At 66.5% G+C, this 57,671-nt stretch carries 30 protein-coding genes and 3 pseudogenes (1 of these 33 running past the window's edge); 20 read left to right on the plus strand and 13 right to left on the minus strand.

Features of this window, described 5'->3' with window-relative positions; translation table 11 throughout:
- Window positions 1-72 precede the first annotated feature (72 nt).
- Window positions 73-213: pseudogene (locus tag AC3WLY_RS34555) on the plus strand (ISNCY family transposase); the annotation flags it as partial.
- A gap of 253 nt (window positions 214-466) precedes the next feature.
- Here AC3WLY_RS34555 and AC3WLY_RS34560 read toward each other — a convergent pair.
- The gene (locus AC3WLY_RS34560; protein WP_492310866.1) at window positions 467-2,068 is read right to left on the minus strand and encodes a GMC oxidoreductase; all 1,602 of its coding nucleotides are present in this window, start codon (window positions 2,066-2,068) and stop codon (window positions 467-469) included.
- A gap of 359 nt (window positions 2,069-2,427) precedes the next feature.
- Between AC3WLY_RS34560 and AC3WLY_RS34565 the strand changes: the two genes are divergently transcribed.
- The 4 genes from AC3WLY_RS34565 to AC3WLY_RS34580 all read left to right on the plus strand — a co-directional run bounded on the left by AC3WLY_RS34565 (window position 2,428) and on the right by AC3WLY_RS34580 (window position 7,205).
- A complete protein-coding gene (locus tag AC3WLY_RS34565; RefSeq protein WP_175962939.1) occupies window positions 2,428-2,688 on the plus strand; it encodes a hypothetical protein in 261 nt (86 codons plus the stop codon).
- An 857-nt stretch (window positions 2,689-3,545) separates the two neighbouring features.
- Window positions 3,546-3,806, plus strand: coding sequence for a hypothetical protein (locus AC3WLY_RS34570; RefSeq protein WP_175816862.1), 261 nt, complete (start codon window positions 3,546-3,548; stop codon window positions 3,804-3,806).
- Between the two features lie 628 nt (window positions 3,807-4,434).
- Complete coding sequence (locus AC3WLY_RS34575) at window positions 4,435-6,819, plus strand: xanthine dehydrogenase family protein molybdopterin-binding subunit (RefSeq protein ID WP_492310870.1); 2,385 nt, start codon at window positions 4,435-4,437, stop codon at window positions 6,817-6,819.
- Window positions 6,747-7,205 carry a (2Fe-2S)-binding protein gene (locus AC3WLY_RS34580; RefSeq protein ID WP_492310867.1) on the plus strand — a complete coding sequence of 153 codons (459 nt, stop codon included), beginning with the start codon at window positions 6,747-6,749 and terminating at the stop codon, window positions 7,203-7,205. The genes AC3WLY_RS34575 and AC3WLY_RS34580 overlap by 73 nt, the downstream gene beginning before the upstream one ends.
- A 19-nt stretch (window positions 7,206-7,224) precedes the next feature.
- Here the strand turns inward: AC3WLY_RS34580 and AC3WLY_RS34585 are convergent, their stop codons facing one another.
- Window positions 7,225-9,327, minus strand: coding sequence for a serine/threonine protein kinase (locus AC3WLY_RS34585; RefSeq protein ID WP_492310868.1), 2,103 nt, complete (start codon window positions 9,325-9,327; stop codon window positions 7,225-7,227).
- 387 nt (window positions 9,328-9,714) lie between these two features.
- Between AC3WLY_RS34585 and AC3WLY_RS34590 the strand changes: the two genes are divergently transcribed.
- Window positions 9,715-9,933 carry a hypothetical protein gene (locus tag AC3WLY_RS34590; protein ID WP_175962943.1) on the plus strand — a complete coding sequence of 73 codons (219 nt, stop codon included), beginning with the start codon at window positions 9,715-9,717 and terminating at the stop codon, window positions 9,931-9,933.
- A 25-nt stretch (window positions 9,934-9,958) separates the two neighbouring features.
- Here AC3WLY_RS34590 and AC3WLY_RS34595 read toward each other — a convergent pair whose 3' ends face one another.
- Window positions 9,959-10,201, minus strand: a complete 243-nt coding sequence (locus AC3WLY_RS34595; protein ID WP_244137385.1) for a hypothetical protein — start codon at window positions 10,199-10,201, stop codon at window positions 9,959-9,961.
- A gap of 42 nt (window positions 10,202-10,243) precedes the next feature.
- Window positions 10,244-10,789, minus strand: coding sequence for a lecithin retinol acyltransferase family protein (locus AC3WLY_RS34600; protein WP_310136490.1), 546 nt, complete (start codon window positions 10,787-10,789; stop codon window positions 10,244-10,246).
- 480 nt (window positions 10,790-11,269) lie between these two features.
- Here AC3WLY_RS34600 and AC3WLY_RS34605 point away from each other — a divergent pair, with 480 nt between their 5' ends.
- Both AC3WLY_RS34605 and AC3WLY_RS34610 read left to right on the plus strand, forming a co-directional pair.
- The gene (locus AC3WLY_RS34605; RefSeq protein ID WP_124617921.1) at window positions 11,270-11,554 is read left to right on the plus strand and encodes a hypothetical protein; all 285 of its coding nucleotides are present in this window, start codon (window positions 11,270-11,272) and stop codon (window positions 11,552-11,554) included.
- Window positions 11,555-11,636: 82 nt separating this feature from the next.
- Window positions 11,637-12,407: a PP2C family protein-serine/threonine phosphatase gene (locus AC3WLY_RS34610; protein ID WP_174913264.1), complete on the plus strand. Its 771-nt coding sequence runs from the start codon at window positions 11,637-11,639 to the stop codon at window positions 12,405-12,407.
- Between the two features lie 25 nt (window positions 12,408-12,432).
- Here the strand turns inward: AC3WLY_RS34610 and AC3WLY_RS34615 are convergent, their stop codons facing one another.
- From AC3WLY_RS34615 to AC3WLY_RS34645, 7 genes are all read right to left on the minus strand, one after another.
- Window positions 12,433-13,752 carry a sigma-54 interaction domain-containing protein gene (locus tag AC3WLY_RS34615; RefSeq protein WP_175962945.1) on the minus strand — a complete coding sequence of 440 codons (1,320 nt, stop codon included), beginning with the start codon at window positions 13,750-13,752 and terminating at the stop codon, window positions 12,433-12,435.
- Window positions 13,749-16,823: a peptidase domain-containing ABC transporter gene (locus AC3WLY_RS34620; protein WP_310136487.1), complete on the minus strand. Its 3,075-nt coding sequence runs from the start codon at window positions 16,821-16,823 to the stop codon at window positions 13,749-13,751. The genes AC3WLY_RS34615 and AC3WLY_RS34620 overlap by 4 nt, the downstream gene beginning before the upstream one ends.
- 18 nt (window positions 16,824-16,841) lie before the next feature.
- Window positions 16,842-17,594, minus strand: coding sequence for a peptidylprolyl isomerase (locus tag AC3WLY_RS34625; protein WP_124629213.1), 753 nt, complete (start codon window positions 17,592-17,594; stop codon window positions 16,842-16,844).
- Between the two features lie 98 nt (window positions 17,595-17,692).
- On the minus strand, window positions 17,693-19,102 hold the full coding sequence (locus AC3WLY_RS34630) for an HlyD family secretion protein (protein ID WP_492310708.1): 1,410 nt from the start codon (window positions 19,100-19,102) through the stop codon (window positions 17,693-17,695).
- The gene (locus AC3WLY_RS34635; RefSeq protein WP_492310707.1) at window positions 19,080-20,948 is read right to left on the minus strand and encodes an FHA domain-containing protein; all 1,869 of its coding nucleotides are present in this window, start codon (window positions 20,946-20,948) and stop codon (window positions 19,080-19,082) included. The genes AC3WLY_RS34630 and AC3WLY_RS34635 overlap by 23 nt, the downstream gene beginning before the upstream one ends.
- 191 nt (window positions 20,949-21,139) lie before the next feature.
- On the minus strand, window positions 21,140-22,705 hold the full coding sequence (locus tag AC3WLY_RS34640) for an efflux transporter outer membrane subunit (protein ID WP_425131104.1): 1,566 nt from the start codon (window positions 22,703-22,705) through the stop codon (window positions 21,140-21,142).
- Window positions 22,706-22,989: 284 nt separating this feature from the next.
- Window positions 22,990-23,253 carry a DUF4399 domain-containing protein gene (locus AC3WLY_RS34645; protein ID WP_492310711.1) on the minus strand — a complete coding sequence of 88 codons (264 nt, stop codon included), beginning with the start codon at window positions 23,251-23,253 and terminating at the stop codon, window positions 22,990-22,992.
- On the opposite strand from AC3WLY_RS34645, the gene AC3WLY_RS34650 reads away from it, so the two are divergent.
- Complete coding sequence (locus AC3WLY_RS34650; RefSeq protein ID WP_492310710.1) at window positions 23,137-23,376, plus strand: hypothetical protein; 240 nt, start codon at window positions 23,137-23,139, stop codon at window positions 23,374-23,376. The two genes, AC3WLY_RS34645 and AC3WLY_RS34650, sit on opposite strands and share 117 nt — an antisense overlap.
- Before the next feature lie 81 nt (window positions 23,377-23,457).
- Here AC3WLY_RS34650 and AC3WLY_RS34655 read toward each other — a convergent pair whose 3' ends face one another.
- Window positions 23,458-23,886 carry a DUF4399 domain-containing protein gene (locus AC3WLY_RS34655; RefSeq protein WP_175962949.1) on the minus strand — a complete coding sequence of 143 codons (429 nt, stop codon included), beginning with the start codon at window positions 23,884-23,886 and terminating at the stop codon, window positions 23,458-23,460.
- 394 nt (window positions 23,887-24,280) lie between these two features.
- Here AC3WLY_RS34655 and AC3WLY_RS34660 point away from each other — a divergent pair.
- Both AC3WLY_RS34660 and AC3WLY_RS34665 read left to right on the plus strand, forming a co-directional pair.
- Window positions 24,281-24,904: pseudogene (locus AC3WLY_RS34660) on the plus strand (caspase family protein); the annotation flags it as partial.
- A 33-nt stretch (window positions 24,905-24,937) separates the two neighbouring features.
- A complete protein-coding gene (locus AC3WLY_RS34665; RefSeq protein WP_492332756.1) occupies window positions 24,938-26,161 on the plus strand; it encodes a formylglycine-generating enzyme family protein in 1,224 nt (407 codons plus the stop codon).
- Between the two features lie 113 nt (window positions 26,162-26,274).
- On the opposite strand, the pseudogene AC3WLY_RS34670 reads toward AC3WLY_RS34665, so the two are convergent.
- A pseudogene (locus AC3WLY_RS34670) lies at window positions 26,275-26,484 on the minus strand (transposase); the annotation flags it as partial.
- A gap of 642 nt (window positions 26,485-27,126) precedes the next feature.
- On the opposite strand from AC3WLY_RS34670, the gene AC3WLY_RS34675 reads away from it, so the two are divergent.
- The 9 genes from AC3WLY_RS34675 to AC3WLY_RS34715 form a co-directional block, all read left to right on the plus strand.
- Window positions 27,127-27,846 carry a thioesterase II family protein gene (locus AC3WLY_RS34675; protein WP_492310706.1) on the plus strand — a complete coding sequence of 240 codons (720 nt, stop codon included), beginning with the start codon at window positions 27,127-27,129 and terminating at the stop codon, window positions 27,844-27,846.
- Between the two features lie 153 nt (window positions 27,847-27,999).
- A complete protein-coding gene (locus AC3WLY_RS34680; protein WP_175962951.1) occupies window positions 28,000-28,950 on the plus strand; it encodes a UDP-glucuronic acid decarboxylase family protein in 951 nt (316 codons plus the stop codon).
- 198 nt (window positions 28,951-29,148) lie between these two features.
- Window positions 29,149-30,459 carry a diaminobutyrate--2-oxoglutarate transaminase family protein gene (locus AC3WLY_RS34685; RefSeq protein ID WP_175962952.1) on the plus strand — a complete coding sequence of 437 codons (1,311 nt, stop codon included), beginning with the start codon at window positions 29,149-29,151 and terminating at the stop codon, window positions 30,457-30,459.
- 76 nt (window positions 30,460-30,535) lie between these two features.
- Window positions 30,536-31,522: a TauD/TfdA family dioxygenase gene (locus AC3WLY_RS34690; RefSeq protein WP_492310705.1), complete on the plus strand. Its 987-nt coding sequence runs from the start codon at window positions 30,536-30,538 to the stop codon at window positions 31,520-31,522.
- 196 nt (window positions 31,523-31,718) lie between these two features.
- Complete coding sequence (locus tag AC3WLY_RS34695; RefSeq protein ID WP_492310704.1) at window positions 31,719-36,134, plus strand: beta-ketoacyl synthase N-terminal-like domain-containing protein; 4,416 nt, start codon at window positions 31,719-31,721, stop codon at window positions 36,132-36,134.
- On the plus strand, window positions 36,131-39,454 hold the full coding sequence (locus tag AC3WLY_RS34700; protein WP_492310703.1) for a type I polyketide synthase: 3,324 nt from the start codon (window positions 36,131-36,133) through the stop codon (window positions 39,452-39,454). Before AC3WLY_RS34695 ends, AC3WLY_RS34700 begins: the two co-directional genes overlap by 4 nt.
- Complete coding sequence (locus AC3WLY_RS34705) at window positions 39,451-52,860, plus strand: amino acid adenylation domain-containing protein (protein ID WP_492332754.1); 13,410 nt, start codon at window positions 39,451-39,453, stop codon at window positions 52,858-52,860. The genes AC3WLY_RS34700 and AC3WLY_RS34705 overlap by 4 nt, the downstream gene beginning before the upstream one ends.
- A 10-nt stretch (window positions 52,861-52,870) precedes the next feature.
- Window positions 52,871-54,487 (plus strand): MBL fold metallo-hydrolase, encoded by a 1,617-nt coding sequence (locus AC3WLY_RS34710; RefSeq protein WP_492310849.1) that lies wholly within the window; start codon window positions 52,871-52,873, stop codon window positions 54,485-54,487.
- Window positions 54,475-57,671 carry the 5' portion of an amino acid adenylation domain-containing protein gene (locus tag AC3WLY_RS34715; RefSeq protein ID WP_492310848.1) on the plus strand. 718 nt of this gene lie beyond the right edge of the window, so only the first 3,197 of its 3,915 coding nucleotides appear in the window; it begins with the start codon at window positions 54,475-54,477; its stop codon lies beyond the right edge, outside the window. The genes AC3WLY_RS34710 and AC3WLY_RS34715 overlap by 13 nt, the downstream gene beginning before the upstream one ends.

A 57,671-nucleotide genomic window follows, 5' to 3' on the forward strand; every position in this document is an offset into this window, starting at 1 on the left:
GTTCGGCGAGCGATTTATGCAGGCACGCGGATAACGCGCTGTTCAACCGCCTCGCCCACAAAAATGCGGACAGGTTCGATTTCGCAGCGTCGTGGCCATGCGAGCAACCATCAACTGCCCGAGGATTTGGCGCATCGTGCCTTGAGCCTGGTTCGCGAGCGCTACGCCGATTTCGGGCCGACGCTGGCCTGCGAGAAGCTGTGGGAATGGCACAGCATTCGGTTGGTGCTGCCGTTCGCATACGAGATGCCGGTCAACTGGTTTGCCACATCATAGCTGTAGGTGGCCACGATCCCGTTGGGCAAGGTCAACGTCGATCGCCGGCTGGCGGCATCGTACGTGAACGCTACCTGCGCACTACCTTGCGTAATACCGGTAAGGCGATTCGCGTTGAACGGATTCACGAGACAAGAGGTAGCCGCGGCGCCATTCCCCTTGCCTGTCAACCGTCGCCGATCCGGAACACCTACGCTGAACGCTGGCCGAGCAGCACGGCGACATCGCGCTCGGCCAGCGCGGCGATCGTGCGCGACGGATTCAGCCCGAGCGCACGCGGGATCGTCGCACCGTCCATCACGTAGAGCCCGTCGTAACCGAATACCTTTCCGTCCGCGTTCACGACGCCATCCTCGCGCGTGAGTCCCATGTTGCAACCACCGAGCGGATGCGGGGTGATCAGCCGGTGGAAGTCGCTCCATGTCGGCGGGACGAAGGGTTCGCCGCCCGTGGCAATCGACAGGCGGCGGTGCGCATCGACCATCGCATCGACGACAGCCAGGGATCGCGCGTACGACCAGTCGAGCCGCAATATGCGATGCCATGGCGCAAACCAGCGGCGGCCGAGACGCATGTGCCCGTCCCCCGGATCGATCGCTTGGCCGAACCAGGGCATCATGTTCTCGACCGGGTCATCGCAATCGAAATGGCGCGCGAAAGCGCGCCAGAACGCGTGCATCACCCCACCGTGCGAGCGCTGCAGGTGGCGGCGCACGAAATCATGCGCAAGATTGGGCACGCCGCCGTCCTCCACGAACAGTGGCTGACCATTGTCGTCAGCCCTGTCGAGAAGGTCGATCGCAGCGGAGATGGTGACGCCGTGCGACGGAGAGATCTTCCGGTGACTGTAGAAGGCCGGCGTGACGAAGTCGCCGTTGAAGGCCCAGCCCCAGCCGAGCCTCGGCGATAGATTCGGCAGCGTGCGATGTTCGTCGCGACAGCGGAGCAGCAACTCGGTACTGCCGATCGATCCGGCGCTGACGATCACCCTGGCCGCCGTGGCCGTTCCGGGCATGACACTACCGGCGGCGGGATCGATGACGTCGAAATGCACGCGCCATCCCGCGCCGAGCGGCTCGAGCTTTTGCACAAGGTGCAGCGGAAGGATTTTTGCGCCATGGCGCTCGGCCACGGCCAGATAGTTGAGGTCGAGCGTGTTCTTCGCCGACACCTGGCACCCGATGTCGCAATTGCCGCAATGCACGCACGTGCCTTGCGATACTCCATGCACGTTGACGTGCCTGACAGAATGCCGGTCGTCGCGCGCGCCGGGCAAGGACGGATCGTAGGTCGGCGAGAACGACACGGCGAGCGGCAACTTGCGATACCGATCGCCCCAGCCGCAGGCGTCGGCAGCGTCGCGCAACAAGCGGGTGCGTTCGCTGATCTGATTGTCGGGCACCTCCTGGACCGACAGCATCCAGCCCACGCGCTGGTAGTAAGGCTTGAGTGCCTCGTACGTGATCTCGGGCGGCCAGCCCTGATCGAAGGCGTCGGGCTTGGCCTCGACCGAGACGTTGGCATAGATCAGCGACCCGCCGCCCACGCCCGCGGCAGCCACCACCGACATGCGGGAAAAAACCCGCAGGTCGGCCCAGCCATGGAATCGTTGCGGGTTCTGCTGGTCCCAAAGCCACGGGTCGGTCTCGTCGCGCGGATACGTCTTCGGGGTCCAGCGGCGACCACGCTCCAGCACCAGCACCCTCCATCCCGCCTCCGCAAGGCGGCAGGCCGCCACCGCTCCGCCGAAGCCGCTCCCGACAACGATGACATCGTATTCAATCGCGCTCATGACGACGATCTCCTGACGTAGGTGCGTCACGGTTCCGATGCGAAAAACCTGACGAATCCTCCACGCTCCGAAGGCATCACGATCCCGAACGGGGCTGGCCCGTCAGACCGCTTTCGTGTTGGCTGAAGTGAAACAGCTACCCGGGAAATCGTTTGGACAAACCCGACACCGCCTTTTACCGGTCGTGCTCGACGGGTCCGGCGAAACGTCGTCATCCCGATGAAATTACCTTTGTTTTCATTAGGTTAAGCACCCATCAAGCGCGCATGAGTCGAGCTGGCACGTCCTGTGCATTTGTAGCTGCGAGCGCAACGCAAACGTGCTCTCTTCCAAACCGCAGCAAACCTAGGAGATTTATCATGTCCGCACTGATGATCAACGACCTGTCCCGCGCCCACGAACTCAGCCGCAAGGAAATGGCGGCCGTCAGCGGTGGTAGCGTGTTCCAGAACCTCGGAATCAACAACATCGCCACGGGCAGCGGATTCTCGTTCGCCAGCCCCAATACCATCACGGCCCCGGTGACCCAGGTCGATGCATCGACCCACCTGGATCTCACCAGCGTGACCAACTCGATCAACAACCTTGGCGGTCTGGTGGTCGCGAAGCTGGGCCTGTAAGTTTCGCCCGCCTTCCTCGCAATGGCAGCCGTATCCGATAGCGTCGTACCGAAACGCTCCAGTCCGCCGCGGGGTCGTCCTCGCGGCGTTCAAAAGCCCGCCAGCCGTGTCCGTTGGCGGGCTTCCTTGCATGATAAAGACGCAGCCGGCATGAACAGGCAGATTGGCTGACGACACGTCAGCCGCGCCGCCCTCTCCCATCCGCGGCCGGACTGATCCCGACGCGCTTTCGGCTTCCCTTCCCTGCACATAGATTCGCTCCACGTCGTCGAGGTTGATGACACCGCGGTGCCAGTCAAGGAACTGCGTCGTCGCATCGATGCGCCGTTGGCCATCGGCGCGATATTCCCGATGCGTCCGGCCGCTCTGCAGGTACGCAGAGAATTCAGTTATGCGAAACACATGGCTCCCGATCCTGGCGTCGATTCCGCTTGCGGCCGCCCGTCGGCGCATCGTCGTATCGGCGTTCGCCGGCGGCAAGCGCGTGTCGCTCAACTGCCGGGCGCCGCGCACGATCGCGCGCGCGTGGGCGGCCTTTTCGCGCCGAAGCGTCCACCCCGCTGCCGCACATGGATGCCCGCGACGCGAATCGCGAGCGCCACGCCTCGCTTCATGTTGGCCGAGACAGGACAGCCGCCACGGAAATCGTTTGGAAGAATCCGACATCGTCGTGCTTCGATCGTGCTCGGCGGTCCCGGCGAAACGTCGGATGCCAGATCGAATCGCTTTTGTTTTCATGAGGTTAAGCGCTCCTCATGCGCGCATGATTCGACGCTGGCACGCCCCGTGCATTTGTAGCTGCGAGCGCAACGAAACGTGCTCTCTTCCAAACCGCAGCAAACCCAAGGAGATTTACCATGTCCGCACTGATGATCAACGACCTGTCCCGCGCCCACGAACTCAGCCGCAAGGAAATGGCGGCCGTCAGCGGTGGTAGCGTGTTCCAGAACGCCGGTATCAACAACATCGCGACCGGCAGTGGCTTCTCGTTCGCCAGCCCGAATACCATCACGGCTCCGGTGACCCAGGTCGATGCATCGACCCACCAGGATCTCACCAGCGTGACCAACTCGATCAACAACCTTGGCGGTCTGGTGGTCGCGAAGATGGGCCTGTAAGTGTCGCCATGCGGCCTCGCAGTGGTCGCCGTATTCGCTAGCGTGGTACCGAACGACCGAAGTCATCCAGTCCGCCGCGGGTTTGTCCCGCGGCGTTTCAAGCCCGCCAGGTTCCGTCTCCTGGCGGGCTTCTTTGATCGGGATGACGCGAACCTCGACGGCAATCGCGCCCGCGCGCAGGCCGGAAGCGATGGCAAAACGCAAGCCGTCGCCTGTCGCGGGGTCGAGATAGCCCGCCGCATCGCCGCATACGATATAGCCCGGTCCCTCAGCCTGTCGCACGCGATGTCAGCGCCTGCACTCGCGCCACCCCGGTCCGCAACGCGTGAACCTCATCGACAAGCATCAACAACCTCCGGTGGGTGGTGCATGCGAAGCGATCGGCACGATGCGCTTCGCGTCCCGGAAGCCACGGACGTCCCTCGGGCTATAGCAGGCCGCGTCTTCAGCGCTTGTTTCAAACGAACATCACTTTCTGGTTCTCGGTTGCCGATATCAGTGACTAATATAGGTGATTGCAGCAGCAATGAAATGTCGGATTGTGTTTGAAACATTGAATTGTCGAGGCACGTGGGTGTGGTTCGCCGAATGCGCCGTGACTCGACCAACACATGTCGGCGGCCACATCATGTTGAAGCGCAGAACCTTCCTGTTGGGCGGTGCGGGAGCGGCGGGCATGCTGGTGGTCGGTTGGGCATGGTGGCGCCCCGACGACCGGCAGGAAATACCCGCGCAGCTGGAGACGTCACGCGTCGATGTGCCGCTGAACGGCTGGGTGATGATCAGTTTGTCTAACGACGTGACGATCGTCATGAGCAAATCCGAAATGGGCCAGGGGATACATACCGGCTCGGCCATGTTGCTGGCGGAGGAGCTCGATGCGGACTGGCCCCGGGTCCGCATCGTCATGTCTCCGCTCGACACGATCTACAAGGACCGTGAATCCCTCGCCGAGGGCCTGCCATTTCGCCCCGACGACGACAGCCTGATCGCTCGCGGCGCGGCGGCATTGGCGCGCCATGGCGCACGCTACCTGGGTTCGATGGTCACCGGAGGATCGACGAGCATGATCGATCTGTGGGGGCCCATGCGCGAGGCGGGCGCCACGGCCCGCGTCATGTTGTGCAGCGCCGCGGCGAAGCTTTGGCAGGTGCCCGTCGCGGAATGCGAGACGAAAGCCGGCGTGGTGCTGCATCGGTCGGGACGCTCTGCGACGTACGGTGAACTTGTCGAGCTCGCGCGGGACGTGCCGCGCCCGCCACATGTCGACCTGAAGGACCCAAAGGCGTTCACGCTGGTCGGGAAACGGCTGGGCCGCATCGAGGCGCACGCGAAGCTCGATGGCAGCGCGCGCTATGGCATCGATGTGCTTCCGGACAAGCTCCTGTATGCGAGCGTCACGATGTGCCCGACACTCGGCGGAAATGCACTGGATTTCGACAAGTCCGGGGTCGCCAGCCTGAAAGGCGTGACCGGCATCTTCAGGATCGAGCCATCCAACGGTGGAACGGGAGGCGTTGCCGTCATTGCCGACAATCCCTTCATCGCGATGCGGACGTTGTGCCGGTTGTCGGTCACATGGGATCACGGGCCGGCTGCCGGCGTGAATAGCGTGGATGTCCGCACGGCGTTGGCGCACGCCCTCGACGGCGACGAGGGCCGCCACGTGTTCTACGCCATCGGCGACGTCGATGCGGCGCTGGGCCGCGCGAAGCCGTTCGTCGCGCAGTACGAAGTGCCGTACCTGGCTCACGGGCCGCTGGAACCGATGAATTGCACGGTGCGTGTCGACGACGACGCGGCAACGATCTGGTGCGGCACGCAGGTCCCGATGGTGGCACGCAAGGCGGTCGCCGCGCTGCTGGGCCTGGACGAAGACAAGGTGGTCGTGAATCAGCAATTGATCGGCGGGGCATTCGGCCGGCGGCTCGAGGTCGACTTCATCACGCAGGCGGCCGCCATCGCGCTCCATGCGAAGGGGCGGCCGGTACAGACGATCTGGTCGCGCCCGCAGGATATGACGCACGACTTCTACCGCCCGGCTTGTGTGGCGAGATACAGCGGCGCCATCGATGCGAGCGGCAGGCTGGTCGCCTGGAAGGGCATGTCGGCAAGCCAGTCGATCAGCGCGCAGGCGATGCCTCGCACTTTCGGCATGCCGAGCCTCGCCGCGAAACGGTTGCCCGACGCCACCACGGCGGAAGGCGCGTTCGACCTGCCCTATGAATGCGACAACATGCTCGTCCAGCACACTACGGTGACGCTCCCGGTTCCGGTTGGCTACTGGCGCTCCGTCGGGCACTCGCATCAGGCATTCTTCGTCGAGAGCTTCATCGACGAGATGGCCGCGCTGGCACGGAAAGACCCGATCCAGTTTCGCCTCGACCTGCTCAAGCAGCCGGCGCACCAGCGCCATGCGGCCGTGTTGCGGGCGCTCGTCGCGCTGTCCGGCTGGCGTTCGCCGCTGGCATGGCGTGACAAGACCGGCGCGCGGTGCGCACGCGGCGTGGCGATGCATGAGTCGTTCGGCAGCGTGGTCGCGCAAGTCGCCGAAGTCCGGCAGGAAGGTGACGGCTTTCGCGTGACGCGCGTGGTCTGCGTGATCGACTGCGGGCTGGCTGTGAATCCGAATCTGGTCGAGCAGCAGATGGAAAGCGGGATCGTCTTCGGATTGTCGGCCGCGCTCGAGCAGGCGATCACGATCGAGAACGGGCAAGTCGCACAGCGTTATTTCGACAGCTATCCGCTCGTCAACATGGAGACGTGTCCCGAGATCGTCACGCAAGTCGTGGCAGGCGGGACCGAGCCGCACGGCGTCGGCGAAGCGGGCACGCCGCCGATCGCGGCGGCCGTGGCGAATGCGCTGTATTCGCTCACGGGCGTGCGCCATCGCACGCTGCCGTTCGTCAAGCCGATCCCACCCGACCAAGGAGACGACCGATGGTGTCAGTCCGTATCAACGGGGAAACCGCTCATGTCGATTCCGAGCCCGCCACCCCGCTGCTCTGGGTGATTCGCTGCGAACGCAAGCTGACCGGCACGAAGTTCGGCTGTGGCGTCGGGGTCTGCGGTGCATGCACGGTGCTCTTGAACGATCAGGCCGTGCCCGCCTGCCAACTCCCGGTCGGGACGCTGAACGGCGCGCGCATCACGACCGTCGAAGGGCTGGACAACGTGGAAGCGCGCGCACTGAAGGACGCGTGGATTGCCGTCGACGTCGTGCAATGCGGCTATTGCCAGAGCGCACAGCTGATCGCCGCCACGGCCCTGCTCATGCGATGCCCTCGCCCCGACGACAATCAGATCAACGAGGCCATGAAGAACATCGCATGCCGGTGCGGCACGTTTCCGCGCATCCGCAAGGCCATTCACAAGGCGGCGGAATCTCTAGGCCGCTGATACGCGCGAGCCCGCTCGCTCAGCTGCCGTTGGCATGCGTCGTGATCTGGACGAAATCGGCGGCAATGCGCCCCTCGCCATATTTGGCCTCGAACAGCTTCAATTGCCGCTCGATCGCCGCGAGATAGGCGGCACGCGGCTCGGATGGCTGGCGCATCCCGTCGAACAGCGGCGCGGGCGTGACGAGGAGCACGATCATCTCGGTCCCGAAAGGCTTGCCGATCACCCACTCGCCCATGCTGCCGATCGTCGCGGCGTAATTCGGCGGCGCCTGGTTGTCGCGTTCGCGGTTGCTTGGCACGAGATGCACGACGCTCCCGTTCAGCACGTAGTAATCGACGTTCACATACGAGTCGTAACCTGGTGTCGTGATGTCGATGACCAGCGGGTTGCCTTCCGCGAGATGCGCATCAGGCGCGCGCGTGCGGATCGACGCGGCGTGTGACGCTGCCCGATTCGATCGCCAGTACGGGGCAAGCGCGCTCACGATCTCGCAATTGTGGGCATCGACCGGGCGCACGTCGAGATTGGCCGTCTGCCCGCCCGCCATGCCGCTGAGCGCGGTTCGCACGCGTCCGATACCGACACCGGCTTCCGTGTAACCGCGCACCTGCAGCACGTGATCCTGCACCGACGCGTCCAGCGCCGAACACGGGATGCGCGACAGCGCAGCCGTCACCGAGGCCAGCGAGATCGCCGGTGGCGGTGCCGGCGGCGGCACGCTGGCGGCAGCGGGCACGGCGTTCGCGACGGCCGCGGGTGCGCTGCCGGCCTCGGCGCCTGCCGTCGCACCACCTCCGCCACCGGCAAACGCGTGCACGACCGTGTCCGCGGCGGGGCGCTTTTCGCCGCTGCGCGAAAGCGCCTGGTAGCCGTACCAGAGCACGGCGATCGCCGCCACCGTGCAAGCGCCCACGGTCACCCCTGTTCGTACGCCCGACGCCCGCGTCGGGCGACTGAACACGCCCATGCCTTCCAGGAAAAGATTGACGCTGGGCGTGCGCGTCGCGCGGTCGAACGACAACGCGGCGCTCAAGGTTCGCCATTGCGTGCGATCCAGACCGGGATGGCGCGCGGGCCGCAAGTGGTCGTGACGCGCCTGGGTGGCCGACAGCCGGTTGAACGGATGGCGTCCGGTCAGCAATTCGTAGGTGACACAGGCGAGCGCGTAGACGTCGTCGCGCGGATCCGGCTCGAGATGCTCGAACATCTCCGGGCTCGCGTAGGCCGGCGTGATGCCGCCAAGGCTCGCCGGATCGAACACGGTCACGTCGGGATCCTCGTCGCGCCGCTGGAACGCGCGTGCGATCCCGAAGTCGATCACCTTCACTTCGCCGCGGTCGGTGAGAAACACATTGGCGGGCTTGAAATCGCAGTGGACGAAGCCGCGTTCATGCGCGTAGGCCAACGCCTGGCCCATGCCGGCGATGATCGGCAACGCGGCATCGAGCGGCATGCCCTTGAAGTCCGGCGCACGCAGCACCTTGCTGAGCGGCCGGCCTGACAGATACTCCATCGTGAGGTAGACGAGCGGACCGTCGCGATCGAAGTCGTAGACGGTGACGATATTGCGATGGGCGAGCGTCTGCGCCTTGCGGGCTTCACGCTGAAGCGCGATCAGCGACGTCGGCTGGCCGCGAAACTGCACATTGAGCACCTTGATCGCGATGTGCGGCTTGCGATCCGAGGCCTCCAGCTTGCGCAGGTCGAGCGCCTTGTACACGGTACCCATCCCGCCGACGCCCAGGCACTCCTCCAGCACGAAGCGCCCGTTCAGCGTATCGCCGATGCCTTTCACGCATTCGCCGTCGACCGGCATCGCGCCGCCCGACGGCCCGGACGGTGGGGCTGGCCGCGCCTCCGGCCGAAGCGGGCTCTCCTGGATCCGGGTTGCATCGCCCGCGGATGCCGTCCTGTCATGACATCGCTCGATGCGCTTCAGCACTTCCGCATAGATATCGTCCGACAGCGGCTGCGTGGTTTGCGTCTGGTCGAGTACTTCGCGCAGACGTGCGCAATCGACCTGATCGATCGCCAGCACCCGGTCGATCTCCGAGAAGAACGCGTCCTGCGACAGCGCCCCGCTCTGGAATGTCTGAATCAGCTGCGCAAAGCTCATCATTCGTATGCCGTCTACTCAGCTTCAGCTTGCCGACCCGCTTCGGCGCCTCGCGGCGCCGCCAGGGCAAGGACTATCCACGACGTACCCATGCGGTGCGACGTATCGGTGATGCACCGGACACCGTCGAACACGCGGTCGCCGCCACGCCATCGTCAGACGAATTCGACCGCGCGACGCACCGTCCGCCGGCGTTCTGACAGGATGTCTAACAAATCATACTAGTCCGCGGTAACGCCCTGTGCAATCGGTGCCGGAACTAGCATTTCCAGGCCGCGCGGCCGTGCGGCGGAACCTATACTGGACAGATCCCGGGTACGTCGGCACATCACATGATGCTGCGTGGCTGCCCGCCTCACGCTTCTCCCATCCGATTTCGCGGAGCCAACCATGGGCGTGCTCGTCATCAACGATCTTCCCGAAAGCGTCGACCTCGACAAGCAGGCGATGGCCGCCATCGCGGGTGGCGCGAAGGTACGTGCGCATCAGACGATGCTCGCGCCGCAACCGTTCCCGTATCTGCACACTGACGCACGCAATGCCGCGTCGGCGCGTGCACCGGTGGCCGACGCAACGGCGTCGCCGGCGCGTCCGACGCTGTTGCGTTGACGGACACACCACGCCGCGTGCCCGCTCAGGCCGCTCGCACCGTCATCGCTGGCCGCCGGTCGGCCGGCGGGAACACCCACCATGAGCCGTCGTCGTGACGAAAGAAGAAGATGGCGATCGTGCCAGCCGGATGCACGGCCTCGACGCAGACAAAGCGCCGCCGTTGCGCAGGCATGCGGCTGAAGCGCACGATGCGCGCCGGCACGCGCGCGCTCGGCGCGAGCCACTTGTCGACCTGCATGCGCAGTGATGATGTGATCCCGTTCATTTGAGCCCCCTCGTGGCGATGTCGAACGCGCCGGGACGTCGCTCATGCGGCGGCGATGGCGACCGTGGTGCACCGTCCGCCCGCACGCCGCGCCACGAGCAGCACGCGGCAGACGGACAGCGCGAACCGGAACGCCGTCCGCGGATGCATGACGCACGTGCGAACCTGCTCGCTGTAGCCCGTGCCTTCCAGGCACCACGTGCAGAAGTGCTCGCAATTGTTCGTCAGCAGGCGATAGCGGTTTTCGCCGAGACGGGAACGTGCGCGCAGCACCGCGGTGCGCCCCGCATAGGCCGCGTACGGATGCGGCACGACGCGAACCGCATGACCGGCGGCGAAGCGTTCGAGCGTGACTTCCTCGATCGGGCCGCGATGCAGCGACGTGCAAAGCCCCGCGTAGTGGACGACGCGCCCGTCGCCGACGTAGATGCCGTGATGGCTGTAACCGGCACGATCGGAAACCAGGTGTGCGCCAGGCAGCAGTGCGTCGACGCGGCCGGGCAGCGAAGCCGCGTGCGCGATTGCATCCGCAGCGCCGACAGCCGTGCGGGACGCAGCGCTGTTCACTGGTTGGAGATCGCGTTCCATGACTGGCTCCGTCTGCTGGTTGGCGGCCGCCCGTGTTGCGCAAGGGTTAGCCGGTTGCCAACTAACCTGCATCAAGCGTGCCAATCAGCCGGAGCCCGTCGCGCGAAGCTCGACGGGACATGCGCGGCGAGCCGGTTGCCGCGCTGTCGCCGCGCGGCCAACCATTTGCCGGGGATTTCGTTGGTGTGACAGCACCAGTCGGCGCGCCGGACAGCCGTTTGCGTCTGCCGGGGCATGTGTCGGGTTCGCGGCCACGTTCGTGCGCGCAACTGTTGGCTTGCGTACAACCATTGCAGGACACGGGCGCGACGCACTAGCATGCAAGCATCGCGTGTCGATGACGCCTTGCCTTGCCGCGTGCGGCGCTCACCGGATCGACGCACGCGCCCGGGCAACGCACGCGGGTTGTGTCACGCATGGCACGAGGTTTGCACGTATCGGTTACCCGGTCCGTCGGCAGGCCCCATTCGGAGAATCGTCATGACCACGCTCGCAATTACCGACCTTCACATGCAGCACGACATCGACCGCAAGACGATGTCGTTCATCCGCGGCGCGGGCGCGCCGTGGGTATTCGGCTGGATCCAGCCCTACGCGCCGCCGGCGCCGGCGTTCGGGCCCGTCGTGAACCTCTATCAGACGTACAACACGTTCTACGCGAATCAGGTCCTCAACCAGATTCAGAACGTCGACGTCACGAACTCGGCGCCCGGCGCGAACATTGCGGTCGGGGTGGGTGCGGACGGCAGGAACCGGCTCGTCTAGCGTCTTCACGCCAACCGCCAATGCATGTTCGCAAGCCCGTTACCGGCATGAACAGGCACTGGACGAAAGGGAATGGCGCGCCGTGAGCGCAGAACTGCAATGGACTTCGGCGTCACGCAGTGACGTGGGCCTGGTTCGCGAGATCAACGAGGACGATTGCCTCGCGTTGCCGCACCGCGGCCTGTGGGCCGTCGCGGACGGCATGGGCGGACATTCGGCCGGCGACCTCGCGAGCCGGATGATCGTGCAGGCGCTGGAACGGCTGGCCACCCCGGCCACGCTGGCGGACTTCATCGAGGCGGCGCGCACCGCGCTCGATGCGGTCAACCTGCACTTGCGCGCATCGGCCGCCGAGCGCGGTGTACGCTTGATCGGCAGCACGGTGGCGGTGCTGTTGGCGAGCGGCCGTCAGTGCGGCTGGCTGTGGGCCGGGGACAGCCGGATCTACCTGTACCGCGACGCACACCTGACGCAGCTCACGCTCGACCACAGCCACGTCGCGGAACTGCAGGCCCAGGGCCACCTGAGCGCGCAGCAGGCGCGCCATCACCCGTCGCAGCATCTGATCACGCGCGCCGTCGGCGCCGCCGAGCAGTTGCATCTCGACGAACGACGCATCGACGTGTGCGACGGTGACATGTTTCTGTTGTGCAGCGACGGCCTGAGCAACGAGATGGACGAAGCCGACATCTCGGCCGCCCTCGCCTGCGGCGATTGCGCACGCGCAACGGACATGCTCGTCGACCTCGCGTTGCGCGAGGGCGGCCGGGACAACATCACCGCCGTCGTGATCCGCGCCGACGATCCCGATGCGTCGGACCGGACGCTCGCCAATCCTGCCGTGCAACGCTGAACGATCGAGCGGACCCGCGCGACGCTCACGCGTCCTTGTCAGGCGTCGCGCCGTCCTGATGACGGAATGCTTTCGAGCGGATGCCGTGCTTCTTGAGCAGCATCTGCAGGTGTGACCGGTTCATCTCGCAACGGCGCGCCAGTTCGGCCACGGTGCCGCCGGTCTCCTGCAACCCGCGTTCGAGAAACGCCCGCTCCGCCTCGTCGCTTGCGGCACGCTTCGCGTCGCTGAGCGACATCGGCCTGCCCGGCAGGCCGTCATCCGTCGCACGCACGGCGCTCGACACGGTTTTCGGGCGGATGTCCTCGGGCAAGTGCTCGATATCCGCGATCTCGCCGGCCAGGCACGACAGACGGTAGACGAGGTTGCGCAGTTCGCGAATGTTGCCCGGATAAGCGTAGGTCAGCAGGAAGTCGCGCAGCTTCGGCGTCGTCTTGACGGGCCTGCGCTTCAGTGCCCCTGCCGCCTCGTCGCCGAAGTAGGCGAGCAGCAGCGGAATTTCATCGCGACGCTCGCGCAATGCCGGCAGCGTCAGATGAATGACGCTCAGGCGGTAGAACAGGTCCTCGCGAAAGAGCCCCTGTTCGCTCAATTGCCGCAGATTCTTGTTGGTGGCGGCGACGATGCGCGTATCGACGCTGATCAGCTCGTCCGAGCCGACCCGCTGGATCTCGTGCGACTCCAGCACGCGCAGCAGCTTGACCTGCCCCGACAGCGGCAATTCGCCGATTTCGTCGAGGAAGATCGTGCCGGTGTGCGCGCTCTCGAACTTGCCCTTGCGATCGTTCGACGCGCCGGTGAACGAGCCGCGCCGATGGCCGAACAGCTCGGATTCGAGCAGGTTGTCGGGAATCGCGCCGCAGTTCACCGAGATGTACGGGCGGTCGGCGCGCCCCCCGTTCGCGTGGATGACTTTCGCCATCAGCTCCTTGCCGGTCCCGCTCTCGCCGTCGATCAGCACCGGCAGATCGGTCGGTGCGGCCTTTTCGGCGATTTCGAGTGCGGCGAGCAGCTTCGGATTGTCGCCAAAAATGCCCTCGAAGATGAAACTGCGCTCGATCAACGCCTGCCGGCGTCGCTGCACGGGGGGGGCGGGCGCGTCCGGCGCATCGGTCGCATCGGACGTCTGCGGCGCGGCCACGGCGGCCTCGACGAAGCGCTCCTTGCGCGACATCTGCATGACTTCGTCGCGCAGCACGTTCGCCTGGTTGAGCAGCTTCTCGATGTCGGCACGCTCGAGCTTGGGTGCCCAGCGCAGCATCGAGCGCAGGATCTCGATCTTCTCGAGCAGGCCGGCATACGAGATCGCGGAGTTGCCGAATCCGTGCGGGTCGAAGAGTTTCATGCGGCACCCAGCTGTTTCTGCACGAGCTGGTAATACATGCCCTTGAGGGCGACCAGCTCGTCGTGCGAGCCCTGTTCGACGATCGCGCCTTCGTACAGGACCAGGATCTTGTCCGCGCGCATGATCGTGCTGAGCCGGTGCGCGATGATCACCGCGGTGCGCCCTTGCAGGATTTCATGCATGTTCGCAAGGATGTTGCTCTCCGACTGCGTGTCGAGCGACGAGGTCGCCTCGTCGAACACGAGCAGGCGCGGGTCGTGATAGAGCGCGCGGGCGATGCAGAGCCGCTGGATCTGGCCGCCCGACAGGCCGACGCCGCGCTCGCCCACCACCTGCTCGTAGCCGAGCGGCAATTTGCTGATGAATGCATGCGCGTCGGCCATCCGGGCGACCTCCTCCATGCGGTGCCAGTCGGGGCTCGTGTCACCGCATGCGATGTTCTCGGCAATCGATCCGGAAAAGACCAGATTGGACTGCATCACGTAACCGATCTGCGCACGATAGTAAGCCTTGTCGATCGCGCTCATGTCGTAGCCGTCGACCACGATCTTGCCGTCCGTGGGTGCATAGAATCCGACGAGCAGCTTCGCCAGCGTGGTTTTCCCCGAACCGCTGCGCCCGACGATGGCCACCATCTCGCCGCGCTTGATCGTGCAGTTGATGTTCTCGAGCACGTAAGGCGTTTCGTTGCCGCCATAGCGGAAATACACGCTGTCGAAGCTGATGTTGCCCTGCAGGTCGGGCAGCAGCACGCGTGAGGCCAGTTCGGACGGCTGCTGCTCGGGCTCGATGTCGAGGACGTCGCCGAGCCGCTCCATCGCCACCGCCGCGTCGTTCATCAGGCTCCACATGCCGACGAGTCCCATCAGCGGCGCCAGCACGCTGCCCATGAACGCATTGAAGGCGATCAGTTGCCCGATGCTGAGTTCGTGCGCGAGCACGAGGTTCGCACCGACCCACAGGATCACGATGGTGGTTGCCGCATTCAGCAGCTGGCTGCACAGCGCCACCAGGATATTGAATGCCTGCGCACGGTACTGGACGTCGAGCGCCTTCGCATACTTGCGCTCCCACTTCAGCCGTACCGACCGCTCGATCCCCATGCCCTTCACGGTCTCGACGCCGCCGAGCGTCTCCATCAGCAGCGACTTCGCATCGGTGGATGCGGCAAACACCTCGCGCGCATAGCCTTTCAGCTTCGGGGTCGCGAGCGCCGTGAGCGCCATGATCGGGATCACGAAGGCGATCAGCACCAGCGTCATCTTCACGTTGTAGAGAAACATGATCGTGAAGTAGATGAAGATCATCAGGAGATTGAGCGCGGTGGTCACGGTGGACTCCGTCAGGAACGCCCGGATCGTCTGGTTCTCCTGGAAGCGCGCGAACACGTCCCCGCTCTTGCGGCGCGCGAAGAACGAATACGGCAGCGACATCGTATGTTTATAGAACTGCGACATCATCGCGAAGTCGAGACTGCGCACCATGAAGTTGGAAAGGTGGGCGCGGATCGTCGTCATCAGCTGGGTAAACACGTGCGAAATGACGAGCCCGGCAATCAGCAAGTGCAGCAGGTTGACGTTCTGGTGCACGATCACCCCGTCCAGGATGCTCTGGATGATGATCGGCGGTACGACGCCCAGCACCTGGATCACGAATGTCGCCAGGAACAGATGCGCGAGAATCTTCTTGTAAGGGCGCAGATAGCCGATGAAGCGCACCCACGGCGAACGTGTCTCGGCCGGCGCCGCGGCCGGCCCCCTCGCGGTAAACAGCAGGCACGTGCCGCTCCAGCCGCGCTCGAACGCCTCGACGCTCAGCTTCCTGAAGCCGAGCGCCGGATCGGCGATACGCACCCACGACTTCGACACACCGTATACGACGACGTAGTGGTAGCCCTCCCAGTGCACGATGAACGGCAGGTCGAACCCGAGCAGCGCCTCGTACGTGCACTGCACGCCGCGCGTCGCGAAGCCGACCGCCTCGCCGGTGCGCGCGAGACTGTCGAGCGTCGCGCCCTGCGTCGTCACGTTCGCCAGATCGCGCAGCTTGCCGAGCGTCATCGCGACGCCGTAGTGACGGCAGATCATCGCGAGGCACGCCGCCCCGCAATCCATTTCCTCGGCCTGTTCGACCAGCACGAAGCGCTTGATCATGCGCTCGCCGAACGCGGCGTCGGCGCCGATATCGATCTGCAGCGGGTGGCGGCGCCGTTCGGCGAGCTTCTTCTGCCGCTTCAGCTCCTGATCGACGAAGCGGATGCGCTCCTCGAGCACCTCGCGCAATTTCGGGTTGCGCTCGAGCATGAAGTGCACGGTCTTTTCCGGAATGACGAGCAGGCGCGTATCGGTGACGGCCGTGACCGTCGCCGCCTGCTCCTGCCGCAGCAGGCACGCGCGCTCGCCGAAGATCTCGCCCGCGGCGAGCGTCGCGAGCGGATAGTCGTTGCCGTCCTCGTGGCACGAGACGCTCACCTCGCCCTGGCGCACGACATACAGCCGGAGGTCGCCGCCCGGCCCCTGCCGGACGATCTCCTTGCCGGCCGCCACGCGCTTCACGCCGACGCTCGACACGTACTCCTCGAGTTCGGCGCGCGTCAGCTTGCCGCGCAGGTCGAACAGCCGCGTCACGAACCCGCCGGCCGAGCTGATCGCGACATAGCTCGTCACGAACGACTGCGCGGCGGGATTGTCGCGCAGGATCGGCTCGATCGCGCTGCGCGGGATGCACAGAATCTCGGTCTTTGTTGATGCGCGCACCGACACCTCGTGCCAGTAGTCGCGCAGCATCGCCATTTCACCGAACACCTCGCGTTCCTTGCGCACGCCGACGCTGGTTTCCTTGCCGCGCTCGTCGGCGATCAGGCGCACGGACCCGAAGCGCAGCACATACAGGCCCTCGGCCGGTTCGCCGCGATTGCAGACGGTGTCGCCGAACGCGTAGGTGCGCACCTGCGCCTGCGCGGCCATGCGCTCGAGTTCGTCGGGCGAGAAGAGCGACAGCGGCTCCACCGACGCGAGAAACGCCGCGAGCGACGGGGGGCTGCTGGCCGGGGCGGGGGCTTGTGCGTCCATCGCGGCGGTTCTCCGTGATCAGCGTGCATCGATGATGTGTTCCTGCGCGCGCTCGGCGAGCCACTCCTCGCGCAGCAGGCGACGCACCTCCGACGCGACGTCGGCGTCGAGCGCGGCCGGGTGTTTCGCGGTCACCGAGAAGATCTCGAAGAACGCGCCGTCGGGCGCCGCGAACGGCCCGAGCAGGTCGCCCACCCGCGCGTTGAACACCTTGGCCTCGATATCCGTCTTCAGCGAGCCGCGCAGCACCTTGCCGATCACGCCGCCACGCTCGCTCGTGTCGGCGATCGAATGCTCGCGCGCCATGTCGCCGAAGCAGCCCGGGTCGTCCTCCAGGAGCGCCATCATTTCGCGTGCCTTGCCTTCCGAATCCAGCACGATGTGACTGACCTCGATGCTGTCGAACTTCGGCGAATTGAGCTTGAAGTACGCTTCGACGGCCGCATCGCTGCACACCGTGTCGAGCGTCTTTTCCTGGTACAGCGTGTCGGTGATGAATCGCTCGAACTCGTCGAGACTGACGCCGAACACGTCCAGGTAGCGGTTCATGTCCGCGGCGCGATGCAGGCCGCGCACGCGGCGAAACTGGTCGGCACGCTCCTGGATTTCCGCCGGCGTCACCTGCATGCCCATCTTGCGCGCCGCGATCACCGTCAGCCGGTCGCGAACCTGCTGCTCGACGAGGCCCTCGAACTGCCCGGTGAGCTTCAGCACGCGGATGAAATCGTCGGTGCCGATCACCTCGTCGTCGATACGCACTATTGCCGTCATTTCGTTCCCCTTGATCCTGTACGCGGCGATCGCCCTGATTCGCCGCCGGTGCCTCGCATCACCGCCTGCCCCGCTCCACGACGCCGTGGCAGTCTCCCTCAACCCGCGATCTGCCTGAACGGGTCCAGCGCGAACCCGATCAGGCGGCGCTCGCGCACCACGATTTCCGCCGTGGCCGTCATCCCGTAGCGCAGCGGGTAGGTCGTGCCGGCAATCGTGTACGCGTTGCGCACCAGCGCCACGCGGCCTTCGTAGACGGGTTCCTTCGTCTGCGCCTGCGGCTTGGTCGCCGGCGAGATGTATTCCAGCGTGCCGTCGATCACGCCATAGCGCTGATACGGAAACGCATTGAACTTGAGCTTCACGGGCAAGCCCTCATGCAGGAACGCGCGGTCCTGCTCCGCGATCGCGACCTTCACCACCGGCCGCGCATCGGACGGCGCGATGCTGCCGAGCGGGGTGTTGGCGAGTATCTTGTCGCCGGGCTGCGTCGTGGTCACGTCGGTGATCACGCCGGAGACGGGCGCCAGCACGAGCAGGAAATTGTCCTTGTCGATGTTCTCGAAGCGGATCCGCGCGGCGGCATCCGCGGCGAGGCGCGCCGTCTGCACCTGCAGTCGCAGCTTCTCTTCGGTGTTCGCGATGTCGCGCACGGTCGCGTCGTACTGGATGCGCAGCCCGGTCAGCGTCTCGCCGCTACCCTCGAGTTGCGCCTTCGCCTGCGCGAACTCGTGGCTCTGCTGCGCCTCGAGCTGCGAGAGCCGCGCCTGCGCGACGCGGTAGCTGTCCTGGGCCTGCAGGTACGCGCTGCGCTTCTGTTCCACCTGGCTCTGCGACACGCCGCCGCCGCCCGGCAGTGCGAACAGGCGCGCGTACTTGTCCTGTTCGTCCTTCGCGAGATCGAGTGCGTGGCGCGCATTGTCGATATTGCTGCGCGCTTCGTCGATCTGCGCGCGCTGCGATTGCGCGAGCTTGCTGGTGCCTTCGGCAATGCGGTTCTGGTGCAGGTGCTCTTCGACCTCGATCTGTTGCTTCAGTGCGTCGGCCTTGCGCTCCATCAGCTGCTTCTTGTCCGGGAACTGCTTCCATTCGCGCTCCGCGTCGTCGAGCTTGAGGCGTGCATCGAGCGCGTTGGTCACCGCCTCGATCGCGCCGCGCGCGTTGATCCGGCCGATGACGTCGTTCTTTTCGACCGGCTGACCTTCCGCGATATAGATGTCCACCAGTTCGCCGTCGACGGGCGCGTAGATGCGGCGCACCTCGGACTCCGGCGCAAGCGCGCCCTGCGCGGTCACGATCACATCGGCGCGGCCGGCGAACGACCACAGCAGTGCACACACGACGAGCCCGACCATCGCGATGATGGTCGCCTGCGTGAGCCGCCATGGCCGCGCCGTCAGGATCGCGATGCCTTCGACGCTGTGATCCTCCAGCGCCTCGCCCAGCGAGCGCGGCGGCTCCGGCGGCGTTGCCTGCCGCGCGCGCTTAAGGAGACTGTCGAGCTTCACCGCGCCCTCCCGAAGAAGCGAGCCGTTCCAGCGTCGGGACATGTGCGGCGAATTGCGGCGTCGCGAAGCGGAACTGCTTGAGGCGATCCAGTACGGCCGGCCCGTGCCCGGCCCGCGCGTCGCTCTCGAACTGCAGGTACTGCTGCAGATCGGCACGCACGGCGTCGAGGCCGCCGAGGCGCGGATAGCGCTGCTCGTCATCGGCGAGCAGCGCCGGGAGCGCGTCGAGCCGGTCGTCGTCGAGCGCCGACGCGATCGCGCGCTGCAACCGCTCGAGCGCGGCCACATAGACGGAGTTGTCGCTCTGCAGCTTGCGCAACTGGCTGAGCGCGTCGGCATACAGCGCGCCGAACGCGGGAACGTATGACGAAATCCGGTCGAGCAGCCGCTGATGCGCGCCCGGGTCGTCGTTCCAGCGGCCGGTCAATGCCTTGATCGGCGCTTCGTCGCGGTAGATGCGGATCGGCGCTTCCGCCCCGCCGCGACCGGCAACGAACGCCTGCAGCTCGCCGATCCACGCCACTTCGTCGACGAGCGGCTGTGCGTCGGCGTTATGACGGGCAAGCGCGCGCATCTCCTGCACGACGGCGCGGGCGCGGTCGAACGCGCGCGCGTTCATTGCGGCGATCCAGTCCGGTACTTTCGACCGAACGAGTGCCTCGGTACCGAGCGCGAGGAACGCCGGGTCGTCCGGATGGCTCGCGAGATGGCGGTCGGCGAGTTGCGCCGCCTGCGCGGTGTCGCCGCGCGCCAGCAACGCATGCATCTCGCGCAGCGGCGCATCGCGGAAATACAGTGTCGCGAACAGCAGGACGACCGCCGCGAGCAACCCGCCGCTCCACCAGCCGAGCCGGCGCAGGTTGACGCGCCCGCTACCGCCGAACGCCTCGCTCAGCTCCGACAGGAAGACTTCGACCCTGCCGCGCCGGTGGCGCGCGTCATGCGCGGTTTCGGCTGCGCCATGCGCGGCGTGCGGGTTGACCTCGTCGTCCTGCTGAACGGCCGGCACCGTGCAGAAGATGTCGAGGAACGAATGCGCGGTATCGACGAAGGTCGTACGGTCGGGGTCTGCGGCGACCGCATTCGCGGCAGCGCCGGGCGCTGACGTGCCCGTCACGGTCGAGTCCGGCCCCGGCTCGCGCTGCACCGCGACGCGATAGACGAAATGATCGCCGCCGAACGCGAGCATCGCGCCGTCGCCGAGCGGCGCCGCATGCTCATCGAGGCGCCGGCCGTCGACGAACGTGCCGTTCGTGCTGCCGAGGTCTTCCACGAAGACGTCGCCGTCCTGCACGTAGATGTGCGCATGACGTCGCGACAGATAGTTGACCTGATGCGGATACGCGTTACGGTAGCAGGCGAACGTGTCGTCGGTCTTGCTCACGAGGAACGGGAAGGCGGTAATGATGACCGGTTGCAGGCCGAGATCGCCGCGCTCCGGCGACAGCGTGACGACGGCCGGCCGCGCCGGCTGATGCGTCGCGCGCGGCACGAACGCGACGCGATACGCCAGCGCGCCGGCGAAGCGCAGTTCGTCGCCGTCGCGCAGCAGGTGCGGCTTGTCGCCGACATCGACACCGTTGACGGCCGTACCGTTCTTGCTGCCGAGATCGGCGACATAGGCCGCGCCGCCTTCAAAGAAAATGCGCGCATGCCGGCGCGACAGGTCGGCCACCAGTTCGGGCCGCGCGGACGCGAACGGCGTGTTGGTCCGCCCGACTGCGAACAGCGCCTTGTCGATCCGGATCTCGCTCAGCTCCGGATGGGAAACCGGCTTGAGCACGATGTCGAACTGCCGGGCGAGCGCGGCTTGTTTCTCGGCAATCGAAGCGGCGTCTGGAACCATGATTCGGCCAACGATCGACATGCGCCCGCCAATGGGCATGCGGCGCAGGAAACGCGACGCGCTTTCGAACCACCCGTGTGAAGCCGCGCCGCCAAGGCACGCGGCGACACGATCGTGAAAAAAGTTTAGGCGACGGATTGCGGTAGTCAATCGGCTGGCACCGATTGCGCGGCTGCGCAGGGCTGGCGTGTTCATTGCATCGCTTGCCGGACCGGCTCGCTGCTTGCATTCGAGATTTCGACCGCGCGCCAGCCGCCGCCGATTGCCTTGTAGAGCGTGACCGTGTCGCTCAGAATCTGCTGATGATTCGCGAGCAGCGCGAGTTCTGCGGATGCCACCGCGCGTTCCGATTCGAGCACCTCGAGCTGCGACACGAGCCCTTCCTTGAGCTGCGCCTCCACCTGCGCGGCGACGGTGCGCAGACGCGCACTCTGCTGCTGCAACTGCACGCGCTGCTGCTTGTGCGCGTCGAGATCGACGAGCGCGTTTTCCACTTCCTTGAACGCGGTGAACACGGTCTGCCGGTACTGCTGCTCGGCCACCCGGGTCTGCGCCTCGGTCGTCTTGATGTGCGCGTGCACGCTCGGGTCGAACATCGGCAGGTTGATGCTAGGCAGGAAGCTGAACGTGAAGGCCTTGAAGAGATCCGACAGCGCGAACGCCGCTGTGCCGCCGCGCCCCGTCAGGCTGATCGACGGCAATTGCGCCAGCTTCGCCGCACCCACTTCGTCATACGATTCGAGCACGCGATACTGCGCGGCCACGACATCCGGCCGGCGCGCGAGCAGTTGCGCGGGCAGTCCCATCGGCACATCCGGCAGCTTGACGCGCTGCCGGAGATGGCCGGCAGGCATCCTGAACTCGCCGGCCGGGACGCCCAGCAGCGTCGCGAGCGCGTTCTCGGCCGTGTCGCGCGATCGATGCAGTTCGATCAGCTGGTTCGCCAGGCCGTTGATCTCCGCGCTCTGCCGCAGCACTTCCGTCTGCGGCGCGACGCCGTTCGCAAACATCGACTGGTAGATCGCGAGGATCTGGCGGTTCTTGTCGAGCGTGCGCTGTTCCTGCTCGATCTGGTCGTCGAACCGGAGGATCTCGAAATAGGTGCTCGACACGTCGGCGACGAGCGTCAGGTAGCCCGCGCGCCAGTCGGCCTCGGTCGCATGATATTCGGCCTTCTGCGCCTGCACGCCTTTCTCGACCTTGCCCCAGATGTCGATCTCCCAGTTCACCTGGCTGCCGAGGTTGTAGGTCCTCGACGGCGCTTGATGCGTGTTCTTCTCGAAGTCCATGCCCGCGCCGAGATCGACACTCGGCAGCGCGCCCGCCTGGACTTCGCCGACCTGTGCGCCGGCCACACCGATGCGCGCCGCCAGCACCTTGATGTCGACGTTGCCCGCGATGGCCTTGTCGATGAGCGCGTCGAGCGTCGGATCGTCGAAGCGCTTCCACCATTCGGCATTGACCGCGTCCGATGCGGATACCGGCCCGTGCGCGTGCGCCCAGGTGGTCTTTGCCGGCATCTCCGGGCGCTGGTAGACGGGCATGTTCAGGTCCATGCAGCCAGACAGCAACGCCGCGCATGCGCCGGCGCAACCGGCGATGCGGGCCAGCGACCGCGTGAGACCGCGGCGGTTGCGCGTGGCAGTCGGCGACAGGTGGATGTTCACGATCGGCTCCTTGGGAGGAACGCGGCGACGATGCGGGATCGGGTGGATGTGTTGGTGTTGATGCCGCTGCGTGGCACGCTCGCGTCTCATACCGCATGGGGCGTGCCAGCCGTGCGCAGGATCAGCGGAAATCTCGCCGGGTGGCTTGTCGGCGCGGGTTCGAGCGACGAAGACGGGGGTGCCGGCGATCGGTGCGCGACACCCGGCTCAAGGAAGCATGGCGGGTCGCCGCCGACAGTTCCGGCCCATGATGTCGGGAATGCACAGACACGTGTGCTCGCGCGATGGGCGGCAGCGTTGCCCAGCGTTGCCGTCTGGAGCGCGCCCGCTCGCGCACGCGCACGCCACGCGTCCGTGGCTCGGTGCGCGCGACGTCACTTCACGTTGATCGTGATTTTCTTCGAGTAGATGGGGGGATTTTGCGGCACGTGGTTGGCGTCGCCCATCAGGAGTTGCAGCGTGTGCTTGCCCGGAGGAAGCTCCAGCGTGGTTTCGGTTTCGCCCGCGCCGAAATGCAGGTGATTCCGGTCGGACGGAATCGGCTGGTCCATCGGCGGCAGGTCCGTATCGACCAGCAGGTGATGGTGGCCCGTGTTCGGAAACGGCACATGCGACGGCGCGACACCCATGTCGCGCAAGCCGAACCACACCCGGAACGGACGTCCCGCCGGCAGAACCTGGCCATCGTTGGGCCATCCGATGTAGACGATGGCCTTCGGGGGATGCGTGCTGGTCTCCGCGGTCGTCGACCCTGTCCATAGCAGCGTCAAGGCAACGGCGAAGAGGATGAGCTTGTTCATGGCGGCAATTCCCGGTTCGTGCGGCAGGCGCGGCATGGCGCGCTACTTGACCGTGATCGTGATCTTCTTCGAGTACACCGGCGGATCGTGCGGCACGTGGTCGTGGTCGCCCATCAGCAACTGCAGCGTGTGCTTGCCGGGAGGAAGCTCGATGCGCGCCTCGGTTTGACCGGCACCGTAATGGAGATGATTCCGGTCCGACGGTATCGGCTGGTCCAGCGGCGGGAGATCGGTATCGATGAGCAGATGATGATGGCCCACGTTGGGCCGCTCGATGCCTTTCGGGCAGATGCCCATGTTGCGCAGGCCCATGCGCACCCAGAACTTGCCGCCCGTGATCGTCGCACCGTCCGACGGCCAGATGATGTATACCTCGGCGCCGGGCGGCGAAGACGTACGCCCGGCGGCAAACGCGATCCTCGGCGCCAGGACGGTGGCGGCCAAAGCCAACAACGTAGCCCTTCTTCGCATCGTATTGCTCCTCGCGTTGGTGGCGGCGCGCGGCGTCGGACAGTGGAGCGTGTCTAACAGCTTAGGACGTAATCGACAGGAAGACACATAACGATGTCCCGGGGGAATGGGCCGACCGCGATGCGTGTCCGCGTATGCCTGTTTTTTGCAAAACACGCGGGTGGATCCGGAGATCGCCGCCGAGCGCACGTGCTATCTTGAATGTGTCCTGCCAGTGCCCGCCGCACGTCGGCATTGCGCTCGCCGCGACAGGACACCCGGCAACGGCTGCGCTCCGCCTTCGGCACCTCGTCCGACGGCGCACCCTGGGGGGCCGAATATGTGGCGAATACTCTTGCCCGCATGCCTGTTTGCGTCGATCTCGGTGGCCTCGGGCCCCTGCTCCGGCGAGGACATGCATCCTTTTGCAGGACCGCCGGCAGCTTCCGCGCGTGCACCGTCAATTGAACCGCATCGCGTCGCGCTCGTGATCGGCAACGGCGCATATCGCGACCACCCGCTCCCCAATCCCGTCCGCGATGCCGATGCGATGGGCGATGCGCTGCAGGCGCTCGGCTTCGATGTCATCACGTTGCGCAACGCGACCCGGCAGCAAATGCTCGACGGGCTTGCCACCTTCGAGCGCCGCATCGCGGCCAGCGGCACCGGGCTGGTCTATTTCGCGGGCCACGGCGCCAGCGCGGGCGGAACGACCTGGCTCGCGCCGGTCGACGCCGACGTCGGTTCTCCGGCCGGCCTGTCGCGAACGGGTATCGACCTGCAGACCGTGTTCGATGCGACGTCGCGGCCGCACGGCGACCGCTTTGATCTGATCATTCTGGATTCCTGCCTGATCGCGCCTCCCGGTGCCGGCAACGTATCGGCCCGAAAGCCACCGCCGCATACGCTCGTCGCCTATGCGGCAGCGCCTGGCGAAGGCGCCGCCGACGGTGCAACGCATGGTGTCTATACGGCGGCGCTGTTGCAGGCGCTCGCGATGCCGGGACTCGGTATCGAACAGGTCCTTGACCGTGCCGGCGCGATGGTTGCGAGCGCCACCGGGCATCGGCAGATGCCCTGGATCGCGTCTTCCCTTTCCGATGGGGCAGCGACGTTTGCGTTCACCGGGTCGCGTCGTGCAGGAACCGGCGTGGTGCATGCCGGCGGCGGTACGGCGCAACGATCCGACGTGTTGGCCGACGTCGGCGTCGTCACGCCCGATAGCCGGGGCGTGATGCCCAAGGACAGCGCCGAACAGTACGAAATTGCGTTCTGGGAGTCGATCAAGGACAGCAAGGAGGCCGGCGATTACGAGGCCTATCTGAAGACTTACCCGAACGGCCGCTTCGCGCAATTGGCGCAGGCCCGTCTCGCACGACTGCGCGCGGCCGCGCCCAAGGTGCCCGCGGCGTCCGCGCCCGCACGGACGGCGAGCCCCACGCCGGCCCCCGCCCCCGTTCCGGCGCCGGCATCGACGGCGGCGCAACCTGCGCACACGCCTGGATCACCGCCGAAGGCACCGCCTCCCGCTGCGGTGGCGAATCCATCGGCACCACCGCAGAAAGGTGGCGCGGCGGCCGCCAATGAAATCCGGGATTGCCCTGCATGCCCCGTGATGCTGGCGGTCGGTCCAGGGACGTTCGCAATGGGTAGCAATTCTGGCGATCCGTCGGAAAAACCTGCGCATCGCGTGACGCTCGATCATTCCTTCGCAATGGCGAAGTATGTGGTGACGGTCGCGCAATGGAACGCGTGCCGTGATGCGGGCGCCTGTCCGCGCCTGCCCAGCGAAAGCAATACGGTAGCGAACGCGCCTGCGCGCGACCTGAGTTGGGACGATGCGCAACAGTACGTGAAATGGCTGTCGAAAATAAGCGGCAAGCCTTACCGACTGCCGACCGAGGCCGAATGGGAATTCGCGGCGCGCGGCGGCACCGCAACGCGCTATTGGTGGGGCAACGAGATGCGCACGGGCAACGCGAACTGCAAGGACTGCGGTCCACCGTGGCGTGCCGATGCACCGGATAACGTCGGCACGTTCGCGGCCAATCCGCTCGGCTTCTACGACATGGCCGGTGGCGTGTGGGAATGGGTCAGCGATTGCTGGCACACCTCGTACAAGAATGCACCTGCCGACGGCCGCTCGTGGGACGAGCCGAATTGCCAGGTACGCGTCATACGCGGCGGCTCGTGGCGTGATGGTGCGGCCTACATGCCGGTCTCGACACGCTTCAAATACGACAGCAGCGTACGTTTTTCGGCGAACGGGTTTCGCGTGGCCCGGGACGTGAAGTAGGTCGATATTTGGCCGCCCTCCCGCCTGGAACCTATGCCGTGCCCTACGCTTCAACATGTGATCGCGGGCTTCGACCCCACCACATATCGCTCCGTCCCCATGGCCTGGTGCATGCGCCAGCAGCTCATGCCCGAGCCGCAGCCCATTTCCTGCGGAAGCATTTCCCAGGGAATACCGGATTGCAGCACGAACAGGATGCCGGTCAGCACGGCGCGATCGTCCAGCGGCTTGCGGCCCGGGTATCGCGTACGGCGTGGCTTCGGTGGAGGCAGCAGCGATTGGATCAGCGACCACAGTTCGTCATCGAGTATCGGTTTGGCCATGGCCTCCGCGTTAGCGAAACAACGAAGAGGTTAACAAAACGCGCGACGGGTTAACAGCCCCCAAACACTCATTTTGTTAGAGTTTTTAACTCGGATTGATGGGGCGGCAATCGTGCGTCGAAATTCGTTATGGCCGCACCAGCCCGCGCATGTGCTTGCGTGTCAATTTGCCAGGCGCAGACCTTCGATACTGCGTAATGCTTAAAACGCGGAAAAAAACGCAACAAAACCAACCTTAATTTAGGTGTGAAATCAGGGGACGACATTTTCGACTACGCGCGTCCCCTTTTCCTACGACATACATCCACGCGGCCTCATGTTTAACTCATGCCAAACCGGATCGGGCGTATTCCGAATCCGAGCGGCGCGCATCTTGAATGTTCACGAAGCGGCTCAATGCTTCCATGACTTCCGGTGTGCTTCACGCACTGCCTTTGTACCGCGATGACGAACCGGCTATCGGCGTGTGAACCGCGGCGCACCCGGCTGTCGCGCCCGTTTCTCTCCCAGTGAAGATTGCCGATGCATCGCCATGGCAATCATGACCGGAACTTTAATGGTGAAAAACGCCGAACACGTGAATTTCCGCAGCGCGATCTCCTGTGCGCCAGTAGCAAGCGAGCTGATCGAGTACCCGCTCGCATGCGTCTGATCTGTTTCCCCTATGCGGGCGGCTCGGCCGCCGTTTATCGTGGTCTGCAAGCCTTGTTGCCCGGCATCGAAGTGCGCCGTCATGAACTTGCAGGCCGAGGCAGCCGCCTGTCCGAGCCTGCCGTACGAGACATGTCGACGCTGATCGACGCGTTGCTGCTCGACTTGGACAACTGCTTCGATCGTCCCTTCGCGCTGCTCGGACACAGCATGGGCGCGGCTATTGCCGTCGAACTGGCGCTGCGGCTTCCCGCCCAGGCGCAACCGAACCTGCGGCATCTGTTCGTGAGCGGGCGCGCCGCACCGGGCAAGGAGCGGCCTGTTCGACGCATGCAGGCGCTGGACGACCGCGCCTTCCTCGATGCACTGCACGAGATGGGCGGCACGCCGAAGCCGGTGCTGGACAACAGCGAACTGATGGCGCTGCTGATGCCGGCGCTGCGTGCGGATTTCACGATGATCGAAAACTACCGGCCCGTGCCCGGGCGCAGGCTGGCGGTGGACATCACCGCATTCGCGGGCCGCGCAGACGAACAGGTCCCCGTTGATTCCGTTGCAGGCTGGGGCGCCGAGACGACCGGGCAGTTCGATTTTCACGTCATCGAAGGAGATCATTTCTTTATGAGAAGCGAAATGCGGGCGATGGCCGGCATCATCGCGGCGCGCCTGCGGCGCGCGGAACACGTTGCGTTGAGCGCACTGCAGGCATGACGGGCCGATCCTCGCGATCGGCGTGCCGGCCGGTGCCGTGTCGAATGAAGAGGCTCGCGCGCCCTATCGGCTTCCATGCCGGAGCCGCGGGCCGGTCAAGCATGCCTGGAGGCCGCGCGTCGCTTCCTTGCGCGCGATACTTGGAGTGCAATTGTGCAACGTAATCGAAAGCGAATCCTCGTAACAGGTGGCGCGGGTTTCCTCGGTTCGCATCTTTGCGAGCGTCTGGTCGAACTCGGTCACGACGTATTGTGCGTCGACAACTATTTCACCGGCACGAAGCAGAACGTGGCTGCGCTGCTCGGCAACCCGAGCTTCGAGGCGCTGCGCCACGACGTGACCTTTCCGTTGTACGTGGAGGTGGACGAGATTTACAACCTCGCCTGTCCGGCTTCGCCAATCCACTATCAATTCGATCCCGTGCAGACCACCAAGACCAGTGTGATGGGCGCGATCAACATGCTGGGGCTCGCCAAGCGCACGCACGCACGCGTTCTGCAAACGTCGACAAGCGAAGTGTACGGCGACCCCGATGTGCATCCGCAACCGGAGAGTTACCGGGGCAACGTCAACCCGCTCGGGCCGCGCGCCTGCTACGACGAAGGAAAACGTTGCGCGGAGACCCTGTTCTTCGATTATCACCGCCAGCAAAACGTGCGAATCAAGGTGGTACGCATCTTCAACACGTACGGGCCGCGCATGCATCCCAATGACGGCCGCGTGGTTTCCAACTTCGTCGTGCAGGCGCTGCGCGGCGAGGACATCACGCTGTATGGCGACGGCAGCCAGACCCGGGCGTTCTGCTATGTCGACGATATGGTCGACGGTTTGATCCGGATGATGGCCACGCCCGCGGACCTCACCGGCCCGATCAATCTCGGCAATCCGCACGAGATCGCGGTCAGCGAACTTGCGCAGATCATTTTGCGCCTGACCGGCTCGAAGTCGCGGCTCGTATTCCGTCCGCTGCCGACGGATGATCCGACACAACGTTGCCCCGATATCGGCCTCGCACGCGCCCACCTCGACTGGGAGCCGACGGTCGGGCTCGAAGCGGGGCTCCGGCGGACCATCGACTATTTTCGCGCGACCATGCCGGCTTGACGCCGCGTCCGGAAACCACGCTTCGACGATCGGGATGCGATGGCATGACGTAGTGACGTTGCATCGCCCGTGTCCCATTTTTACGTGACAGACGCGATATGGACTACATGCTCCAATCAGGCCGTACCGTTACGCCATTGGCCAGGATGAAGCGATGCCAGTGTCCATCAATCCGCCTCGCAAGCCGGATCTCCGCGCATGGAAAAACTTGAGTATCTGAAGCATGTCGAATCGAAGGCGCGAACCTACGCGACATCTTTCCCACGGCTGTTCACCCATGCCAAAGGCATACGCTTACGCGACTCCGAGGGGCAGGAATACATCGACTGTCTGTCAAATGCAGGTACGCTCGCGCTCGGACATAATCACCCGGAAGTCAATGAAGCCGTCATGCGGTTTCTGTCGTCCGATCAAATGCAACAGGCACTCGACCTGGCGACGCCGGCAAAGCACGCGTTCGTCGAGCAGCTTTTCTCGCTCTTGCCCAACAATATCGCCGAATCCGGCAAGATCCAGTTTTGCAGTCCCAGTGGGGCGGATGGCGTCGAAGCGGCTATCAAGCTGACCAGGCACCATACGGGCCGCTCGACGATCATGGCGTTCCACGGCGCCTACCACGGCATGACGGCCGGCGCACTCGCCGTGTCGGGAAATCTCACGCCGAAATCGGCCGGCGGCAATGGACGCGACGTTCATTTCCTGCCTTATCCCTATGCTTTTCGCTGCCCGTTCGGCACCGATGGCTCGGCGACCGATCAACTCAGCATCAACTATATTCGGACCGTCCTGTCCGATCCCGAGAGCGGGATAACGAAACCGGCGGCAATCATTGTCGAAGTCGTGCAAGGCGAAGGGGGTTGCATCCCCGCTTCCGACGCCTGGTTGATCGAGTTGCGCAACCTGACGCTGCGGCATGAAATCCCGTTGATCGTCGATGAAGTGCAGACCGGACTCGGTCGAACCGGCGCGCTGTTCGCGATCGAACATTCCGGCATCCAGCCGGACGTACTGGTGTTGTCGAAGGCATTCGGCGGCGGCTATCCATTATCGGTGGTGGTCTATGACAAGCGCCTCGACACCTGGCCGCCCGGCGCGCACGCCGGCACCTTTCGAGGCAACCAGATTGCGATGGTGGCCGGCTTGTCGACCATGCGCATCGTCGAACGAGACGGTCTGTCGGCGCACGCTGACAGAGTCGGAAAACTACTGGTTGCCGGCCTCGAAGCGGTTGCCGAACGCTTCCCCTGTCTGGGCCAGATACGCGGCCGCGGCCTGATGATCGGCGTTGAAGTCGTCATACCCGGCCCACATGGCCAAACCGGCCCGACCCATGCGGAACGGGCAAAAGCCATCAAGCTGAACTGCCTGCGAAACGGACTCGTCATCGAAACCGGCGGCCGCAACGGCGCGGTACTCAGGTTCCTGCCGCCGCTGATCGTTTCGGAAGCGGATATCCACGAGATTCTCAATCGCTTCGAGCATGCGGTGGAAACCGCCTGCCGTGCATAGCCGACCGCGGCGCGACCATGCAGACCGACCGGTTCGGGTTTCGCCGTGATCCACGTTCGGAAAAGGACTATTGACCATGCTGGGCATGACGGAACGCAAGCTGCTTGCCGACGGGAGTTCTCCGTGGCTGCTGGAGCCTGCGTCGAACGGGCGCGATATCGTGCTGGCGGTGAACGACAACCGGGTGGCGCTGGAATCCCGGCTTCTCGAACATGGCGCGCTCCTGTTTCGTGGCTTCGACGTGTCATCCGTGGGCAGCTTCGAAGCGTTTGCTGACGCGATTTCGGCCCATAAGTCCGACTACGTCTATCGTTCCACTCCGCGCACCTCGATCGGCAATGGCATATTCACCGCAACCGAGTATCCGCCGAGCGAGACAATCGCACTTCATTGCGAAAACGCGTATCAACGAAGCTGGCCGCTGAGCGTGGCATTCTGTTGCCTTACTCCGGCCGCGACCGGCGGCGAAACGCCGATTGCCGACATGCGCGAGGTGAGCCGCAGGATCGGACCGCGCATCCTGGAGAACTTCGAGGCGAAACAGGTCCGCTATGTCAGGCACTACCGGCGGCACGTCGACATTCCGTGGGAAACCGTCTTTCAGACCTCCGACCGCAGCCAGGTTGCGGCCTTCTGCGCAGACAACGGCATCGAGCTCGAATGGCTCGACGACGACACGTTACGCACCGCACAGATCAGCCAGGGTGTGGCTTACCATCCGGTCACCCGCGACAGGGTGTTCTTCAATCAGGCACATCTGTTCCATATCTCGAACCTGGAAGCATCGCTCGCCAGTTCGATCGTCAGCCTGTTCGGCAATGACCGAATTCCGCGCAACGCTTTCTATGGCGACGGGAGTCCATTCGATCTCGCCGACATCGAGCAGATCCGCAACGCATTCCGCGAATGCGCCATCACGTTTCCATGGCAACGAGGCGACGTCCTGCTGGTCGACAACATGCGCTTCGCGCATGGCCGCAACCCATTCGAAGGCGAGCGCAAGGTCGTCGTGTCATTGCTGGACCCGTACTCCCCCGACAGCGAAGAAATGGCCGACCGTTAGCCAGCGCGAGCGTACGAATTAATAAAAATCCATATTGATCAAGTGCGCGAAACGCCATGTCCATGGATTACGGGGCAGACGTCGGATTAGAGCGATGCTCTAATTTCAATACCATCCAATTCAACAAGCAAGCTTGGCGGGATCGCCGCAAATGGTCCTGATGAATTCAACGTTTGGCAGACAACGAAGGTTGAGCATGCTTCCCGATACAAAATTCAGGACTGTTACGGAAATATTGATATTTCGCGGCAAGGTCGAACCGGAGAAGACGGCATTCATTTTTCTCGAGAACGGCGAATCGGAACTGACTCGACTCACGTTCGGCGACCTGGACAAGCGGGCTCGCGGCATCGCCGCCAGGCTGCAAGGCATGGCGCAACCGGGCGATCGCGTCCTGCTGGTCTATCCGCCCGGACTGGAATTCATCTGCGCATGGGTGGGATGCCTGTACGCCGGCCTGATCGGCGTGCCTGCCTATCCTCCGCGCAGGCATCGTCCCGCGGATCGTCTCAAGGCCATCGTCGCCGACGCCGGGCCGGTCGTCGCGCTGACCGACGCAGCCACGCTCGACGGCATGATGCATCGCGCGGACGGCTATTCCGACACGCTGGAACTGAAGATCCTGGCGACGGACCAGAGCTTCGACGCACCGGCCGAACAATGGCGCGCACCGGAAATCACGCCGCAGACGCTGGCGCTTCTGCAATACACGTCAGGCTCCACCGGTACGCCAAAAGGCGTGATGATCAGCCACGCGAACATCCTGAGCAATATGGCGGTCATCGCCGAGGCGAGCGATGCCGATGCGTCGACGGTGTTCGTCAGCTGGCTCCCGGTGTTTCACGACATGGGGTTTTTCGGGAAGGTGCTGCTGCCGATCTATCTCGGTGTGCTGTCGGTGCTGATGGCGCCCGCGGCGTTCGTGCAGAAGCCCATCCGCTGGCTGCAGGCAATCACGAAGTATCGCGGCACGCATTGCGCCGCGCCGGATTTCGCGTATGACCTGTGCGCGCGCAAAATATCCGATGAAGCCCGCGCGCAACTGGATCTGAGCAGCTGGCGGGTGGCATTCAACGGCGCTGAACCGGTGCGCGCGGAGTCGGTAGCACGTTTTTCGCGCGCATTCGCCGCGTGCGGCTTCCACGCGCAAACCATGCGCCCGGTCTACGGCATGGCCGAGGCGACCTTGTTCATCTCCGGTCAGCCGGCACGCTCGCTGCCGCTCGTGGCGGACTACGACGCCGACGACCTGGCACGAGGCGTGGCGACGAGAAGCGACCGCGGCAAGCGCCACGCGCTGGTCTCATGCGGTCGGACCTGGGCGGAGCACCGCCTGCAGATCGTGAATCCGGATACCGGTGAGCGCTGCCCGCCCGACCGGATCGGCGAAATCTGGTTGACGGGCCCGAGCGTCGGCGTCGGCTACTGGAACCGCGTCGAGGAAACGGAGCGCACCTTTCGCGCGAAGCTGGATGGCGATGACGCGCGTTACCTGCGCACGGGCGATCTCGGCTTCGTCGATGGCGATAACCTCTTCGTCACCGGCCGTTTGAAAGACCTCATCATCGTCGCCGGCCGCAATCACTACCCGCAGGATCTCGAGCAATCCGCCGAAGGAAGCCACCCCGCGCTGTCGCCCAACGCGTCGGCGGCTTTCTCGATCAACGTCGATGACGTGGAGCGGGTCGTTATCGCATGCGAAGTGCGCCGGGAAGCGCTCAACACCCTGAACGCCGAAGCCGTCGCCGCGGAGATCCGGCGCAAGCTCGCCGAAGAGCATGACGTCGATCTGTATGCGGCGATCCTGTTGAAGCCCGCCACGATCCTGCGCACGTCCAGCGGAAAAATCCAGAGGAGCCGAATCAGACAGGCATTCCTCGATGAACAGGGGCTCGCGATCGCGGGCGAGTGGCGGCGTTCGTTTTCCCCGGAGGTCGCGCCCTTCGCGACAGCGGCACGCGACACGCAAGCGCTGGTGCAATGGTGCGTCGAGCGTGTCTCGCGTCTGTCGGGAATCGATTCCGGCAATATCGACCCCGACGCGCCGTTCAGCATCTATGGGCTCGATTCGAAGGACGCCATCATGCTCTCGGGCGAGTTGCAGGACTGGCTCGGGCTGCCGGTTTCCCCTACCGTCGTCTACGATTTTCCGAGTATTGCCCTGCTCGCGCGCCATTTGAGCGGCACCGGGAATGCCATGCCGGACCAGGCGCCCGGTTCGGCCGAAGCACGCGCGGATATCGCGATCGTCGGCATGGGATGCCGTTTCCCCGGCGCCAGTCATCCCGACGCATTCTGGCAGCTTCTGCAGGAGGGCCGGGACGCGGTCGGCGCGTCGCAGCGGCGCGCCGGCGACCTTCCGCCCACCGGACTGCTGGAACAGGTCGATCTGTTCGATGCGGCGTTCTTCGGCATCAGCGCCCGCGAAGCCGAATCGATGGATCCGCAACAGCGTCTGCTTCTCGAGGTTGCGTGGGAGACGCTCGAGCATGCGGGGATCGCGCCCCGGAGTCTCGCCGGCGGACGCACCGCGGTCATCGTGGGCATCAGCAATTCGGACTACATCCGTCTGGCGCAGGAAGAAGTCGCGGATGTCGGCCCTTATGTCGCGACCGGCAATGCGCTCAGCGTCGCCGCCAACCGCATTTCCTACACGCTCGATTTGCGCGGCCCGAGCTGGGCGGTCGATACCGCGTGTTCGTCCTCGCTCGTCGCGGTTCATCAGGCGTGCCGCGCGCTGCAGCGCGGCGAGTCCGATGCGGCGCTTGCCGGCGGGGTCAACCTGATTCTGGCGCCGCAATTGAGCGCCTCGTTCACGCAATCGGGCATGCTTTCGCCGGACGGCCGATGCAAGGCGTTCGATGCGGCAGCCAACGGCTATGTGCGCGGCGAAGGCGTGGGCATGGTGCTGCTCAAGCGGCTCGACGATGCGCTCGAGAACGGCGACACCGTGTTCGCCGTGATCCGCGGCTCCGCGGTGAATCAGGATGGACGCAGCAATGGCCTGACCGCGCCCAATGGCCCGGCCCAGCAGGCCGTGATTCGCAGCGCGCTGCGCGATGCCGGCGTACGCGCGCAGGACATCGGCTTCGTCGAAGCGCACGGTACGGGAACGCCGCTCGGAGACCCGATCGAGTTGAACTCGCTGGCGGCGGTCCTCAGCGAATCTCGTCGGCCGGACGATCACTGCTGGATCGGTTCGGTCAAGACCAACATCGGCCATCTGGAGTCGGCGGCGGGCATCGCCAGCCTGATCAAGACCGCCCTTGCGCTACACCATCGTGCCATTCCGCCGAACCTCCATTTCCGGTCGATCAATCCTCAAATCGCGCTCGACGGCACGCCGTTCCGTATTCCGCAGCAGGTCACGCGCTGGCATCGGGAACACGGGCCGCGCATGGCCGGCGTGAGCTCGTTCGGCTTCGGCGGCACCAATGCGCACATGATCCTGTCCGAAGCCCCACGGCCCGGGGAGATCGAAGCCGACTCGGCGGCGCCCGCGGCGCGCGTCGTGACGCTTTCCGCGCGCACGCCCGAAGCGTTGCAAGCGCTGGCGGCGTCGTATGCGGCGTATCTCGACGCCCATCCCGAGGTGCGCGTGCGGGATGTCGCGTTCACGGCAAATACCGGGCGCACCCATTTCACGCGGCGAGCGGCCGTCGTCGCATCGAGTCTCGATACGTTGCGTTCGCAACTGGACGCCGTTTCGGCCGGCGAGCCCGCCGAAACACCGCCTGCGGTGACCTTCCACTTTTGCGCCGACGACGGCGGCAGCGCCGACGCGGTTCGGCAATTGCGTTCAGCCAGCCCCGCCTTCGGCTCGCTGATGCAGCGGCAATCCGACGCGCCCGGGCACGTCTCCACCGAAGCCGGGTTCACGGCATTCCAGCGCGCGCTCGCGCAACTGTGGATGTCCTTCGGCATTACGCCGCTCGCCGTCAGCAGCACGGGCGACGGGCATCGCGCCGCAGCCTCGCTGGCGGGCGTGCCGCAGGCGCCGGACGGCGGTGCGGCGGGAAACCCCGGCATCGTGATCGAAATCGGCGCGCATACGGCCGCGTGGGACACGATCCTGCACACGCTCGCCGAGCTCTACGTACGCGGCGCGTCCATCAACTGGGATGCCGTGGAGCAGGACGCCCCGCGCCGCCGGCTCGCCCTGCCGACCTACCCGTTCGAGCGTCGCGGCTTCTGGATCAGTCCACGCGCGCCTCGGCATCCGTTGCTCGGGCGCCTCATGGAGCCGCACGCGCATTCGCCGGCCACGTGGATCTGGCAGTCGCGTCTTGACGCTCCGGCAACCACCTTTCTCAGCGGTCATCGCGTCAAGGGATCGCCCGTGCTGCCCTATTCCGCCTATGTGGAAATGGCGCTGGCGGCAACTTCGGAAATCGGCGCCGCCAGCCATACCACGTTGAAGGACCTCGCACTGCATGCGCCGTTGCCGCTGCATCCGCATGAATCGTGCACCGTGCAGACCGTGCTGAGCCGCCAGTCCTGGGGACCGTTTTCGTTTGCCGTCTATCACCGGATCGAGGACACCAGCGCCGCCGCGACATGGCAGATGTGCGCGAGTGCCGAAATTCACGAATCGGATCGGAGCCACGCATGAAATTCGGCCTGATGTTCTTCGCCAGCAGTGAAGAAGCGCTGTCCGGCAACAAGTACCAGCTCGTGATGGAAAGCGCGCGTTTCGCCGATGCGAACGGGTTTTCCAGCGTCTGGGTGCCGGAGCGCCATTTCACCGAATTCGGCTCGCTGTACCCGAATCCCGCTGTCCTTCACGCCGCGCTTGCCGCTGCCACCCGACGCGTGAAGCTGGTCGCGGGCAGCGTGGTCGCAGCGCTGCACAACCCGATCCGGATCGCGGAAGAATGGTCCATGGTGGACAACCTGTCGAACGGCCGCGTGGGCGTGTCGTTCGCGTCCGGATGGAATCCGGACGACTTCGTGTTCGCGCCGGACAAATACGCGACCCGGCAGGACGACATGCTGACCACGATGCGCGCCGTCCAGCATCTGTGGCGCGGCGGGTCGCTGGATGCGAAGAACGGCGTCGGCAAGCCGGTGCAGTTGCGCATCTATCCGACGCCGGTGCAGCCGGAACTGCCCGTCTGGGTGACTGCCGCGAGCAATCCGCAGACCTTCGTGCGCGCCGGCGAAGTCGGCGCCAACCTGCTGACCCACGTGCTCGACCAGGATCGGGACCAGCTCGCGCACAAGATCGCCCTCTACCGCGACGCGCGCGCAAAGCATGGCTTCGATCCGGCGGCCGGCACCGTGTCCGTGATGCTGCACACGTTCGTCGGCGACGATGCGGCGCGCGTGCGCGAGCAGGCGCGCGCGCCGTTCTGCAACTACATCCGCAGCAATATCGGGCTGTTGAACGGGCTGGCGCAGAGCCGCGGCCAGTCGGTGGACGTGCGCGCGATGGGCGCGCGCGAACTGGACGAGTTCGTCGAGTTTCTCTATGAACGCTTCGCGCAATCGCGCGGCCTCATCGGCACGCCGGAAACCTGCGTCGAACTGGTGCGGGATCTCGAGTCGATCGGCGTGGACGAAGTGGCCTGCCTGCTCGATTTCGGTCCGCCGGTCGAGCTGATCCTCGGCAATCTTCCGCAGCTGCGTCGACTACGGGAGATGTGCGCCCCCAGGCGATCCGCCGCGCCGTCGAGATTCGATGCCGCTGCGGTGCAGGCCCGCTGCACCGAAACGACTTCGGGCGCCGACTTCAATGGCGAAATCCGGCAGCACGGCGTGCAGATCGACGGCGCGTTCAACGCAATCCAGCAGATCTGGCGCACGGCCGGCGAGGCGCTGGGGAAAATCAGCCTGCCGGCGGACGCGCTGGCATCGTCGCAATACCAGGTGCACCCCGCTTTTCTCGACGCGTGCAGCCGCGTGCTCGCCGCCGCCATCGATCCGGGCGCGCTGGAGGCGGGCGACCTGTACCTGCCCAGTTCGATCGGCGCGGTACGGGTTCATCAGCCGCCGTCGTCAGCAGATGCGTGGAGTCACGCCACGCTGCGCAAGCCAATCGGGCAAGGCGCGCTGGAGGGCGATATCCGCGTCCACGACCTCGCCGGGCGACCGCTGATCGAGATCGATGCGCTGCGGTTGCAGCATGTGCGTTCCGGGCGAACCGTCGAGCGGCACGACTTGTCCGCGCTGCTTTATCGGCGCGTCTGGAGACCGTCGAGCGTCGACGCGGCAACCGGCGGTTCGGCGCAGGGCGAGTGGCTGATTCTCGCGGACCGTGGCGGCGTCGGCGCGCAACTGTCCGGCCTGCTGGAGAGCGCCGGCGATACGTGCACGCTGCGCTTCGCCGACGCGACGCCGGAACTGCCCGCGCTCGACCGGCCGCTGAAGGGCGTCATTCACCTGTGGAGTCTCGATCTCGCGCCCGCCGACATCGAATCGAGACGACGTGCCAGCGCGAGCGTGCTGCAACTGGTCAGGGCGCTCGCGTCACGCGCACCGGCAGCCCGGCAGGCGCGTCTGTGGCTGGTGACGTCGGGTGCGATGAATGTGCTGGACGGCGAATCGACCGCCGTCGCGCAGGCCCCCCTGTGGGGATTGGGCCGCGCGATCGCCGTGGAGCACGCGGCGATGTGGGGCGGGCTGGTCGACCTCGATCCCGCACAGCCGTCAGCGGCGCACATCGTGCAAGCGGTACAGGCCGGCGGCCGTGAAGACATGATCGCGTTTCGCCGCGGACAGCGCTACGTCGCGCGTATCGCCCGCGACGATCGCGAATTCGTCAGCCACCGTCCGATCAGGTTCCACCATGACGCGACCTATCTGGTGACCGGCGGGCTCGGCGGGCTCGGCCTGCGGCTCGCGTCCTGGCTCGCCGCCAACGGCGCCGGCAAAGTCGTACTGCTCGGGCGCGGCGCACCCTCCCCGGCAGCCGAGAAAATCCTGCGGACGCTCGACGCGCAGTTCGTTCGCGCCGACCTGTCGCGTCGCGAGGACGTCGCGCAAGCGCTCGGCGAAATCGCGCGTTCGATGCCGCCGCTCAAGGGGGTCTTTCACCTCGCCGGCGCGCTCGACGATGCGCTGCTGACGCGCCAGGACGACGACTTCTTCCATCGCGCCGGAAGCGGCAAGGCCGACGGCGCCTGGTATCTGCACGAGCTGACGGCCGACTTGCCGCTCGACCATTTCGTCCTGTTCTCGTCGATGGCCGCGCTGATCACCATGCCGGGCCAGGGCAACTACGCGGCGGCGAACAGCTTCCTCGACGCCCTCGCGCAGCATCGGCGCGCGCAGGGGAAACCGGGGCTCAGCGTCAATTGGGGGCCGTGGGCGGACATCGGCCATGCCGCCACCGACTACGGACGGCGCGCGCACGAACAACTGGCTGCGCTCGGCGTCGGCACGCTGCCGCCCGAACTGGCCATCGCGACGCTGGAACGGCTGATGGCGTCGGGCGTCGCCCAGTCCGGGGTGGCGCGCATCGACTGGCCGACCCTGTTCCGGGTCGATGCGCCGGCCGCCGGGTCGGCGCTGTTTTCCGAACTGGCGCAACCGGCCGCGCAGCCTGCGCAGCAAGAGACGGCATTGCTGCGCCAGCTGCATGCGTGCGCGCCGCGCGAGCGGATCGAGCTCGTCACCGACACGCTCGCGAAGATGCTGGCCGAAACGCTGCGGCTCTCCGGCCCCGACGCCATTGCGCCCGAGCAATCGCTGCTCGATCTCGGCCTGGATTCGCTGATCGCGCTCGAACTGACCGACCGCCTCACCAAGGTGTTCGGAAGGCCGTTTCGCGCGACGCTGTTCTTTTCCTATCCGAACCTGCAAACGCTCGCCCGGTTCGTTCTCGACGAACTGTCGCCGTCGCTCCCCGCGCCTGTCGTCGATAAAGCATCCGACGACCTCGACGAGGACGACCTTTCCGAACTGATTGCCCAGGAGATCGGCGCCCAATGAACGCCAAGGCCACGCATGCACTGAAAGCCGCGCTCGACGAACTGCGCCTGCGGCGCGCGGAAATCGCGGCGCTGCGTTCGGACCGCAACGAGCCGATCGCCGTCATCGGCATGGCTTGCCGCTTCCCCGGCCGCAGCGATACGCCGGACGCGTTCTGGCAGTTGCTCGACGACGCGCGCGATGCCGTCACCGAAGTGCCGGGCGAACGCTGGGACATCGATCGCTATTACGACCCCGATCCGTCCACGCCCGGCAAGATGGCGACCCGCCACGGCGCCTTTCTCGAACGTGTGGATCAATTCGACGCGGCGTTCTTCGGGATCGCGCCGCGCGAAGCGACCTACCTCGATCCGCAGCAACGGCTCCTGCTCGAAGTGGCCTGGGAGGCGCTCGAGAACGCCCATCTCGCGCCCGAGCGCTTCCGGCAATCCGCCACGGGCGTGTACGTCGGCATTACCTGCTTCGATCATGCGATCCAGGTGTCCAATGCGTCGATGCCGTCGAGCAGCTACGCCGGCACGGGCAGCGCGCTGAACATGGCCGCGGGCCGGCTGTCGTTCGTGCTGGGCCTCACCGGCCCGAGCATGGCGATCGATACCGCCTGCTCGTCGTCGCTCGTCTGCCTGCACCTGGCCTGCGAAAGCCTGCGCTCGCGGGAAAGCAACATGGCGCTCGCGGGCGGCGTCAACCTGATGCTGTCGCCCGAGGTGATGGTCAGTTTCTCGCAAGCGCGCATGCTGTCGCCGGACGGACGCTGCAAGACCTTCGACGCGGCGGCGGACGGCTATGTGCGCGGCGAAGGGTGCGGCATGGTGGTGCTCAAGCGCCTCGCCGACGCGCTCGCCGACGGCGACCGGGTGCTCGGCATCGTGCGCGGCACGGCGGTCGACCAGGGCGGCGCGGGCGGCGGGCTGACCGTTCCGAGCCGCGATTCGCAGGAACGGGTGATCCGCCGCGCACTGAACCAGGCCGGCCTCGCGCCCGGCGACGTCTCCTATGTCGAGGCCCACGGTACCGGGACGTCCCTCGGCGACCCGATCGAGGTCGAAGCGCTGGCCGGCGTCTACGGCCCCGGGCGCGCGGCGACCGAGCCGCTCGTGATCGGTTCGGTCAAGACCAATATCGGGCATCTGGAATCGGCCTCCGGCATCGCCGGCCTGATCAAGGTCCTGCTGTCGTTCGAGCACGACCGGATTCCGGCGCACCTGCATTTCACGCAGCCCAATCCGCATACGCCGTGGCAGGACATCCCGATCCGCGTCGCGGCCGATCCGGTCGCGTGGCGGCGCGGGGAACGCAGGCGAATCGCCGGGGTGAGCGCGTTCGGATTCAGCGGCACCAATGCCCACGCGATCGTCGAGGAACCGCCCGTCGCGCCGGCGCACGCAGCGCAGCGCGGGCTGCTGCTGCTGTCGGCCAAATCCGAAGCGGCGCTGGCGGCGCTCGCGCAACGCTACGAGCGCGCGATCGCCGGCGCGACGCCGCGGGAGCTGGCCGCCATCTGCCGCGCCGCGGCCACCGGACGGAGTCACTATCCGTTTCGCGCGGCCTATGTGTCGGGCGTGAGGGAAGCGTCGGCGGCCGCGGCACGCACGGGCAAGGCGTTGCGCATGGGCTTCAGGTTCGGCGCGCCGGACACCGGCGTCGCGCGCGAGCTCCACGCGTCGGAACCGCTGTTCCGCGACGCGTTCGCGCGTTGCGCGGTGCCGCTGGAGGCACTCGATACCGACGCGGGCCGTTTCGCGATCCAGTTCGCGTGGGCGGAACTGTGGAAGGGATGGGGCATCCACCCGTCCGTCGTGTCGGGCCACGGCGTCGGCGAATATGTCGCGGCCTGCGTGGCGGGCGTCGTGAGCGTTGCCGACGCGCTGCGCCTCGTGGCCGCCCGGTCGGATGCCGAAGCGTTGCGCGCCGCGCTTCAGGACACGCCGCTCGCACGGCCGTCGGTCCGCCTGATCTCCGGCTGCCTCGGTGCCGAAGTGACCGACGAGGTGACGCATCCGCAGTACTGGCTGCAGCTTGCCGGGGCGTCGGAGCAAGCCGACGCGCCGCACGCGCCGGAGGGGCTCGTCGACGGCTGGCTGCCGCCGCCATGCGCCGGCGATGCACTGGAGCGCGCACTCGCAGTGCGGTACGTGCAGGGCTGGCAGTTCGACTGGAGCGCGCTGTTCCCAGCGCCCGCCCAGCCCGCCACGACCCTGCCGAACTACCCGTTCGAGCGGCAGCGCTTCAGCCTGGAGCAGATCCAGTCGCCGATCGTCGGCATGGATGCCGGCAGCATCGACGAAGCGTTGCGGCACCTCAAGTCGTCGGGCAAGTACTCGGAGGACGTGCTGAACGCCTTTCCGGACCTGCTCAGGACCGCGTTCGCCCCCGCCGAAACCGCCGCGCCGACCGCTCACCCGCTCTATCACGTGGTGTGGGAGCCGCAAGCCGCGTTGCCGGCGGCCCGGTTCGCCGCCGACGCGTCGCCGTGGCTGATCTTCGCGGACGCGAGCGGTGTCGGCGAGCGGCTCGCGGCGCTGCTGCGGGAGCGCGGCGCATCCTGCTCGCTGGTGCGCCCCGGCCCTGACCATGGCGCCGGCGCGGAAGCGGGCCGGCAGATCGCGCCCGAGCGGCCGGACGATTTCGTCCGATTGCTGAACGAGACCGCCGCCCCCGGCCAGCGCATCGTCTTTCTATGGGCGCTGGACGAAGCCGTCGGCGAGACGCGCATGTCCACTGCCCTGCTGCATCTCGTGCATGCGCTGGTCGGCAGCGAGCGCGAGTGGACGCCTTCGACCCGGCCCAGGATCTGGGTAGTCACGCGCGACGCGGTGGAAGCCGGCGCAGCGCCGCACGTCTCGGGGTTCGCACAGGCTGCGCTGTCGGGCCTGGCACGCGGGGCGATGATCGAGCATCCGGAATGGTTCGGAACCGCGATCGATCTCGATCCGGCCGCGCCGGAAGACGAGACGCAGGCGCTGCTTCAGGAGATGCTCGGCGAGAGCCGCGAAGAACAGGTGGCGTTGCGGCACGGCGCGCGCCATGCCGCGCGCCTGAGCCCGCTCGCGCAAGCCGAAACGGCCGCGCTGCGGGTCGAACCGGACGCGGCCTACCTGATCACCGGCGGGTTCGGCGCGCTCGGGCTGCACACCGCCCGGTGGCTGGCGGCGCGCGGTGCAGGCACGCTGATCCTGGTCGGCCGGCAAGGCGCCGCGAGCGACGAGAGCCGGCAGGCGATCGCCGAGCTGCGCGAGCGGAACGTGTCGCTGCGCTGCGAGCGCCTCGATATCGCCGACCCGGTGGCGGTCGCCGATTTTTTCGCCGCGCTCCGGCGCGACGGCGTGCCGCTGCGGGGCATCGTGCATGCGGCCGGCATCGTCGGCTACAAGCCGATCATGCAGGTCGAGCGCGAGGAGCTCGACGCGGTCCTGCAACCCAAGGTCGCCGGCGCGTGGCTGCTCCATCAGCAAAGCGAGCACTTCCCGCTCGATTTCTTCATCCTGTTCTCGTCGATCGCGTCCGCGTGGGGTTCGCGTGAGCAGGCGCACTACAGTGCCGCGAATCGATTCCTCGACGCGCTCGCGCATCATCGCCGCAGCCGGGGCCTGCCGGCCCTGAGCGTGAACTGGGGGCCCTGGGCGCAAGGCGGCATGACGTTCCCCGAGGCGGAAGCACTGCTGCGGCGTGTCGGCATCCGTTCGCTGGCGGCGGATCGCGCGCTCGACGTGCTGGATCACCTCCCCGCCGTGCCCCAGGTGGCGGTCGTCGATATCGACCTGGCGCTGTTCCAGGGCTCCTACGAGGCGCGCGGACCCAAGCCGTTCCTCGACCGCGTGCGGGTGGGCGGAAGCCCGCCGGGCGCGCCGGCGATGCCGGCGTTGAGCGGCGCATCGCCGCGCGAGCGAAAGCGCCTGCTGGCGGACAGCATCGATCGCGCGGTTGCCCAGGTGCTCGGCTACGGAGCGGGGACGCTGGATCGCGACCTCGGCTTCTTCGAGATGGGCATGGATTCGCTGATGGCGCTGGACGTGCGCACGCACCTCGAAAAAGCGCTGGGCATCCCGTTGTCGGTCGCGCTGTTGTTCGATCATCCGACGGTCAACGCCCTCGCGGATTTCCTGGCGGAGCAGTCGTCCGGCACCGCGCCGGACGCGCACGCGGCGCCGACGCAGGCCGTGCCGGCGCAGCCGCGGGCGGTCGCGCCGGCCATCGAGGCCCGCGAGGCCGGCACGCCGGAACCGATCGCCATCGTCGGCATGAGTTGCCGGTTTCCGGGCGCCGCGCACGATCTCGACGCCTATTGGCGGCTGCTGAACGACGGGGTGGATGCGATCTCCGAAGTGCCGCGCGAGCGCTGGGATGTCGACGCGTACTACGATCCCGATCCGGAAGCGCCGGGGCGCATGTACTGCCGCTTCGGCGGTTTTCTCGACGACGTCGATCAGTTCGATCCGGCCTTTTTCCGTATCACGCCGCGCGAAGCGGCCGCGATGGACCCGCAGCAGCGCCTGTTGCTCGAAGTCAGTCATGAAGCGCTGGAGCATGCCGGCATTCCCGTCGACAGTCTCAAGGGCAGCCGGACCGGCGTCTTCGTCGGCATCACCACCAACGATTACGCGAACCTGCAGCTTCGCAACGGCGGCGGCAGCGGCATCGACGGCTATTTCTTCACCGGCAATCCGCTCAACACGGCGGCCGGCCGCATCTCCTATGGGCTGGGCGTGCAGGGGCCGAGCATGGCGATCGACACCGCCTGCTCGTCGTCGCTCACCGCGATCCATACCGCCAGCCAGAATCTGCGCACCGGCGAGTGCGATCTCGCGATCGCGGGCGGCGTCAACCTGATCCTGTCGCCGGACAACTCCATCGCCGTCTCGCGCACGCGGGCGCTGGCGCCGGACGGTCGATGCAAGACCTTCGACGCGGCGGCGGACGGCTTCGTGCGCAGCGAAGGCTGCGGCGCGCTGGTGCTCAAGCGCCTGTCCGATGCGCTTGCCGCGGGCGATCGCGTGCTGGCCGTGCTGCGTGGCTCGGCCGTCAACCACGACGGCGCGTCGAGCGGCTTTACCGCGCCGAACGGACGCGCGCAGGAAGCCGTGATCCGCCAGGCGCTGGGCGGGCTTCCCGCCGCGTCCATCGATTACGTGGAAGCGCATGGCACCGGCACCCCGCTGGGCGATCCCGTCGAGGTGCAGGCGCTGGCGACGGTGTTCGGCGAAGGCCGCGACGGGGGCCGGCGGCTGCGCGTCGGCTCGGTGAAAACCAATATCGGCCACACGGAATCCGCCGCCGGCATCGCGGGGGTCATCAAGGTCGTGCTGTCGCTGAACCACGACCGCCTCCCCGCCCATCTGCATTTCCGCCACCCGAGCCCGCTGGTGCAGTGGGACGCGCTGCCGCTCGAGATCTGCGCCGAGGCGAGCGCGTGGCCGCGCGGCGAGCGGCCACGGCGAGCCGGCGTCAGCGCGTTCGGCGCGAGCGGCACCAATGCCCACCTGGTGCTGGAAGAAGCGCCCGCGCCGGTGCGGCCGGCGACGCCGTCGAAACACAAGGTGCATCCGCTGGTGCTGTCGGCCAAGACACCGGCGGCATTGCGAGAGCTTGCCGGGCGCTATCAGCGGCGGCTCGAAGCCGAACCGGGTCTCGATATCGCGGCCGTGGCGTTTTCGGCGGCGACCGGCCGCTCGCATTTCGCGCATCGGCTGGCGCTGCCGGTGACGTCGCTCGAGGACGCCATCGACAAGCTGCGCGCGTTCCAGGCGAAGGAACCCGCCGGCGCGGCGCAGCCCGCCCCCCGCGTGAAGATGGCATTCCTGTTCACCGGCCAGGGCTCGCAATACGCCGGCATGGGCCGCCGTCTGTACGACGCGTATCCGGTGTTCCGCGATGCCATCGACCGCTGCCGCGCGGTGGCCGATCCGCTGCTCGACAAACCGTTGCTCGAGGTGCTGTCCGCCCAGGGCGAGGAGATCCACCAGACCGGCTACAGCCAGCCGGCCCTGTTCTCGCTGCAGTTCGCGCTCACCACGTTGCTGGCGTCGTTCGGCGTGGTGCCCGACGCCGTGATGGGCCACAGCGTCGGCGAGTACGCGGCGGCTTGCGCGGCCGGCGTCTTCTCGCCGGAAGACGGCCTGCGGCTGATCGCCGAACGCGGCCGGCTGATGCAGGCGTTGCCCCGCGACGGCGAGATGGCGGCCATTTTCACCGACCTCGCGACGGTCGAGCGCGCGATCGAGGCCTATCCGCACGAGGTCGCGGTGGCGGCCGTCAACGGTCCGGCGAGCATCGTGATCTCCGGCAAGCGCGAGCGTATCGCGATGCTGGTCGACGCGTTCGCCGCGCAGGACATCCGGTCCGTGCTGCTCAATACGTCGCACGCGTTCCACTCGCCGCTGGTCGAGCCGATGCTGGACCGCTTCCAGGCCGTCGCGAAAGCCGTGCGCGTCGCGCGCCCGGCAATCCCGTTCTATTCGAATCTCACGGGCGCCGTGATGGACGAGGCGCCCACCGGCGAGTACTGGCGCCGTCACTGCCGGGAGCCGGTGCAGTTCGCGAGCAGCGTCGAGCGCCTCGCCGAAGCCGGTTTCAACGTGCTGGTAGAAATCGGCCCCAAGCCGGTGCTCGTCAACCTGGCCCGCGCGTGCTGTGCGCCGGACGCCGGGATCCAGTTCCTTGGCCTGCAGCGGCCGCAAGTCGAGCAGCAAGCGCTGGTCGAAACGCTGTCGAGCCTGTATGCCCGCGGCGTCGATGTCGATTGGGCCTCGACCGAAACACCCGCGCCCACGCGCGTCGCATTGCCGTCCTATCCCTTCCAACGCAGCCGTACCTGGTTCCAGAAAGCGGACACGTCCATGACTCAGACAATCGCATCACCCATCGCCGCCACGCCGGCGCACAACCGTAGCGGCGAGGTTCTCGAATGGCTTCGCGGCAAGATCGGCGAATTGATCCAGGCCGATCCCGCCACCATCAACATCGACCTGCCGTTCCTGGAGATGGGCGCCGACTCGATCGTGCTGATCGAGGCCATCCGGCACATCGAGAAGCAGTACGGCGTGAAGCTGGCCATGCGCCGCTTCTTCGAAGACCTGGCGACGGTGCAGGCGCTCGCCGAGTATGTCGCGGACAATCTGCCGGCGGCCGCCGCGCCGTCCGAGGCCGAGTCCGTCGCAGGGCCGTCCACGGCGGCGGTCGCGGTCGCGCAGTCCGCGGAGGTGCTTGCGCCGCTCGCCGCCGCCCCGGCGGAATGGGTGGCGGCCGAAGGCGGCTCCACGGTCGAGCGCGTGTTGCGGGAGCAGAATCAGCTGCTGTCCCGCGTGATGAGCCAGCAGATGGAACTGCTGCACACGTCGCTGACCGGCCAGGCCGGCGTCCGGCCGACGACGCTCGCCGCACAAGCCGTCGCGAGCACGGCGAGCGTCGCACCCACGGCCGCGATCGCGGTCCCGGCCGCCGCGTCCGCAACGAAGCCCGCGCCCGCGCCTGCAGCTGCGGCCGCGGCCGCGGCGGACAATCGACCGTCCAAGCCGATGATGCCGTGGGGCAGCCCGGTCGAACAGCGGGCGCGCGGCTTGTCCGCCGTGCAGCAGGAGCATCTCGAAGCGCTGATCGTGCGCTACACGACGCGCACCCGGAAATCGAAGGACTCGGTGCAGGCGTCCCGCCCGGTGCTGGCCGACAGCCGTGCCACGGTCGGCTTCCGCTTTTCGACCAAGGAGATGCTGTATCCGATCGTCGGCGATCGCGCGGCCGGTTCGCGGCTGTGGGATATCGACGGCAACGAGTACATCGATTTCACGATGGGCTTCGGCGTGCATCTGTTCGGTCATACGCCGGACTTCATCCAGCAGCAGGTCACCCGCGAATGGCAACGCCCGCTCGAACTGGGCGCGCGCTCCAGCCTCGTCGGCGAAGTGGCCGCGCGCTTTGCCCGCGTCACCGGCCTCGATCGCGTGGCGTTCTCGAACACCGGCACCGAGGCCGTCATGACCGCCATGCGGCTCGCGCGCGCCGTGACGGGGCGCGACAAGATCGTGATGTTCACGCATTCGTATCACGGCCATGCCGACGGCACGCTCGCCGCGGCGAACGCGGAAGGCGTGACGGAAACCATCGCCCCCGGCGTGCCGTTCGGTTCGGTCGAGAACATGATCCTGCTCGACTACGGCAGCGACGCCGCGCTCGAGGCCATTCGCGGCATGGCGTCGACCCTCGCCGCCGTGATGGTGGAGCCGGTGCAGAGCCGCAACCCGTCCCTGCAGCCCGTCGCGTTCCTCAAGGAGTTGCGCCGCATCACCGAGGAGGCCGGCGTCGCGCTGATTTTCGACGAAATGATCACCGGCTTCCGCGTCCACCCGGGCGGCTCCCAGGCCATGTTCGGCATCCGGGCCGATCTCGCGACGTACGGCAAGATCATCGGCGGCGGCCTGCCGCTGGGCGTCATCGCCGGCACCAGCCGCTTCATGGACGCCATCGACGGCGGCATGTGGACCTACGGCGACCACTCGTTCCCCGCCGCGGATCGCACCGCGTTCGGCGGCACGTTCTGCCAGTATCCGCTCGCGATGGCGGCCGCGCTGGCCGTGCTGGAGAAGATCGAACAGGAAGGTCCGGCGCTGCAGGCCGCGCTCAACGAACGGACCGCGCAAATCGCCGAGACGTTGAATGCGTTCTTCGCGGAGGCCGAGGCGCCGATCAAGGTCACGTGGTTCGGCTCGATGTTCCGCTTCGAATTCACCGAGAACCTCGACCTGTTCTTCTATCACATGCTCGAAAAGGGCATCTACATCTGGGAATGGCGCACCTGCTTCCTCTCCACCGCGCATACGGATGCCGATATCGACCGGTTCATCCGGGCGGTGAAGGACAGCGTCGCCGACCTGCGCCGGGGCGGTTTCATCCGGCCGCACTCGAAGCACGGCACGGTGGCCGCGCTGAGCGAAGCGCAACGCCAGCTGTGGATCCTGTCGGAAGTCGATCCCGAAGGATCGCTGGCCTACAACGTCAACACCACCCTCGAGCTGAAGGGCCGGCTCGACGAGGCCGCGATGCGCGCGGCCGTCCAGGGTCTCGTCGATCGGCACGAAGCGCTGCGCACCACGTTGACGCCGGACGGGTCGGGCCAGATCGTGCATCCGTCGCTGAAACTCCAGATTCCGCTGATCGACACGGACCAGGACGCGTGGCGGGACCACGAAAGCCGCCAGCCGTTCGACCTGGTGAACGGTCCGCTCTTTCGCGCCGCGCTCGTGCGCCTGGACAGCGAGCGTCACCTGCTGGTGATGACGGCCCATCACATCATCTGCGACGGCTCGACGTTCGGCATCCTGCTCGAGGATCTGGCCCGCGCGTATGCCGGTGCGGCACCGGCCGCGGCGCCGCTGCAGTTCCGCGAGTACCTGAAGCAGCTCGACGGCCAGCGCCACAGCCCGGAAACGAAAGCGAATCGCGCGTACTGGCTCGAGCAATGCGCGCGCCGGGCCGAACCGCTGAATCTTCCGTTGGACTACCCCCGGCCCGCGGTGAAGACGTTTCACGGTGAGCGCGTGTCCCTGCATCTGGACGCGGCGGAGGCCGGGTCGCTGCGCGCCGCCGCCCGTCAGAACGGCTGCACGCTCTACATGATGCTGCTCGCGGGCTTCAATCTGTTCCTGCACCGCATCGCCGGCCAGCAGGAGATCGTCACCGGCATCCCGGTGACCGGCCGCTCCGTGGCCGGCAGCGATCGCCTCGCCGGCTACTGCACGCATCTGCTGCCGCTGCGCTCCACGCTGCCCGAGCAGGCCACCGTGGCCAGCTTCCTGGCCGGCACCCGGCAGAACCTGCTCGATGCGCTCGAGCACCAGGATTATCCGTTCGCCGAGCTGGTCCGCGAAATCGGCGCACAGCGCGATCTCAACGCCGCGCCGCTGGTATCGGCGGTCTTCAACCTCGAACCCGTGTCGGCACTGCCCGAACTGCCCGGCCTGACGGTCGGCCTCGTGGCCCCGCTGATCCGCTATACCGCGTTCGATCTGAACGTCAACGTGCTCGACGCAGGGCAGGAACTCCTGATCGATTGCGACTACAACACCGATCTGTTCGACGCGAGCACGGTGCAACGTTTCCTCGCCATCTACCGGACCTTGCTGATGCGTCTCACGGACGATGCGTCGGCTGCCGTTGCCCGGCTGCCGTTGCTGAGCGATGCGGAGCGGGATCTGCTGACTGTCGAGTGGAACCGGACCGAGATGGATTTCGGCGCCGACGCCGCGCAACCGCTGCATCGGTTGTTCGAACAGCAGGTCGAGCGCACGCCCGATGCCGTCGCCGCCGTCTGCGACGACGGCGCGCTCACCTACGCCGAACTCAACCTGCGCGCCAATCGCCTCGCCCATCGCCTCATCGAACTCGGCGTCGTTCCCGACGCCCTCGTCGGCGTGGCGATGGAGCGCTCGCTCGACATGAGCGTCGCGCTGCTCGCCATCCTCAAGGCCGGCGGCGCTTACGTCCCCGTCGATCCCGACTACCCCGCCGAGCGCGTGCGCTTCATGATCGACAACGCGCAGTTGCGCTGGCTCCTCACCCAGCAGCATCTGCTTGACGCGCTGCCCGACACCGACGCCCGCGTGATCGTCGTCGATCGCGATGCGCTCGAGCTCGATGCCGCGCCCGCGTCCAACCCCGCGCCTGCGCTGAACGGCGAGAACCTCGCCTACATGATCTACACCTCCGGTTCGACCGGCCGGCCCAAGGGCGCGCTCAACACCCATCGCGCGATCACCAACCGCATCCTCTGGATGCAGCACGCCTACGCGCTCGACGCCGACGATGCCGTGCTGCAGAAAACCCCGTTCAGCTTCGACGTCTCGGTCTGGGAATTCTTCTGGCCGCTCATCACCGGCGCGCGCCTCGTGTTCGCCCGCCCCGGCGGCCAGCGCGAGACCGACTACCTGGTCGAACTCATCGAGCGCGAACGGATCACCACGATCCATTTCGTGCCGTCGATGCTGCGCGCCTTTCTCGACCATCCGGACCTCGACGCGCACTGCACGTCGCTGCGCCGCGTCGTGTGCAGCGGCGAGGCCCTGCCGTTCGACCTGCAGCAGCGCTGCCTCGCGCGCCTCGACGTTTCGCTGTTCAACCTCTACGGCCCCACCGAGGCCGCCGTCGACGTGACCGCTTGGGAATGCCGGCGCGACGACCCGCACCGCATCGTGCCGATCGGCCGGCCCATCGCCAACACCCGCCTCTACATCGTGGACGCGCAGCTGCAGCCCGTGCCGGTCGGCGTGGCGGGCGAACTGCTGATCGGCGGCACGCCGGTCGGACGCGGCTACCACGGCGAGCCCGAACTGAGCGCCGAGAAGTTCATCGCCGATCCGTTCTCCAACGACCCGCACGCACGTCTCTACCGCACCGGCGATCTCGCGCGCTACCGGCCCGACGGCAACATCGAGTTCCTCGGCCGCATCGACCATCAGATCAAGCTGCGCGGCCTGCGCATCGAACCCGGTGAAATCGAGGCGGCGTTGACTTCGCACCCGCTGGTCGACGCAGCCGTCGTGGCGCTGCGCGGCGTGGACGACGGCGCGCGACTCGTCGCATGGCTGCGCTCGTCGCACCCCGAAGCCGAACTGATCGAAGCGGTGCGCGGCCACCTGCGGCAGCGGCTGCCGGATTACATGGTGCCCTCCTCGTTCGTCGTCGTGCCCGCGTTCGAGCATCTGCCCAACGGCAAGCTCGATCGCGCCAGGCTGCCCGAACCCGGCGACGGCCTGGACCACGTTGCGCCCGTCAACGCGCTCGAAGCGCAGTTGACGGCAATCTGGCAGGAAGTGCTCGGCAAGGCGCGGATCAGCACGACCGCCAATTTCTTCGAGCTGGGCGGCAATTCGCTCTCCGCGACGAAGGTCGTCGCGCGCATCCGTCGCGATCTGCATGCGAAGCTGGAAATCCGCAGCCTGTTCGCGCACCCCACCATTTCGAGCCTCGCGAAGCGCATCGCCGATACGCAGCCGATCGATTACGCGCCGGTGACGCCGCTGCCGGCGCAGGCGCACTACGAACTCTCTCCCGCCCAGACGCGGCTGTGGGTCCAGGATCGCCTCACTGCGGCGCAAGCCGGCGGGCCGCTGCCCACGTCGCTGCTGTTCGAGGGCGTGCTGGACGTGGATGCGCTCGTGCGGGCGCTCCGCGCGTTGAGCGAACGTCATGAGATCTTGCGCACGCGTTTCGTGCTGGCAGGCAATCAGCCGGTCCAGCAAGTGCTGCCGCCCGGCGAAGCCGCCTTCGCGGTCGAGGTCGTGGATCTGCAGGATGCCGAGGACCGCGATGCGCAGGCCATGTCGATCCATGCGAGCGAACGGCTCGCGCCGATGGATCTCGCCACCGGTCCGCTCTTCCGCGTCAAGCTGCTCAGGCTCTCCGAAGTCCGTCACGTCTGCATCTGCACGATGCATCACATCGTGAGCGACGGCTGGTCCACGGAGGTGCTGCTCGACGACCTGTCGACGATCTATGACGCGTTTGTCCAGCGTCGCGACAATCCGTTGCCCGCACTCCCGATCCAGTACAAGGATTACGCCGGCTGGCTGAACCGCCTGCTCGCCGGGCCGGACGGCGAACGCATGAAGGAATACTGGCTGACCAAGCTGGGCGGCGGCCTGCGCGCGCTGGAACTGCCGGGCGACCTCGAGCAGCCGGCCGCGCTGAGCTGGAAATCCTGGCAATTCGAACTGCCCGCCGCCGAGACGACGGCGCTGGAATCGCTCGGCAAGCGCCACGGCGCGACCTTGTTCATCGCGCTGCTGTCCGCCATCAAGGCGCTGTTCTACCGCCGTTCCGGCCAGGAGGACATCGTCGTCGGCACGCCGGTCGCGGGCCGCGAGCTGCCCGAACTCGAGTCGCAGGTCGGCCCCTACCTGAACGTGCTGGCGCTGCGCGATCGCGTCGCTGGCGACGATCGGTTCGACACGCTGCTGACCCGGGTGCGGGACACCACCCTTGAAGCGTTCTCGCACCCGCTGTATCCGCTGGATCGCTTGCTCGACGAGCTGCACATCAAGCGCGTTGCGGGGCGCAATCCGCTCTTCGACATCGGCCTGACGCTGCAGAACCAGCGACAAGGCGCCGTCGATCGCTACGCGGGACAAGTGCACATCGCCGAACTGCCGGACCACGACCTGCAGGGCGCGGACGCGGAAGCCGCGACGGACTTCTGGTTCCTGGCCGAACCGCGCGCCGAGGGCCTCGCGATCCGCGTCGTCTATCACGCCGGGCGGTTCAGCGAGGCCCTGGTGCAAGGCCTCGCCGACGAACTGACGTCCGTCATCGGGGAAGTGCTTGCCAATCCGGGCGTTCGCATCCGGAACCTGACCCTGGGACAACGCGCGCTGCACGCCGAAGCCCGCCAACCCACCGTCGAACTCAGCGCATTCTAAGGAGCCTTCGTTGACTATTTCGTCCAACACGCAGGTCTACCTGCGACAAAACATCCAGTTCGAACCGCTGATCAACGGCTGGTACGCGTGGTTTCACACGCTTCCGCCGTTGACCGCCGCCCTCAACGTGGCCGAGCGGTTCCTGCCGCTGCTGAAGTCCTATGCCGCATCGCCGATGATGCATGCGGCGGCCTGCAAGGATCCGGCGATGCGCGGCGGCCCGTTCCTCGACCTGGGCGGCAAGCGCGTCGACGAAATCCGCGCGCTGATCGAGCAGACCACCCGGCGCGCGACCCTGCAACTGGAACTGGCGAAAGCCTACAAGGCGTTCTCCACGCTGCTGCTGGAACGAGCCAAGGGAATGGCTTCGGACCCGCTCTACCCCGAGATTCCGGAGGTGTTGAAAGGCTATGTCGAGATCTACTACGACCTGAACCACAACCCGTCCTTCCGGGTGTTCGAAAGCCTGCTGTACGCGAGCCCGCTCTATGCGCGCGATGCGCAGAGCATCGCGCTGTCGGCGATCGAGGAGAACACGCCCCGGCCATTCATTCTCAGCACGCCCCGGCTCAGCGACGAGCGCACGCTGTTCAGCAACATGGCCTTCGACGATCGCGCGCTCGACGCGCTGTTCCGCATGCGCGACACGCCCGGCAGCTACGCGAAAATCGTCGACCTGATGCGCGTGGAGGAGAAGGACGAGCCGCTGTTCCGCTCGTTCTTCGTCGAAGAGGCGCCGGAACCGAAACCGGATCGTTCGTTCGACGGCGACGACATCCGCATCCGTTACTACGGCCACGCGTGCCTGCTGGTCCAGAGCCGGGGCGTGAGCATCCTGATCGATCCGGTGATCAGCTACGGCTACGACACCGCGCTGCCGCGCTATACCTTCGCCGACCTGCCGGACCAGATCGACTACGTGCTGATCACGCACAGCCATCACGATCACATCGTGCTCGAAACGCTGCTGCAGCTTCGCCACAAGGTCAAGACCGTGGTGGTCGGCAGGAATCTCGACGGCTTTCCGCAAGATCCGTCACTGGAACTGGCGTTGCGCAAGCTCGGCTTCGAAGACGTGCTGGAAGTTCGGGATGCTCAGGAAATCAAGGTGCCCAACGGGGCCATCACCGCCATTCCGTTCCTGGGCGAACACAACGACCTGGCGATCCAGAGCAAGCAGAGCTTCATGATCCGCTTCGGCACGCGCTCGGTGCTGTGCATCGCCGATTCGTGCAACCTGGACCCCGCCCTTTACGAGCATGTCTTCCGCCTCGCCGGCAAGCCGGACACGCTGTTCGTCGGGATGGAAACCGAGGGCGCGCCGCCGTCCTGGGTCTATGGCCCGCTGTTTCCCAACGCGCTGCCGCGCGACATCGATCAGTCGCGGCGGGCGCGGGGCTGCCAGTTCCGCGAGGCCGCCGCGCTGGTGGACGACTTCGCGTTCAACGCGGCGTATGTCTATGCGATGGGTCAGGAGCCGTGGCTGAACCACCTCCTCGACAACACCTTCGACGAAAACTCGCCCAGCCATATCCAGTCCACCCAGTTCGTCGCGCACTGCACGGCCAAGGGCATCGCTTCCGAAATCCTGTACGCGACGAGGGAGATCGTGCTTTGTCAGAACTGAATCTCAACACGCTCTCGACCAGCGGGCAATACCAGGAACACATGGCGTTCTGGAGCGATACGCTCGGCCGCATCGACGAAGACTTCCGCCTTCAGCAGGCGTGGCAGGCGTATGCGCTGCCGCTCGGCCCCGCACCGGAACTGACGTTCGAGCTCGACCGCGACGCGGCGCAGGTGCTGGAGAAGCTCGCCGCCGGCAACCAGCTGGGCGCGTTCGTCGTACTGCTGGCGGCGCTGTTCCGTGTGCTGGGGCACTACAACGGCGCGGCCGGCCTGTTCCTGGATACGCCGCGCCTGATCGCCGAACCCGCGAGCGGTTCCGCCGATCGCGTCCCGCTGTTCGACGCCATCGAGCCCGGCCCCACGGTTCGCGCGTATCTGAACCAGATGCGCGACAGGGTGCAGCGCAGCTATTCGTATCAGGATTTTCCGATCGCCGCCCTCGCGCACAAGCTGCATGGCGAGCGGCGCACGACCAACGTCGGCGTGCGCTTCGACGGTCTGCACGAAGCCTGGGCGTCGGCCGACTACGACCTGTCGATCGAGATCCGCCATCGCGAGCGCTACGAGATCGTGCTGACGGGCCGGCCGACGGTGTTCACGCTGCATTATCTGCAGCATGTCGCGCGACACCTGCGCAACGTGCTGGCCGGCTTCGGCACGCTGGACGCTCAGCTCGACGCCGTCTCGCTGCTCGACGACGACGAACGCGCGCGCCTTCGTTCGCATGCGGCGCCCGTCGCGGTACATGGAACCTTCCTGGAGCAGTTCGCGCAACGGGTCGCGGCCGCGCCGGACGACATCGCCGTGGTGACCGCCGATGCATCGCTGACCTATGCCGAACTGGACGACCAGGCGTCCCGGCTGGCGAGCTTCCTGCTCGCGGAATACGCGATCGAACGCGGCGACGTGGTGGGCGTGGTGGCCGACCGTTCCGAGCGCTGGATCGTCGGCATGCTCGGCGCCCTCAAGGCGGGCGCGGTGTATCTGCCGCTCGACCCGGAGTTTCCGCGGGAGCGGCTGCGCTTCATGATCGAGGACGCGAAGGTCAAGGCGCTGCTGACGCACTCGGAACACCTGCCGTTGCTCGCCGATTTCTGGGCGATCCCGATGTTCGCCCTCGACTTCCAGCTCGACACGCTGGCGCCTGCAGCTGCGGCGGCGCAGGTCGAGGTCCGGCCGGACGATGCGGCGTACATCATCTACACGTCCGGCTCCACGGGCGTGCCCAAGGGCGTCGTGCTCGAACACGCAGGGCTCCTGAACATGGCGCAGTACCATGTGGACGCCTTCGGTTTCGATGCCGCCGACCGGTTCGTGCAGTTCTACTCGCCGGGCTTCGACGGCTCGATCATGGAGATTTTCGTCACGCTGCTCGCGGGCGCGCGCCTGGTACTGGCGAAGCCTGCCGTGATCCGGGACGTGCCGCGTTTCGTCGAATATATCGCGCAGCAGGGCGTCACCACCGTCAACGCGACGCCTGCCTATCTCGCCGCGCTCGACTGGACCGCGCTCGGCGCCGTGAAACGGGTCATCAGCGCAGGCGACAACGCCCGCGCGGCGGATCTGCGCGAACTGGCCCGGACCCGCACGTGCCATAACTCGTACGGCCCCACCGAGGCAACCGTGTGCATCGCGGACTACGTGGTCGACCCGGCAACCGCCTACGGCGCCCGCCTGCCGGTAGGCCGCCCGATCCACAATACGCACCTGTACCTGCTCGACGAGCACGGGGCGCTGGCCCCCGAGGGCTGCACGGGCGAGATCTGCGTGTCCGGCACCGCACTGGCTCGCGGCTATCTCGGCCGGGACGACCTGACGGCCGCCGCTTTCGTCGACCACCCGTTCGAGGCGGGCGAGCGCCTCTATCGCACCGGCGACCTCGGCGTCTGGCTGCCGGACGGCAACCTGGAAGTCACCGGGCGCCGCGACACGCAAGTGAAGATTCGCGGCTATCGCATCGAAATGGGCGAAATCGAAGCGGCGCTCAGGCAGCACGCCGACGTCGCCGACGCGATCGTGTTCGTGCGCGAGGACGCGCCGCAGCACAAGCAGCTGGTGGCCTGCGTCGCGACGGCGACGGCCAGCGTCGCCAGCCTGCGGGAACACCTGAAGGAACGCCTGCCCGAGTTCATGCTGCCGGCGTCGATCGTGACGCTCGAACGCCTGCCGCTGACGCCGAACGGCAAGCCCGACCGCAAGGCGCTCGCCGCGCTGGAACTGGCGCCTGTGCCGGGCGAAACCGCGTACGCCGCGCCGACCAATGACGTCGAAGCGCGCCTGGGCAAGATCTGGTCCGAGGTGCTGGGCCGCGAGCCGATCGGCGTGCACGACAATTTCTTCGAACTGGGCGGCGACTCGATCCTGCTCATCCAGGTGATGTCGCTGGCCCAGCAAATCGGCATCAAATTCACCGCCGACCAGTTTTTCGCGCATCCGACCATCGCCGAGCTGGCGCAGGTTGCGGTGGAGGCGCCGTCGATCCGGATTCCGCAGGAGCCGGTGGTCGGCCCCGCCCCGCTGACGCCGATCCAGCATTGGTTCTTCGCGCAGGACGTGGCGGATCCGCACCACTACAACCAGTCGACGATGATCGAGGTGCCCGCGTCGCTGCGGCCGGACGTGATCGAGCGCGCGCTGGCAGCCGTCGCGACGCATCACGACGCGCTGCGGCTGAGTTTCGAGCGCATCGCCGGCGTGTGGCAGCAATCGCATGCGGCGCCGCCGCTGGCGATTCCGCTCGGCGTCACGTCGCTGGCGGACGCGGCGCCCGCCGCACGGCAGGCCGAGATGCTCGCGACGGCCACCCGCATGCAGGAAAGCTTCACGTTGTCCGTGGCGCCGCTGCTGCGCGCTCACCTGTTCCAGTTCGGCCCCGACGAACCGCAACGCCTGCTCGTGGTGGCGCACCATCTGGTGATCGACGGCGTCTCGTGGCGCATCCTGTTCGAAGACCTGTACACCGCGTGTCGCCAGCTCGAAGCGGGCGAAGCGGTGCAGCTCCCGGCCAGGACGACGGCCTGGCGCGACTGGTCGGCGCGTCTGTCCGAACTCGGCGCGACCGCGCTCGACGAGCTGGGCTACTGGCTCCGGGAGCACGCCGACGAGCACGCGTGCTTCGACGACATGCCGGTCGGCACCGTCGCCGAAGCCGGCACGGCGGTCATCGAGTTCGACGCGCAGCA

The sequence above is a fragment of the Burkholderia sp. FW306-1C-G01B genome (genome assembly GCF_058781685.1).

What these genes read in the sequence shown, in the direction of transcription:
- AC3WLY_RS34560 (WP_492310866.1), bottom strand. Translation starts at nt 2,068, where the DNA reads ATGAGCGCGATTGAATACGATGTCATCGTTGTCGGGAGCGGCTTCGGC.
- AC3WLY_RS34565 (WP_175962939.1), top strand. Translation starts at nt 2,428, where the DNA reads ATGTCCGCACTGATGATCAACGACCTGTCCCGCGCCCACGAACTCAGC.
- AC3WLY_RS34570 (WP_175816862.1), top strand. Translation starts at nt 3,546, where the DNA reads ATGTCCGCACTGATGATCAACGACCTGTCCCGCGCCCACGAACTCAGC.
- AC3WLY_RS34575 (WP_492310870.1), top strand. Translation starts at nt 4,435, where the DNA reads ATGTTGAAGCGCAGAACCTTCCTGTTGGGCGGTGCGGGAGCGGCGGGC.
- AC3WLY_RS34580 (WP_492310867.1), top strand. Translation starts at nt 6,747, where the DNA reads ATGGTGTCAGTCCGTATCAACGGGGAAACCGCTCATGTCGATTCCGAG.
- AC3WLY_RS34585 (WP_492310868.1), bottom strand. Translation starts at nt 9,327, where the DNA reads ATGATGAGCTTTGCGCAGCTGATTCAGACATTCCAGAGCGGGGCGCTG.
- AC3WLY_RS34590 (WP_175962943.1), top strand. Translation starts at nt 9,715, where the DNA reads ATGGGCGTGCTCGTCATCAACGATCTTCCCGAAAGCGTCGACCTCGAC.
- AC3WLY_RS34595 (WP_244137385.1), bottom strand. Translation starts at nt 10,201, where the DNA reads ATGAACGGGATCACATCATCACTGCGCATGCAGGTCGACAAGTGGCTC.
- AC3WLY_RS34600 (WP_310136490.1), bottom strand. Translation starts at nt 10,789, where the DNA reads ATGGAACGCGATCTCCAACCAGTGAACAGCGCTGCGTCCCGCACGGCT.
- AC3WLY_RS34605 (WP_124617921.1), top strand. Translation starts at nt 11,270, where the DNA reads ATGACCACGCTCGCAATTACCGACCTTCACATGCAGCACGACATCGAC.
- AC3WLY_RS34615 (WP_175962945.1), bottom strand. Translation starts at nt 13,752, where the DNA reads ATGAAACTCTTCGACCCGCACGGATTCGGCAACTCCGCGATCTCGTAT.
- AC3WLY_RS34620 (WP_310136487.1), bottom strand. Translation starts at nt 16,823, where the DNA reads ATGGACGCACAAGCCCCCGCCCCGGCCAGCAGCCCCCCGTCGCTCGCG.
- AC3WLY_RS34625 (WP_124629213.1), bottom strand. Translation starts at nt 17,594, where the DNA reads ATGACGGCAATAGTGCGTATCGACGACGAGGTGATCGGCACCGACGAT.
- AC3WLY_RS34635 (WP_492310707.1), bottom strand. Translation starts at nt 20,948, where the DNA reads ATGGTTCCAGACGCCGCTTCGATTGCCGAGAAACAAGCCGCGCTCGCC.
- AC3WLY_RS34640 (WP_425131104.1), bottom strand. Translation starts at nt 22,705, where the DNA reads ATGAGACGCGAGCGTGCCACGCAGCGGCATCAACACCAACACATCCAC.
- AC3WLY_RS34655 (WP_175962949.1), bottom strand. Translation starts at nt 23,886, where the DNA reads ATGCGAAGAAGGGCTACGTTGTTGGCTTTGGCCGCCACCGTCCTGGCG.
- AC3WLY_RS34665 (WP_492332756.1), top strand. Translation starts at nt 24,938, where the DNA reads ATGCCCTGGATCGCGTCTTCCCTTTCCGATGGGGCAGCGACGTTTGCG.
- AC3WLY_RS34675 (WP_492310706.1), top strand. Translation starts at nt 27,127, where the DNA reads ATGCGTCTGATCTGTTTCCCCTATGCGGGCGGCTCGGCCGCCGTTTAT.
- AC3WLY_RS34685 (WP_175962952.1), top strand. Translation starts at nt 29,149, where the DNA reads ATGGAAAAACTTGAGTATCTGAAGCATGTCGAATCGAAGGCGCGAACC.
- AC3WLY_RS34690 (WP_492310705.1), top strand. Translation starts at nt 30,536, where the DNA reads ATGCTGGGCATGACGGAACGCAAGCTGCTTGCCGACGGGAGTTCTCCG.
- AC3WLY_RS34695 (WP_492310704.1), top strand. Translation starts at nt 31,719, where the DNA reads ATGCTTCCCGATACAAAATTCAGGACTGTTACGGAAATATTGATATTT.
- AC3WLY_RS34700 (WP_492310703.1), top strand. Translation starts at nt 36,131, where the DNA reads ATGAAATTCGGCCTGATGTTCTTCGCCAGCAGTGAAGAAGCGCTGTCC.
- AC3WLY_RS34705 (WP_492332754.1), top strand. Translation starts at nt 39,451, where the DNA reads ATGAACGCCAAGGCCACGCATGCACTGAAAGCCGCGCTCGACGAACTG.